The sequence below is a fragment of the Pseudomonas sp. QC2 genome (genome assembly GCF_002859085.1).
Taxonomy (GTDB): domain Bacteria; phylum Pseudomonadota; class Gammaproteobacteria; order Pseudomonadales; family Pseudomonadaceae; genus Aquipseudomonas; species Aquipseudomonas petroselini.
In genome coordinates this window covers 57,672-115,342 of the sequence record NZ_PKKS01000008.1, presented here as the reverse complement: position 1 = coordinate 115,342, position 57,671 = coordinate 57,672, and the positions used below count along the sequence as shown (strand labels likewise).

45 protein-coding genes and 1 pseudogene (2 of these 46 cut by a window edge) are annotated in these 57,671 nt (G+C 61.8%); 26 read left to right on the top strand and 20 right to left on the bottom strand.

Annotation, left to right across the window (positions count from 1 at the left end; translation table 11 throughout):
- Window positions 1-1,220: the 3' portion of a GAF domain-containing protein gene (locus QCBJ_RS07220; protein ID WP_102060413.1), read on the top strand. The gene continues 961 nt to the left of window position 1, outside the view; 1,220 of the gene's 2,181 nt are visible here — the last part of the coding sequence; its start codon lies off the left edge, out of view; its stop codon occupies window positions 1,218-1,220.
- 3 nt (window positions 1,221-1,223) lie between these two features.
- Here QCBJ_RS07220 and QCBJ_RS07215 read toward each other — a convergent pair whose 3' ends face one another.
- Genes QCBJ_RS07215 through QCBJ_RS07200 form a run of 4 tightly spaced genes read right to left on the bottom strand, consistent with a single transcriptional unit; the run spans window position 1,224 to window position 10,046 of the window.
- A complete protein-coding gene (locus QCBJ_RS07215; RefSeq protein WP_102060412.1) occupies window positions 1,224-2,390 on the bottom strand; it encodes a diguanylate cyclase in 1,167 nt (388 codons plus the stop codon).
- Between the two features lie 51 nt (window positions 2,391-2,441).
- Entirely contained in the window at window positions 2,442-4,679 is a 2,238-nt protein-coding gene (gene glgB / locus QCBJ_RS07210) for a 1,4-alpha-glucan branching protein GlgB (RefSeq protein WP_012723949.1), read from the bottom strand.
- A complete protein-coding gene (treS, locus tag QCBJ_RS07205; protein WP_102060411.1) occupies window positions 4,676-8,023 on the bottom strand; it encodes a maltose alpha-D-glucosyltransferase in 3,348 nt (1,115 codons plus the stop codon). Before treS ends, glgB begins: the two co-directional genes overlap by 4 nt.
- A 34-nt stretch (window positions 8,024-8,057) precedes the next feature.
- Complete coding sequence (locus tag QCBJ_RS07200; RefSeq protein WP_012723947.1) at window positions 8,058-10,046, bottom strand: alpha-1,4-glucan--maltose-1-phosphate maltosyltransferase; 1,989 nt, start codon at window positions 10,044-10,046, stop codon at window positions 8,058-8,060.
- Between the two features lie 205 nt (window positions 10,047-10,251).
- Between QCBJ_RS07200 and QCBJ_RS30180 the strand changes: the two genes are divergently transcribed.
- Entirely contained in the window at window positions 10,252-10,428 is a 177-nt protein-coding gene (locus QCBJ_RS30180; RefSeq protein WP_163825743.1) for a hypothetical protein, read from the top strand.
- Here QCBJ_RS30180 and QCBJ_RS07195 read toward each other — a convergent pair.
- Window positions 10,406-10,897 carry an MgtC/SapB family protein gene (locus QCBJ_RS07195; protein WP_012723945.1) on the bottom strand — a complete coding sequence of 164 codons (492 nt, stop codon included), beginning with the start codon at window positions 10,895-10,897 and terminating at the stop codon, window positions 10,406-10,408. The two genes, QCBJ_RS30180 and QCBJ_RS07195, sit on opposite strands and share 23 nt — an antisense overlap.
- Before the next feature lie 121 nt (window positions 10,898-11,018).
- On the opposite strand from QCBJ_RS07195, the gene QCBJ_RS07190 reads away from it, so the two are divergent.
- The 3 genes from QCBJ_RS07190 to mapR all read left to right on the top strand — a co-directional run bounded on the left by QCBJ_RS07190 (window position 11,019) and on the right by mapR (window position 14,330).
- Window positions 11,019-11,258, top strand: a complete 240-nt coding sequence (locus tag QCBJ_RS07190) for a DUF3203 family protein (RefSeq protein ID WP_012723944.1) — start codon at window positions 11,019-11,021, stop codon at window positions 11,256-11,258.
- Between the two features lie 185 nt (window positions 11,259-11,443).
- Window positions 11,444-12,853 carry a cytochrome c oxidase accessory protein CcoG gene (gene ccoG, locus QCBJ_RS07185; RefSeq protein ID WP_102060410.1) on the top strand — a complete coding sequence of 470 codons (1,410 nt, stop codon included), beginning with the start codon at window positions 11,444-11,446 and terminating at the stop codon, window positions 12,851-12,853.
- Between the two features lie 67 nt (window positions 12,854-12,920).
- A complete protein-coding gene (gene mapR / locus QCBJ_RS07180; protein ID WP_012723942.1) occupies window positions 12,921-14,330 on the top strand; it encodes a GntR family transcriptional regulator MpaR in 1,410 nt (469 codons plus the stop codon).
- 101 nt (window positions 14,331-14,431) lie between these two features.
- Here mapR and QCBJ_RS07175 read toward each other — a convergent pair whose 3' ends face one another.
- From QCBJ_RS07175 to tpx, 7 genes are all read right to left on the bottom strand, one after another.
- Window positions 14,432-15,178, bottom strand: coding sequence for an SDR family oxidoreductase (locus QCBJ_RS07175; RefSeq protein ID WP_046033806.1), 747 nt, complete (start codon window positions 15,176-15,178; stop codon window positions 14,432-14,434).
- Between the two features lie 54 nt (window positions 15,179-15,232).
- Window positions 15,233-17,329, bottom strand: a complete 2,097-nt coding sequence (locus tag QCBJ_RS07170) for a bifunctional diguanylate cyclase/phosphodiesterase (RefSeq protein WP_102060409.1) — start codon at window positions 17,327-17,329, stop codon at window positions 15,233-15,235.
- A 216-nt stretch (window positions 17,330-17,545) separates the two neighbouring features.
- Window positions 17,546-18,958, bottom strand: a complete 1,413-nt coding sequence (locus QCBJ_RS07165; protein ID WP_256581474.1) for an efflux transporter outer membrane subunit — start codon at window positions 18,956-18,958, stop codon at window positions 17,546-17,548.
- A gap of 155 nt (window positions 18,959-19,113) precedes the next feature.
- The gene (locus QCBJ_RS07160; protein ID WP_012723938.1) at window positions 19,114-22,221 is read right to left on the bottom strand and encodes an efflux RND transporter permease subunit; all 3,108 of its coding nucleotides are present in this window, start codon (window positions 22,219-22,221) and stop codon (window positions 19,114-19,116) included.
- Entirely contained in the window at window positions 22,218-25,319 is a 3,102-nt protein-coding gene (locus tag QCBJ_RS07155; protein ID WP_046033802.1) for an MdtB/MuxB family multidrug efflux RND transporter permease subunit, read from the bottom strand. Before QCBJ_RS07155 ends, QCBJ_RS07160 begins: the two co-directional genes overlap by 4 nt.
- On the bottom strand, window positions 25,316-26,620 hold the full coding sequence (locus QCBJ_RS07150; protein ID WP_102060407.1) for an MdtA/MuxA family multidrug efflux RND transporter periplasmic adaptor subunit: 1,305 nt from the start codon (window positions 26,618-26,620) through the stop codon (window positions 25,316-25,318). Before QCBJ_RS07150 ends, QCBJ_RS07155 begins: the two co-directional genes overlap by 4 nt.
- Window positions 26,621-26,851: 231 nt before the next feature.
- Window positions 26,852-27,352 (bottom strand): thiol peroxidase, encoded by a 501-nt coding sequence (gene tpx, locus QCBJ_RS07145; RefSeq protein ID WP_012723935.1) that lies wholly within the window; start codon window positions 27,350-27,352, stop codon window positions 26,852-26,854.
- 158 nt (window positions 27,353-27,510) lie between these two features.
- Between tpx and QCBJ_RS07140 the strand changes: the two genes are divergently transcribed.
- The 11 genes from QCBJ_RS07140 to QCBJ_RS07090 all read left to right on the top strand — a co-directional run bounded on the left by QCBJ_RS07140 (window position 27,511) and on the right by QCBJ_RS07090 (window position 39,161).
- Window positions 27,511-28,800 carry a glycosyltransferase gene (locus QCBJ_RS07140; RefSeq protein WP_102060406.1) on the top strand — a complete coding sequence of 430 codons (1,290 nt, stop codon included), beginning with the start codon at window positions 27,511-27,513 and terminating at the stop codon, window positions 28,798-28,800.
- Window positions 28,801-28,872: 72 nt separating this feature from the next.
- Window positions 28,873-29,778: an AraC family transcriptional regulator gene (locus tag QCBJ_RS07135; RefSeq protein WP_102060405.1), complete on the top strand. Its 906-nt coding sequence runs from the start codon at window positions 28,873-28,875 to the stop codon at window positions 29,776-29,778.
- A gap of 218 nt (window positions 29,779-29,996) precedes the next feature.
- A complete protein-coding gene (locus QCBJ_RS07130; RefSeq protein ID WP_371916658.1) occupies window positions 29,997-31,280 on the top strand; it encodes a sugar ABC transporter substrate-binding protein in 1,284 nt (427 codons plus the stop codon).
- A gap of 154 nt (window positions 31,281-31,434) precedes the next feature.
- Complete coding sequence (locus tag QCBJ_RS07125) at window positions 31,435-32,325, top strand: carbohydrate ABC transporter permease (RefSeq protein ID WP_046033800.1); 891 nt, start codon at window positions 31,435-31,437, stop codon at window positions 32,323-32,325.
- 10 nt (window positions 32,326-32,335) lie between these two features.
- Window positions 32,336-33,166: a carbohydrate ABC transporter permease gene (locus tag QCBJ_RS07120; RefSeq protein ID WP_012723930.1), complete on the top strand. Its 831-nt coding sequence runs from the start codon at window positions 32,336-32,338 to the stop codon at window positions 33,164-33,166.
- 37 nt (window positions 33,167-33,203) lie between these two features.
- A complete protein-coding gene (locus QCBJ_RS07115; RefSeq protein WP_102060403.1) occupies window positions 33,204-34,319 on the top strand; it encodes an ABC transporter ATP-binding protein in 1,116 nt (371 codons plus the stop codon).
- An 18-nt stretch (window positions 34,320-34,337) separates the two neighbouring features.
- Window positions 34,338-35,819 carry a mannitol dehydrogenase family protein gene (locus QCBJ_RS07110; protein WP_102060402.1) on the top strand — a complete coding sequence of 494 codons (1,482 nt, stop codon included), beginning with the start codon at window positions 34,338-34,340 and terminating at the stop codon, window positions 35,817-35,819.
- Between the two features lie 78 nt (window positions 35,820-35,897).
- On the top strand, window positions 35,898-37,379 hold the full coding sequence (xylB, locus tag QCBJ_RS07105) for a xylulokinase (protein ID WP_102060401.1): 1,482 nt from the start codon (window positions 35,898-35,900) through the stop codon (window positions 37,377-37,379).
- A 12-nt stretch (window positions 37,380-37,391) separates the two neighbouring features.
- Window positions 37,392-38,330, top strand: a complete 939-nt coding sequence (locus QCBJ_RS07100) for a carbohydrate kinase (protein ID WP_012723926.1) — start codon at window positions 37,392-37,394, stop codon at window positions 38,328-38,330.
- Between the two features lie 84 nt (window positions 38,331-38,414).
- Window positions 38,415-38,684 (top strand): DUF2790 domain-containing protein, encoded by a 270-nt coding sequence (locus tag QCBJ_RS07095; protein ID WP_043205266.1) that lies wholly within the window; start codon window positions 38,415-38,417, stop codon window positions 38,682-38,684.
- A gap of 78 nt (window positions 38,685-38,762) precedes the next feature.
- A complete protein-coding gene (locus QCBJ_RS07090) occupies window positions 38,763-39,161 on the top strand; it encodes a hypothetical protein (protein ID WP_102060400.1) in 399 nt (132 codons plus the stop codon).
- On the opposite strand, the gene QCBJ_RS07085 is transcribed toward QCBJ_RS07090, so the two are convergent.
- Together QCBJ_RS07085 and ilvA are read right to left on the bottom strand one after the other, a co-directional pair.
- Entirely contained in the window at window positions 39,158-39,427 is a 270-nt protein-coding gene (locus QCBJ_RS07085; RefSeq protein ID WP_043205265.1) for a DUF1652 domain-containing protein, read from the bottom strand. The genes QCBJ_RS07090 and QCBJ_RS07085 overlap by 4 nt on opposite strands.
- A gap of 234 nt (window positions 39,428-39,661) precedes the next feature.
- On the bottom strand, window positions 39,662-40,684 hold the full coding sequence (ilvA, locus tag QCBJ_RS07080; protein WP_080943264.1) for a threonine ammonia-lyase, biosynthetic: 1,023 nt from the start codon (window positions 40,682-40,684) through the stop codon (window positions 39,662-39,664).
- Between the two features lie 274 nt (window positions 40,685-40,958).
- Between ilvA and QCBJ_RS07075 the strand changes: the two genes are divergently transcribed.
- Complete coding sequence (locus QCBJ_RS07075; protein WP_010567513.1) at window positions 40,959-41,159, top strand: ParD-like family protein; 201 nt, start codon at window positions 40,959-40,961, stop codon at window positions 41,157-41,159.
- The gene (gene map / locus QCBJ_RS07070; protein ID WP_043205263.1) at window positions 41,159-41,920 is read left to right on the top strand and encodes a type I methionyl aminopeptidase; all 762 of its coding nucleotides are present in this window, start codon (window positions 41,159-41,161) and stop codon (window positions 41,918-41,920) included. The genes QCBJ_RS07075 and map overlap by 1 nt, the downstream gene beginning before the upstream one ends.
- A gap of 153 nt (window positions 41,921-42,073) precedes the next feature.
- Here map and QCBJ_RS07065 read toward each other — a convergent pair whose 3' ends face one another.
- Window positions 42,074-43,660, bottom strand: a complete 1,587-nt coding sequence (locus QCBJ_RS07065; RefSeq protein WP_102060399.1) for a RimK family protein — start codon at window positions 43,658-43,660, stop codon at window positions 42,074-42,076.
- Between the two features lie 94 nt (window positions 43,661-43,754).
- Between QCBJ_RS07065 and QCBJ_RS07060 the strand changes: the two are divergent.
- Window positions 43,755-44,201, top strand: a pseudogene (locus QCBJ_RS07060) (GNAT family N-acetyltransferase); the annotation flags it as partial.
- Here QCBJ_RS07060 and sfnG read toward each other — a convergent pair.
- Window positions 44,200-45,285, bottom strand: coding sequence for a dimethylsulfone monooxygenase SfnG (gene sfnG / locus QCBJ_RS07055; RefSeq protein ID WP_012723918.1), 1,086 nt, complete (start codon window positions 45,283-45,285; stop codon window positions 44,200-44,202). The pseudogene QCBJ_RS07060 and the gene sfnG overlap by 2 nt on opposite strands.
- Before the next feature lie 267 nt (window positions 45,286-45,552).
- Between sfnG and QCBJ_RS07050 the strand changes: the two genes are divergently transcribed.
- Window positions 45,553-46,794 (top strand): acyl-CoA dehydrogenase family protein, encoded by a 1,242-nt coding sequence (locus tag QCBJ_RS07050; protein ID WP_102060398.1) that lies wholly within the window; start codon window positions 45,553-45,555, stop codon window positions 46,792-46,794.
- Window positions 46,795-47,070: 276 nt separating this feature from the next.
- Here QCBJ_RS07050 and QCBJ_RS07045 read toward each other — a convergent pair whose 3' ends face one another.
- Window positions 47,071-47,856, bottom strand: coding sequence for a sulfite exporter TauE/SafE family protein (locus tag QCBJ_RS07045; protein WP_012723916.1), 786 nt, complete (start codon window positions 47,854-47,856; stop codon window positions 47,071-47,073).
- 91 nt (window positions 47,857-47,947) lie between these two features.
- The gene (locus tag QCBJ_RS07040) at window positions 47,948-48,718 is read right to left on the bottom strand and encodes a class I SAM-dependent methyltransferase (RefSeq protein WP_012723915.1); all 771 of its coding nucleotides are present in this window, start codon (window positions 48,716-48,718) and stop codon (window positions 47,948-47,950) included.
- A gap of 138 nt (window positions 48,719-48,856) precedes the next feature.
- Here QCBJ_RS07040 and QCBJ_RS07035 point away from each other — a divergent pair, with 138 nt between their 5' ends.
- The 3 genes from QCBJ_RS07035 to QCBJ_RS07025 are packed head-to-tail and all read left to right on the top strand — an operon-like array spanning window position 48,857 to window position 50,609.
- Window positions 48,857-49,378 carry a DUF3455 domain-containing protein gene (locus tag QCBJ_RS07035; protein WP_102060397.1) on the top strand — a complete coding sequence of 174 codons (522 nt, stop codon included), beginning with the start codon at window positions 48,857-48,859 and terminating at the stop codon, window positions 49,376-49,378.
- 50 nt (window positions 49,379-49,428) lie between these two features.
- A complete protein-coding gene (locus QCBJ_RS07030) occupies window positions 49,429-49,944 on the top strand; it encodes a sigma-70 family RNA polymerase sigma factor (protein ID WP_102060396.1) in 516 nt (171 codons plus the stop codon).
- Entirely contained in the window at window positions 49,941-50,609 is a 669-nt protein-coding gene (locus QCBJ_RS07025; RefSeq protein WP_102060395.1) for an anti-sigma factor domain-containing protein, read from the top strand. The genes QCBJ_RS07030 and QCBJ_RS07025 overlap by 4 nt, the downstream gene beginning before the upstream one ends.
- Here QCBJ_RS07025 and QCBJ_RS07020 read toward each other — a convergent pair whose 3' ends face one another.
- Together QCBJ_RS07020 and QCBJ_RS07015 are read right to left on the bottom strand one after the other, a co-directional pair.
- The gene (locus tag QCBJ_RS07020) at window positions 50,610-51,911 is read right to left on the bottom strand and encodes an ATP-binding protein (RefSeq protein WP_012723911.1); all 1,302 of its coding nucleotides are present in this window, start codon (window positions 51,909-51,911) and stop codon (window positions 50,610-50,612) included. It abuts the gene before it with no gap.
- 3 nt (window positions 51,912-51,914) lie between these two features.
- A complete protein-coding gene (locus QCBJ_RS07015; protein WP_102060394.1) occupies window positions 51,915-52,616 on the bottom strand; it encodes a response regulator transcription factor in 702 nt (233 codons plus the stop codon).
- A 171-nt stretch (window positions 52,617-52,787) separates the two neighbouring features.
- Between QCBJ_RS07015 and QCBJ_RS07010 the strand changes: the two genes are divergently transcribed.
- The 3 genes from QCBJ_RS07010 to QCBJ_RS06995 form a co-directional block, all read left to right on the top strand.
- A complete protein-coding gene (locus QCBJ_RS07010) occupies window positions 52,788-53,930 on the top strand; it encodes an efflux RND transporter periplasmic adaptor subunit (RefSeq protein WP_093545382.1) in 1,143 nt (380 codons plus the stop codon).
- Window positions 53,931-53,936: 6 nt separating this feature from the next.
- A complete protein-coding gene (locus tag QCBJ_RS07005; protein ID WP_102060393.1) occupies window positions 53,937-57,029 on the top strand; it encodes an efflux RND transporter permease subunit in 3,093 nt (1,030 codons plus the stop codon).
- 608 nt (window positions 57,030-57,637) lie between these two features.
- Window positions 57,638-57,671: the beginning of a DUF1345 domain-containing protein gene (locus QCBJ_RS06995; protein WP_012723907.1), read on the top strand. It continues 608 nt past the right edge of the window; the window shows 34 of its 642 coding nt (coding positions 1-34); it begins with the start codon at window positions 57,638-57,640; its stop codon lies off the right edge, out of view.

Here is a 57,671-nt window from a genome sequence, read left to right as displayed (position 1 = left end):
TGCGCGAAGGCCTGGCAGCCTTTACCGAGCTCAACGCCACCTTGGAACAGCGGGTGCAAGAGCGCACCAACGCCCTCACCCAGGCCGAAGCCGCGCTGCGCCAATCGCAGAAACTCGAAGCCATCGGCCAATTGACCGGCGGCGTCGCCCATGACTTCAACAACCTGTTGACCATCATTCGTTCGTCGGTGGACTTCCTACGTCAGCCCGGACTCTCCGAGGAACGGCGCCAGCGCTACATGGGCGCGGTGTCCGACACGGTGGAGCGCGCCAGCAAGCTCACCAGCCAATTGCTCGCCTTCGCCCGGCGCCAACCGCTCAACCCGGAAGTCTTCGATGCGGGCCAACGGGTCAAGAACATCGGCGAGATGCTCGAAAGCGTTACCGGTGCGCGCATCCATGTGCAGGTGCAGTTGCCAGAGCGCCCTTGCCACGTGCGCGTCGACGCGAGCCAATTCGAGACCGCACTGATCAACATCGCCCTGAATGCCCGCGACGCGATGGACGGGCAAGGCACCCTGACTTTACGCGTGGCGAATGTGGACTCGATGCCGCGTATCCGTGGCGATGAAGAGGCACACCAGCCCTTTGTGAGCATTTCCCTGGCGGATACCGGCACAGGTATTTCCTCTGATACCTTCGAGCGCATTTTCGAGCCTTTCTTCACCACCAAGGCTGTAGGCAAAGGCACCGGGCTGGGGCTGTCCCAGGTCTTCGGGTTTGCCAAGCAGTCCGGGGGTAACGTCGACGTCGCAAGCCGCCCTGGCGAAGGCACCGTGTTCACCCTGTACCTGCCCGAAGTGGCGCAGCAGATGGCGCAGCCCGACCCGACTCCGGAAAGCCAGTCGCCCACCCATGATACGGCGCAGTGCCATATCCTGATCGTGGAAGACAACCTCGAAGTCGGCCGCTTTGCCAACCAGATCCTTCAGGACCTCGGTTACCAGACCACTTGGGCCACCGATGCCGAGCAGGCACTCACGCTGGCCGGCGCGGATGCCCTGGCGTTCGACGGGATCTTTTCGGACGTGGTGATGCCGGGCATGACCGGCGTGGCCATGGCCAAAGTGCTGCGCCAACGGCGCCCGGACTTGCCGGTGGTGCTCACCTCCGGCTACAGCGAAGAGCTGGCCGACAGCGGCTACGAAGGGTTCGAATTCCTCGCCAAGCCCTACTCCGCCGATCAGGTTGCGCGGGCCCTGGCCAAAGCGATGCTTTGAGCCCTACTCCGCCACTGCCACCTGATTGCGGCCTTGGGCCTTGGCGCGGTACAGCGCTTTGTCGGCGGTGTTCATCAGCCCGTGCAGGTCCTGGTCCTGGGTGTGGGTGGACGCAACGCCCAGGCTGGCGCTCAACCCATGCACCGGCTCGGAAGCCAGGCCCGAGATCGCCTTGACCAACTGCTCGGCGATAGTGCGCGCGGTGTCCAACGACGTATTGGGCAGCAGTACCGCAAACTCCTCGCCGCCCAAGCGTCCGTACACATCGGCCTGACGGAACGACGCACTGATCACCCCACCAATCTGGCGCAGCACCTGATCACCGGCCTGGTGGCCGTAGGTGTCGTTGATTTGCTTGAAGTGATCCATGTCCATCATCAGCGCGCACAGCGGTTGCCGGTTGTGGCGGCATTGCTCGTACAGCACCTGGGCATGTTCGAAAAACGCACGGCGGTTCATCAGGCCGGTGAGTTCATCGGTCTGGGCCGCGCGGGTGGAAATAGTGTGGGCCCGTTCCATTTGCCGGGTCAGGCGGAAGGCCTTTTCCAAGGCATCCGAGAGTTTGCGCGTGGCGCTGATCACAAAAGTGGAAAACACCAGCACCGCGATGGCCACACCGACTTGCATGGAAGACGGCTGGAACAACAGCCACAAAGTGCATGGCAGCAGCACGAAGGCCATAGAGGCCAGGGTCATGTAGCGGTAAGCCGAATAACAGGACACGGCGCTGACGGACATGCCCACGGTGAACAACATCACCAGTGCCTGGGACAGCCGGTCATCGGTGGGCATCACCGCCAGGGCGCCGGCGCCCCAGATCCCGGCAGACAGCATCAGCGTCAGCCAGTAACGTCGCTCCCAACGCTCGGGCGTGCGCTCGGCGTTGGGGCAGCGAAACCACTCCATGAACATCTTCACGCGCAACAGCGAGGACACCGCCAACGCGCCCAGCCAGACCAGGATGACCTGATGGTCAAACCGGTCCCAGCACAGCCAGCAGAGCATGAGAGCGGCCAGGTAACTGCCGAATATCGCGGCAAAGGATTGCCGGAACAGCTGGTGCAAACGGTCAGTCCGCACCTGCTCCTCTATAAAGCAATCCTGGTCCTGCCCACGCCCAAGGCCATTCATGAAATCCGCCTGATTCGACTGCCACGACAAAGGCGCCATTGTGGCACCCTGCCACCAGCGTGGACAACAGAATCCAGCAAGATAGAGCCTTTAAAGCGGTTCCGGCCGCAGAATCAGTACCCCCAATGGTGGCAGATTCAACGCCAGTGACACCGCTTGCCCATGGTTCGGTTCATCTTGGGTAAACACCTCGCCTCCGTTACCGTAATTGGAACCTGCGTACATGTCGGCGTCACTGTTGATCACTTCGCTCCAACGCCCAGCAAAGGGCACGCCGACCTTGTAACCCTCACGCGGCACCGGGGTGAAGTTGGCGACCACCAGCACCGGCTTACCGTCCTTGCTCCAGCGCAGCCAGGCATAGACGCTGTTGATTGCGTCGTCGCCGATCAGCCATTGGAAGCCCTGCGGCGCGTCGTCCTGCTCATGCAAGGCCGGTTCTTCGCGGTACAGCCGGTTCAAGTCGCCGACCAGCTTTTGCACGCCTTTGTGTTCGGCGTACTGCAACAGGTACCAGTCCAGTTGCTGGTCGTGGTTCCACTCGCGCCACTGGCCGAATTCGCAGCCCATGAACAGCAGTTTCTTACCGGGGTGCATCCACATGAACGCCAGGTAAGCGCGCAGGTTGGCAAATTTCTGCCAGCGGTCGCCGGGCATCTTGTCGATCAGCGAGTGCTTGCCGTGCACCACTTCATCGTGGGAAATCGGCAGGATAAAGCGCTCGGACCACGCATACACCAGGCCGAAGCTCAATTCGTTGTGGTGATGGGCGCGGTACACCGGGTCCTGCTGGATGTAGTGCAGGGAATCGTGCATCCAGCCCATGTTCCACTTGTAGTTGAAGCCCAGGCCGCCCTGTTGGGTGGGCTGGCTAACACCCGGCCAGGCCGTGGATTCCTCCGCGATCACCAGTGCGCCGGGCGCTTCCAGGGCCACCACGTCGTTCAAGTGGCGCAGGAAATCAATCGCTTCGAGGTTCTCGCGACCGCCATGACGGTTCGGCACCCATTCGCCGGCCTTGCGCGAGTAGTCGCGGTAGAGCATCGACGCGACGGCATCCACACGCAGCCCGTCGATATGGAAGTGCTTGAGCCAATGCAGCGCCGAAGCGAGCATGTAGCCGTGCACTTCGGTGCGGCCCAGGTTGTAGATCAGCGTGTCCCAATCCTGGTGAAAGCCTTCCAGCGGGTTGGCGTATTCGTACAACGCGGTGCCGTCGAATTGCGCGAGGCCGTGGGTATCGGTGGGAAAATGCGCCGGCACCCAGTCGAGGATCACACCGATGTCGGCCTGGTGCAGGGCATCGACGAAATAGGCGAAATCTTCCGGCGAGCCGAACCGCGCCGTCGGGGCGAATTGCGACAGTGCCTGGTAGCCCCAGGAGCCGCCAAACGGGTGCTCCATGATCGGCATCAGCTCGACGTGGGTGAAGCCCAGTTGCTGCACATAGGGAACCAAGCGCTCAGCCAGCTCACGCCAGTTGTACTGGCGGGCCACTTCGCCCGCTTCATCCAACTCGCATTGCCAGGAGCCCACATGCAGCTCGTAGATCGACAGCGGCGCCGTGGGCTTTTGCTTGTCGACCCGTGACTGCATCCAGGCGTGGTCCTGCCAGTCCACTTGCAACGGTTCGGCCACCTTCGAGGCGGTGTCCGGCGGCAACTGGGTGGCCAACGCCATGGGGTCGGCCTTGAGCGGCAGGATCCCATTGGCGCCGAGAATTTCGTACTTGTAGGCCGCGCCCGGTTGCAGGCGTGGGATAAAGATCTCCCACACGCCGGACGGATGACGCAGGCGCATCGGGTGACGGCGGCCGTCCCAGATATTGAAGTCGCCCACCACCGACACCCGCCGCGCATTCGGCGCCCACACGGCAAAGCGCACACCCTGCACGCCATCGACGCTGGTCACCTGGGCACCCAGGCAACTGCTGAGGTCACGATGGTTGCCTTCGCCGAACAGGTACAGGTCCATTTCCCCCAGCAACAGTTGCTGGAAGCTGTAAGGGTCTTCAGTGATCTGCTCACCGCCGGCCCACTGGATCTTCAACAAATAGGGTTCGCGGGTCTTGAACTGGCCGACGAACAACCCCGGCACCTGGCTCGCGTCCAGGCTGCCGAGCTGTTCACCGCTGTCGCGTGCCAGCACGTGGACGCTCAAGGCCTCCGGCAGGAAGGCGCGGATAAACTGGCCACCGTGCTCATCATCGTGCGGCCCGAGAATCGAAAACGGGTCGTGATGCTCGGCGCGTACCAGCGCTTCGACGTCCTTGGACGCCGGCAATGCAGTCAACTTCGCTTGCAGCGGTTCTTTATTTGTAAAGCTCATGACGTCTCCCCACCGCGTGCAGTGTTCGATATAGGTGCAAGCCCGCTCAACAGTCCGTGCAACCCTTGCAGGGGCACCGGCAACCAAGTCGGGCGGTTTTCCGCTTCGTAAGCCACTTCATACGCGGCCTTCTCCAGGCTGAACAACGTCAGCGCTGCGTCCTGGCCTTTGGCATCCTGCCAGTCATGCGCCAGTGTAGACGTAGCGGACTGATACGCCTGGATAAAGGCCTGGCGTGCTTCTTTCAGGTAACGGTCCGTCACACGTTTGCGCGCCTGGTCCGCTTCGGGCGAGTGATCCACCCCTTGTACATTCAGAGCCATGGCCGCCGCGTAATCGAAGGAGCGCAACACGCCGCTCACATCTTTATACGGGCTGTGCTTACCGCGTCGTTCGTGCAGCGGTCGCGCCGGCTCACCTTCAAAGTCGATCAGGTAGGCATCGCCCTTCACCACCAGCACCTGGCCCAGGTGCAAGTCACCATGCACCCGAATACGCAACCCACCCAGGGTGGCTTTCGCCAGCGCCTGCACATGGCGGGTGATGGCTTTTTTCTGCGCCAGCAACTCAGTGACCAGCGCTTGATCCGCCGGGTTCAACTGGTTTTGATGAAGGTTGAGCAAGTGCAACGCACGGTCCAGCTGCGCGCCGACATCCTTGGCCCAGGCCTGGGTGTCCTTGGCGGTGGTGACTTCAGGCTTGAAGTCCTTGTTAGTGGTTTTCGCGCCGAGCACCCCGTGCATTTCGCCCAGGCGCTGGCCGAGCAACCCGGCAAAATCCGCCAGCTCGCCCAGGGCGTTGTAGTGCTGTTCCTGCTCGGAGATGGCTTCGGCCAGCTCGTCGCGAATCGCCCGTTCCAGGTTGTTCTGAGTCCAGCCCCAGGCGTCGCCCTGGTTACTCAGGTAGCCTTGGGCAATCATCAGCAGGTTGTCCTGGCCCTCGGCGTCGTGGCGAATCATCGAGCCCAACAACGGCGAGATGTTCGGGTAGCCGGCTTCGGTCAGGTAAGCACTCATCTCCAACTCAGGGTGCACGCCGGAGGCGACTTTGCGGATCAGCTTGAGCACCAGGCTCTCGCCCACCACTACCGAACTGTTGGACTGCTCGGCCGACAAATAGCGCACCTCGGACTCATCCGTCAGTTGCAGCTTGGCCAGATGAGGCGTAGCGGTGAAGCGCAGCTCGCCTTCGCTTGAGTCGAGCACGGTGCCCGCTTGCAAACCCTGGATCACGGCGCGGATAAAGTGCTCGAGGCTGAAGGCATCGGTCACCAAACCCACCTGGCGCACCCGGCGTACACGGGCCAAGGCCAATTGCTGAGGCAAGGCGCTGGTGAACTGGTCTTCACCGAGGAAACCGAACGGCAGCTGGTAGCGGCTGATTTGGCCACCCGCACTGACCTCAAGCTCGCTGAGCAATACCGGGTGCTGCGGGTCGCCAAAGCGCACACCATAGGCGATGCGCACGCTGTCGATCGCCGTGTCCTTGCCCGCGAACCAGCGGCGTTTGGGCAGCCAGGCCGGCAGTGCTGTTTGCTCCAGCGAGGCGCGGCAGGGTTCTTCCAGCAGTTCTTCCATGCGTTTTTTCAATACCAACGTGGTGAAGTCCGGCATGCTCTGGGCCGGTTCCACATGCCAGCTGGGCATCTGGTTTTCCGGCGCCAACACAAACCAATAGAAGCCGTAAGGCGCCAGGGTCAGCAGGAAATTGAGTTGGCCGATGGGTGGGAAGGCATTCCCGCCCAGCATCTCCACCGGCACCATGCCAGCAAACGCCGACAGGTCCAGTTCGGCCGCCTGGGCGCTGCGCGACACGTTGGCCACGCAGAGGATGATCTCGTTGCGCCCGTCTTCACCGGTGAACTCGCGGGTATAGGCGAGGATGCGCCGGTTACTCGGCGAGAGCATTTTCAGGCTGCCACGGCCAAACGCCTTGGACTGCTTACGCACCGCCAGCATGCGCCGGGTCCAGTTCAGCAACGAATGCGGGTCCTGGGCCTGGGTCTCGACGTTCACCGACTGGTAGCCGTATTGCGGGTCCATGATCGGCGGCAGCACCAGGCTGGCCGGGTCGGCGCGGGAGAAACCGCCGTTGCGGTCGATGGACCACTGCATCGGCGTACGCACGCCATCGCGGTCACCCAGGTAGATGTTATCGCCCATGCCGATTTCATCGCCGTAATACAGGGTCGGTGTACCGGGCATCGACAGCAGCAGGCTGTTGAGCAGTTCGACACGACGGCGGTCACGTTCCATCAACGGCGCCAGGCGCCGGCGGATGCCGAGGTTGATACGCGCGCGACGGTCGGCGGCGTAGTAGTTCCACAAATAGTCGCGTTCTTTGTCGGTGACCATTTCCAGGGTCAGTTCATCGTGGTTGCGCAGGAAGATCGCCCACTGGCAATTGGCGGGAATCTCCGGGGTCTGGCGCAGAATGTCGGTGATCGGGAAGCGGTCTTCTTGCGCCAACGCCATGTACATGCGCGGCATCAGCGGAAAATGGAAGGCCATGTGGCATTCGTCGCCGTCGTCGCCCTTTTTGTCACCGAAATACAGCTGGGTGTCTTCCGGCCATTGATTGGCCTCGGCCAGCAGCATGCGGTCCGGGTAATGAGCGTCGATCTCGGCGCGGATCTGCTTGAGCACATCGTGGGTCTCAGGCAGGTTTTCGTTATTGGTGCCATCGCGTTCGATCAGGTATGGGATGGCGTCCAGGCGCAGGCCGTCGATGCCCATGTCCAGCCAGTAGCGCATCACCGACAACACCGCTTTCATGACCTGCGGGTTATCGAAGTTGAGATCGGGCTGGTGGGAATAAAAGCGGTGCCAGAAATACTGGCCCGCAACCGGGTCCCAGGTCCAGTTGGACTTCTCGGTGTCGAGGAAGATGATGCGGGTGCCGTCGTATTTCTGGTCGTCATCCGACCACACGTAGAAGTCCCGCGCCGCCGAGCCGGGCTTGGCCTTGCGCGCACGCTGGAACCAGGGATGCTGGTCGGAGGTGTGATTGATCACCAGCTCGGTAATGACCCGCAGCCCGCGCTTGTGCGCCTCGGCAATAAAACGCTTGGCATCGGCCATGGTGCCGTAGTCGCTGTGCACGCCACGGTACTCGGCGATGTCGTAGCCATCGTCACGGCGTGGCGAGGGGTAGAACGGCAGCAACCAGATGGTGTTCACACCCAGGTCGGCGATGTAGTCGAGCTTGGCGATCAGGCCTGGAAAATCACCGATACCGTCGTTATTGGAATCGAAATACGATTTGACGTGGACTTGGTAGATCACCGCATCTTTGTACCAGAGCGGGTCTTTGATAAAAGTGGCAGCGTTGGGTTTCTTCGCCATTGGAAGCTCCTGGAATACGTGAACCGCGCTGGGATTAAGGGGTGGTGATACGCCAGATCCCAAACGGCATCTGCGGCTCCAAACGCGTCCACTGGTGCTTGCCATACCAGGTCCAGCGATGGCCATTCATCAAGTCTTCACCCTGAGTCTCGGCATCGTCCGGCAGGCCCAGCTCCCAGAGTGGCAGCTCGAAGTTGGCCTCTTGGGCGTTATAGGGATCAAGGTTCACCGCCACCAGAATGAAGTTGCTGCCATCCTCGCTGCGCTTGCCGAAATACAGGATGTTGTCATTCCAGGCGTTGTAGAGCTTCAGCCCCAGGTGCGTCTGCAACGCCGGGTTTTGCCGGCGGATGCGGTTGAGCTGAGCGATTTCGGCGATGATATTGCCGGGGGCGGTGAAGTCCCGTGGACGGATCTCGTACTTCTCCGAGTTCAGGTATTCCTCTTTGCCCGGTACCGGCGCCGCTTCGCACAGTTCGAACCCCGAATACATGCCCCACAGGCCCGAGCCCATGGTGGCCAACGCGGCACGGATCAAAAAGCCCGGGCGCCCGGATTCATGCAAGAACGGCGGGTTGATGTCCGGCGTGTTGACGAAGAAGTTCGGCCGGTAGCATTCGCGCCAAGGCGACTGGTTCAACTGGGTCAGGTATTCGCTCAACTCGGCCTTGGTATTGCGCCAGGTGAAATAGGTGTAGCTCTGGGAGTAACCGACCTTGCCCAGGCGCGCCATCATCGCCGGCGTGGTAAACGCCTCGGCGAGGAAGATCACCTCGGGGTATTTGGACCGCACATCGCTGATCAACCATTGCCAGAACGGCAGGGGCTTGGTGTGAGGGTTATCGACGCGAAAGGTCTTCACGCCCTCTTCCACCCAACCCACCACGACGTCGCGCAGCTCGGTCCACAGGCCCGGGATGGCGTCCGCCGCATAAAAGTCGACGTTGACGATGTCCTGGTACTTTTTCGGCGGGTTTTCCGCGTACTTGATCGTGCCGTCGGGGCGCCAGTTGAACCAGCCCGGATGCTCCTTGAGCCACGGATGGTCCTGGGAGCACTGGATGGCGAAGTCCAGGGCGATTTCCAGGCCGTGGTCGGCGGCGGCCTGCACCAGGCGGCGGAAGTCATCGCGGCTGCCCAACTGCGGGTGGATGGCCTCATGGCCGCCGTCCTCGCTGCCAATCGCGTAGGGGCTGCCCGGATCATCGGGGCCGGCGGTCAGTGAATTGTTCGGGCCTTTACGATGGCTGCGCCCGATCGGGTGGATCGGCGGGAAGTACAGAACGTCGAAGCCCATGTCATGAATCATCGACAACCGCGAGTGCACGTCATTAAACGTGCCGTGGCGCGCAGGATCGTCGGTGATCGAACGTGGAAACAACTCGTACCAGCTGGCAAACAGCGCAGCCTCACGCTCAACGTCAATCGGGTAAACGGTGCTGATGCTCAGATAGGCACGGTGATCGGCCTGCGTCATCAAATGTGCACTGTCTTCGTGCAGGAACTGCGCAACCTGCTCGGTTTCCAGCAGGCCAGAGAGTTCATGGTGCAGCAGCATCAGGCGATCGCGCAGCTCGTTGTCACTGCGTTCGGCGGCTTGCAGCACCAGGCTGCGGCCTTCCTGCAATTCCAGGCTGACCGGTACGCCGGCCTCGTGTTTCTTACGCAACTCGTAGCAGAAGCTGGCGAAGGTATCGATCCAGGCTTCAATGCAATATTCATGAGGGCCCTGCTGGGTGACGGTAAACGCGCCTTCCCAGCCATTGTTGCCCACATCGGTCATCACGACGCTGTGCCAGCTTTCATCCTGCAGCGGGCGCCAGCGGATCAGCACGGCGAGCTTGTCATGGCCGTCGGCAAACACCTTGCTGGTGACGTTGACCCGTTGGCCGACCACGGCCTTGACGGCGAATTCGCCGCCGTCAATCACGGGAGTGGTGCTTTCGATGGCGATCCTGGGCAGCAACAGCGCCTGGGACAGCGGCAATATGGACGTGCCTGGAACCTGTGTTTCAGCAGTCATCGAGCATCTTCCCCTTACGCCCTGTGGACGCTCTTTGCTTGATCCGAATTCTTCAGGCGGCCGAGCTCTCCCTGAGCACGGCCGTAATAGGTCCGAACCTGTGCCGTCGATAAAAGTTCAGGTGGATGTGTCGCCATTGAGCGGGGAATCAATTCGCCCGGCCCACTGTCCACCGGTAGAGCAAAGCACAAAGGAGGCCACACCGATGAATATCCCGATCCCGGCTGAAACACCCGACCCGAATATCGACAACCCCACCCTGCCGCCCACCGAGCCCGCACCGATTCCGGAAAAGGAACCGCCGGAGAATGAGCCGCCGCCGGTTGAAGAACCGCCGACGACCATGCCACCGGTGATCGTCAGTCCTTCTCAAAGCGCTTGACGATTTTTGGCATCACGCTGAACACCGCCAAGGCCAGCAACGTACTCAGTACCGCTGTCGATTCCCGGCCCAACCCGGCCGAGACCCCAATCGCAGCGGTCATCCACAAACCGGCTGCGGTGGTCAGGCCTTTGACATGGCCCTCTTCATCATCCTTGCCCTTGATGATGGTACCGGCGCCCAGGAAGCCGATCCCGGCAATCACGCCCTGCACCACCCGGCTCATGGCATCCGCCTGATTACCGGACATCTGCGGCACCATCACGAACAGTGCCGCCCCCAAGGCCACCAGCATATGCGTGCGCACCCCGGCGGCCTTGCCCTTGCTCTCGCGTTCAAACCCCAGGATGCCGCCCAGGATCGCGGCAATCAGCAGGCGCACCGTGATCTGGGTGAGCTGCTTCGCGTCGCCGATATCGGCGAATTCGGCCTGCAGGGTTTGCCACACTTCATGCCACCAGGCGTCCATGGATGCCGTCCTTTGTCATTGTTGGTAAAGGATGGACAGCAGCGACCGCCAGTCAGTTGCCTTGAACCCCTGCACATCGGCGGCCCCTAACCTTACATAGCTCACGAATAAGGAGAACGGCATGCCCCTACGTATCGAAAACCAGCTGTGCTACTTCATGCTCGATGACAATGGCCAGGAACAGAGCGTGCCGGCGACCCGAGTCAATATCGTGACCGACACTGAAAAATCCATGTCTTACGTCGAATTGGCCGCCGAGCGCATCTACATCACCGAAGCCGAGGCCGACGCCTTGACGGTCGCCGGGGCGCACGATGGCCGCCAGCATGTAAAGGCCGACGAACCTGGTTCGCTGATTTAATTGATCTGTATCAGTTCCCCCCCAGACACTGCTGCACCCCAGGCGCCATGGGGTGCAGCACATTGACGCAGGCCCTTGCGCCCTTGTCATCTGATCCGCTTTTTATCGCCCTACCTGAGTCTGTTATGCACACAGCCCCACGCGCATAGTTCGTCCGCCTGATGGAGGCTGATGAGCGAACGACCATGAGCGAAAGAATCCCCACCGTGGACACCTTTGAGCCCTTGCACCCAAAGAAGGTGAAGGCCAAATCCAGCGACAACCTGATTCATACCCGCAGTTTCACCGGCCTGTTCCGCACCTTGCGCGTGGCCGGTGCAGGCGTTCTGTTCCTGGCGTTTTTCGGCACCGTGTGGCTGAACTGGGACGGCCGGCAAGCGGTGCTATGGGACTTGGCTGAGAGCAAATTCCACATCTTTGGCGCGACGTTCTGGCCCCAGGACTTCATCCTGCTCTCGGCGCTGCTGATCATCTGCGCGTTCGGCCTGTTTGCGATCACAGTGTTTGCCGGCCGTGTGTGGTGCGGCTACACCTGCCCGCAAAGCGCGTTTACCTGGCTGTTCATGTGGTGCGAAAAAGTCACCGAGGGCGAGCGCAACCAGCGTATCAAGCTGCACGCCGCACCTTGGAGCCTGAACAAACTGGCGCGGCGCTCGGCCAAACACACGTTGTGGCTGGGTATCAGCGTGCTGACAGGGCTGACGTTTGTCGGCTATTTCACGCCGATCCGCCCCCTGGCCGCCGAACTGCTGAGCTGGCAAATGGGCGGCGTCAGCCTGTTCTGGGTGCTGTTTTTCACCGGTGCCACCTACCTCAACGCCGGCTGGCTGCGTGAAGCGGTGTGCATGCACATGTGCCCGTATGCGCGGTTCCAGAGCGTCATGTTCGACAAAGACACCTTGACCATTTCTTACGACGTGGCGCGCGGCGAACACCGTGGCCCGCGCAAGCGTGAAGTCAAACCCGCCGATGTCGGCCTCGGCGATTGCATCGACTGCCAACTGTGCGTGCAGGTGTGCCCCACCGGTATCGACATCCGCGACGGCCTGCAAATGGAGTGCATCGGCTGCGCGGCGTGCATCGACGCCTGCGATTCGATCATGGACAAAATGGGCTACCCGCGTGGCCTGGTGAGCTACACCAGCGAACATCAATTGCAAGGCGGCAAGACCCACCTGCTAAGGCCACGCCTGATCGGCTACAGTGCCGTACTGCTGGTGATGATCGCGGCGTTGGTGGTGGCGCTGGTGGAACGGCCGATGGTGTCGCTGGACGTGACCAAGGACCGTGGCCTGTTCCGCGAGAACGCTCAGGGCCAGATCGAAAACATCTACAGCCTCAAGGTGATCAACAAGACCCAGCAGCGCCAGGATTACCGCCTGGCGTTGGTGGACGCCGATGGCTTCCAGTTGCAAGGCAAGACGGAAATCAGCCTGGCAGCGGGGGAAATCAGCGATGTGCCGGTGTCGGTGGCGTTGTTGGCGGATAAACCGGCGAGCAGTTCGCAGACCTTGCGCTTCAAGGTCTCGGATGTGGATGAGCCCGGGATCTACAGTGCTGCCGAGAGTCGCTTCGTGGCGCCGCTGAACCGCTGAGGTCTGTCAGGCGAGCCAGCTCCCCCATTTAGCCCTGCGTACAATTTAAGAAAGTGATTAGGCCCCCATGAAACGCTACGAAAAATTCGCCGACGACATCGCTGAACTGATCCGCACCGGCGTGCTTGGCCCCGGCCAGCGGGTGCCTTCGGTGCGCTATGCCAGCCAGACTTACGGCATCAGCCCGTCCACGGTGTTCCAGGCCTACTACCTGCTGGAGCGCCGTGGCCTGATCCGCGCGCGGCCGCGCTCCGGCTACTTCGTCAACACCCATGCGCCCAGCCCGTTTTCCGAGCCGGAGGTGAGCGAACAGGTGCATGAGTCCACCGAGGTGGATGTCAGCGAGCTGGTGTTCTCGGTGCTCGACTCGATCAAAGACCCGAACACCGTGCCTTTCGGTTCGGCGTTCCCCAGCCCGATGCTATTCCCGTTGCCGCGCCTGGCCCGTTCCTTGGCCAGCGCCAGCCGTGAGATGGACCCGCGCCTGGTGGTCACCGACATGTCGCCGGGCAACCCGCAACTGCGTAGGCAAATCGCCCTGCGGTACATGGTCGGGGGCCTGATGCTGCCCATGGAGGAACTGCTGATCACCAATGGCGCGCTGGAGGCCTTGAACCTGTGCCTGCAAGCCGTCACTGAACCCGGTGACCTGGTGGCCATCGAAGCCCCGGCGTTCTATGCCTGCCTGCAAGTACTGGAACGCTTGAAACTCAAGGCGGTGGAAATTCCCGTGCACCCGCGCGATGGCATCGACCTCAATGCCCTGGCACAGACGCTGGAGCGCTATCCGATTAAGGCCTGCTGGACCATGACCAGCTTCCAGAACCCCATGGGCGCGACCCTGCCGGAAGCCAAGAAACAGGCATTGGTGGAGCTGCTGCGGGGCCATCAAGTGCCGCTGATCGAAGACGACGTGTATGCCGAGCTGTATTACGGGCAACAGGCGCCAAAACCGGCCAAGGCCTTCGACACCGAAGGCCTGGTGATGCATTGCGGCTCGTTCGCCAAAAGCCTCGCCCCCGGTTACCGGGTGGGCTGGGTCGCGGCCGGGCGCTTCGCGCAGAAGGTCGAACGGCTGAAATTGATGACCTCGTTGTGCCCGTCAATGCCGGCCCAGGCAGCGATTGCCGATTATCTGCAGCACGGTGGCTATGACCGGCACCTGCGCAAATTGCGCTATGCCCTGGAAGAACAGCAAAGCGCCATGCTGGCCGCCATCGCGCGCTACTTCCCGGCGCAGACCCGCGTCAGCCAGCCGGCCGGCGGGTACTTCCTGTGGCTGGAGTTGCCGGAGCAGACGGATTCATTGAAGTTGTTCCAGATGGCGCTGGCGCAAGGCATCAGCATTGCGCCGGGGCCGATCTTCTCGGCGACCCAGCGCTTTCGCAACTGCATTCGCCTGAACTATGGCAGCCCGTGGACCGAGGCGTCGGAAAAGGCCATGGAAACATTGGGGCGGATTGTGCGGTCGTTCTGAGCCAAGGGTCGCCTGCACTGGCGCCATCGCGGGCAAGCCCGGCTCCCACAGGGTACGCATTCCACGTGGGAGACGGGCTTGCCCGCGATAGCGTCAGTCGGTCAACGACCGCCCCCCAGGTCCAAAAACGTGCCGGTGGCATACGAGGCCTTATCCGACAGTAACCAGATAATCGCTTCCGCCACTTCATCCGGGCGCCCGCCTCGGGCCATGGGAATGCCGGACTCAAGCTTGCTGACGCGGTCCGGGTCGCCGCTCAGGGCATGGAAGTCGGTGTAGATATAGCCGGGGCGCACCGCGTTGACGCGAATGCCCTCGCCGGCGACTTCTTTCGACAACCCCAGGGTGAAGGTATCGAGCGCGCCTTTTGACGCCGCATAGTCGACATACTCGCCCGGCGAACCCAGGCGCGAGGCCACCGACGACACGTTGACGATGCTGCCACCCTGCCCGCCATGCTTGGGCGACATGCGCAGCACCGCGTGCTTGGCGCACAGGATCGGCCCGAGCACGTTGGTCTTCATGACTTTCAGGATGCGAAACTCGGACATCTCATCAACGCGGGATTTATGCCCCACCGTGCCGGCATTGTTGACCAGCGCGGTGACCCGGCCCAGTTCGCTGTCGACGCGATTGAACAGCGCGATCACTTCATCCTCGATGCTCACATCCGCCCGCACCGCAATGGCCTGGGCGCCCAACGCACGCACTTGCTCAAGCACGCGGTGAGCCGCTTCTTCGTCGGACTGGTAGTTGATGCAGATGCGATAGCCCTGGTGAGCGGCCAGCAATGCCGTCTCGGCGCCAATCCCACGACTGCCCCCGGTGATGATGAGGACTTTGTCCATGCGTGCGGTCTCCTGATTCAACCTGGTGTTTAGGGTCGGATCCAAGAATACCCGTCACGCACGGCTTTTGTCAGGCTCTACGGCGTTTTCGGCGCGCACGATATCGGCCATGAAAACGTCAGCCGGCAGCGGGTGGCCCAACAGGTAACCTTGCAGGGAGTTACACCCCAGCCGCGTCAGGAAACTCTGCTGCACATCGGTTTCCACGCCTTCGGCAACAATCCGCAACCCCAAGGCCTGGCCAAGGGCGACGATGGCCGAAACGATGGCGGCGTCGTCGCTGTCGTGCTCCAGGTCGCGCACAAAACCGCGGTCGATCTTCAGCTCATTGGCCGGAAGACGCTTGAGGTACATCAGGCTGGAGTAGCCGGTGCCAAAGTCATCGATGGACAAATCGACACCCATGTCCGACAGCTGCTGCAACACGGTCATGCTCGCATCGGCATCGCTCATGGCCGTGGTTTCGGTGATTTCCAGGGTCAGGCTGTTGGCCGGCAACTGGTGACGCTCCAGGGCAGCCGCCACGCTTTTGACCAGCCCTACGTGGCAGAACTGCAACGCGGACAGGTTTACGGCGATGCGCCAGTGTTCGTAACCTTCTGCATACCACAGGCTCATTTGACGACAGGCTTCGTTAAGCACCCATTCGCCGATGGGAATGATCAGCCCGGTCTTTTCCGCCATTTCGATAAACGTCGCCGGCAGCAGCAGGCCCTGCTGCGGATGCTCCCAGCGCAGCAGCGCTTCGGCACCCACCGGGATACCGCTGAGCGCATCGAACTTGGGCTGGTAGTACAGGCGGAACTGCTGCTGTTCCACCGCGTTGCGCAAGTCCTGCAACAACTGCAATTGTTTGCGCGCATTGGTGTTCATCGACGCATCAAAGAAGCTGTAGCCGTTCTTGCCCATGCCCTTGGCGTGGTACATCGCGGCGTCGGCGTTCATCAACAGCTCCTGGGGGCTATTGCCATTGCCGGGGAACATGGCGATGCCGACACTGGCGGAGATCTTCAACTCATGCTCGGCCACCCGGAAGGCGCGGTTGATCAGCACCACCTGGCGTTCGGCGAGGCCGAGGGCATCGTCCGGCTGGGTCAGTTGCACCAGCAACACAAACTCATCGCCGCCGATGCGTGCCAGGGTGTCCTGGCTGCGCAGGTCTTCGCGCAGGCGCAACCCAACTTCGCTCAGCAACTGGTCACCCATATGATGGCCGAAGGCATCGTTGACCGGCTTAAAGCCATCCAGGTCAATAAACATCAGTGCGAAGCAGCCACCCTGCTCCTTCACCGCCTGCATGGCTTGCTGAATACGGTCAGCGAGCAAAGTGCGGTTGGGCAGACCGGTGAGCATGTCGTGCAGGGCCAGGTGGGTCAGCTCTTGGTTGGCTTGGGTCAGGGAGTCGGCAAGCACCGCAGTGCGGGCTTCCAGACGCGCATCGAGCAACGACGTCAGCAAAGCGATGGCCAGCACCGCCAGGGTCGTCACCAGCACCAGATTATCCAAGCCCTTGCCGCTCAGGCCGTTCAGCGCAGCACCGCAGAAACTCTCATCGGCAAACCGTGCCGCCGCCATGCCGGTGTAATGCATGCCGACGATGGCAAAACCCATCACCACCGCCGCCCCACCGCGCGCGAGGCGTACGTACGGGGTATTGCGCCGCAGGTTATAGGCGATCCACAGCGCAGCGCCGGACGCCGCGACCGCGATCAGCAGCGAAGCGCCGAATAAGGCGGGGTCGTAGTCGATACCCGGCGTCATCCGCATCGCGGCCATGCCGGTGTAATGCATGCTGGCAATGCCGGTGCCCATGATCAGCGCGCCCAATGCCAGCTGCCAGGCCGGTAAGCGCGGCTGGCTGACCAGCCACAAGGCAAAGCCGCTGGACAACACCGCAATCAACAACGACAACGCAGTGATGCCTACGTCGAACCCCAGGGCAAACGGCAAACGCAACGCCAGCATGCCGATGAAGTGCATCGACCACACGCCCACGCCCATCGCCATGGCGCCGCCGGTTATCCATAAATAGACACCGCGTCCCTTGGCGGTGGCGATCCGGCCGGAAAGGTCGAGCGCGGTGTAGGAAGCCAGGATCGCGACGAACAGCGAAATCACGACCAGTGAGGGTGAATAACTACCGATGAGCATGGGACTTCTCGTGCGCCACGGGCCTGAGACGCCCGTGCCAAGTGGCAAAGCGGGCGATTGTAGCGAGAATAATTCTTGAGTACTTGATTAATTATCAGAGGGCCATTAGTGGCTTTTTGACGCCAATCGTATGGCTCAGTAACGACTCAAATACCAGGGCTGGCTGAGTTCAAAATGTGGGCGTGCGGTCGCTCCCACATTGGATTGCGTTCATCTTTAATTCTTGTCGGCGATTGGCGTCTGCCCGTCCCAACCACCGCCCAATGCCGCGATCAGTTGCACGCTCGCCACCAGGCGTGTCTGCAGTAAGGTCAGCACCGTGCGTTCGTTGCTCAGGGCGGTGGCTTGTACGGTGACCACGTCCAGGTAGGCAATCAGGCCGGCCTTGTACTGGTTCTGGGTCAGGCGCAGCGACTCGCGTGCGGCCTCCAGCGCTTCGTTGCTGACCACCGCCTCGTCTTCCAGCACCTTGAGTTGCACCATGTAGTTTTCCACTTCGCGGAAACCATCCAGTACGGTCTGGCGGTATTTGGCCACGGTCTCGTCATAGGAGGCCACGGTACGGTCGACTTCCGCCGAACGCTGGCCACCGTCGAACAGGGTCATGGCCAACTTCGGCCCTACCGACCAGAAGCGGTTCGGCAGGCTGATCCAGTCGGCGTAGGTGCTGCTGGAGTAACCACCGGCCAGGCTCAGGCTCAGGTCCGGGTAGTAGGCGGCCTTGGCCACACCGATATTGGCGTTGGCGGCGATCACCGAGCGTTCGGCCGAGGCAATGTCCGGGCGGCGCTCCAGCAGTTGCGAGGGCAGGCTCACTGGAATCTGCGGCAGCGCCGGGATGTCTTTGCTCACCGCCAGGTTGAAGTTGGCCGGCGCCTCGCCGATCAGCACGGCAATCGCGTTTTCCAGTTGGGCACGCTGCCAGATCAGGTCGATCAGGCTGGCCTGGGTGGTCTTCAATTGGGTTTGCGCCTGGGCCACCGCATCCTTGCCGGACACACCGGCGCGGTATTGGTTTTCGGTCATTTGCAGGGAGCGTTGGTAGGTCTCGAGGGTGGCTTGCAGCAAACGTGTCTGTTCATCCATGACGCGCAGTTGCAGGTAGCTTTGCACCAGTTCCGACTGCTGGCTCAGGCGCATCGCCGCCAGGTCTGCCGAGCTGGCTTCGGCGCTGGCCTCGTTGGCTTCCAGACCACGGCGCAGCTTGCCCCAGATGTCCGCCTCCCAGCTCACGCCCAATTGCGCGTTGAGGGTGTCACGGATGCCGCTGCTTGAACTGCTAAGGCTGGCGCTGCTGCTGCCGGTGCCCTGGCTGGCACGGGTTTTCCCGACGCTCAGGTCGACGCTGGGGTAAAACGCCCCGCGGGAGCTGCGCACCAGGGCCTGGGCCTGGCGGAAACGGGCCTCGGCCTGGGCCACGGTCTGGTTGGAGGTGTTCAGGCGCAGCACCAGGTCATTGAGCTGGCGGTCGCCGTACAATTCCCACCAGGCGCCACGGGCCAGGGAGTCACTTGGGGTAGCCTGGCGCCAGCCCTGGGCTTCCTTGAATTGGGCCGGTTCGATGACGTCAGGACGCTTGTAGTCAGGGCCGATGGCGCAGGCGCTGAGCAACACGCCACACAGCACCATCACCAACAGTTTGGCACCCGTATTGTGGCGAGGGAGCTTGCTCCCGCTGGAGTGCGAAGCGCTCCCCAGCATTTTGGGGGCTGCTGCGCAGCCCAACGGGAGCAAGCTCCCTCTCCACAGGATACCGGTGCCTACGGGGGCGTTGATTGGATCGGTCATAGCGCAGTGTCCAGGGCAGCATCGGTCCGCACGCCGCGCCAGGCGTTGAAGCGATGGCGCGCGCGGTCGAGATAAAGGTAAACCACCGGGGTGGTGTAAAGGGTCAAGACCTGGCTGAACACCAGGCCGCCGATAATGGTCAGGCCCAGGGGGCGACGCATTTCCGCGCCATCACCCGTGCCCAGCAGCAAAGGCAAGGCGCCGAGGATGGCCGCCAGGGTGGTCATCAGGATCGGGCGCAAACGCAACAGGCAGGCGCTGCGGATCGATTCCAGCGGGCCCAGGCCGTCGTTGCGCTCCAACTGCAACGCCAAGTCGATCATCAGGATCGCGTTTTTCTTCACCACCCCGATCAACAGAAACAGGCCCAGCAAGGAAATCAGGCTGAACTCGCCCCCCGTCAGGTAAATCGCGAGCATGGCGCCGACCCCCGCCGACGGCAGGGTCGAGAGAATCGTCAGCGGGTGAATGTAGCTTTCATACAGAATGCCCAGCACCAGGTACACCGCCACCAGCGCGCCGAGGATCATGAACGGCTGGCCCTTCTGCGTGGCCGCGAAGGCATCGGCGGTGCCGGCCATCTTGGCGATCACGTCTTCCGGCAACCCGACTTTGGCAATCGCCCGCTCGATGGCGGCCGTGCCCTGCTCCACCGTCACACCGGGCGCCATGTCGAAGGCAATGTTTTCCGAGGCGAACTGGCCTTCGTGGCTGACGCGGTCATCGGCCAGGCTGTTCTCATAGTGGGCAATGGTCGACAACGGCACCCGTGCACCCGTGGAAGTAATCACCTGCATCTGGTTGAGGGTGATCGGGTCCTGGGCGTACTTGGGATTGACCTCCATCACCACTTGGTACTGGTTGAGGCTGTCGTAAATGGTGGAAATCTGCCGCTGGCTGTAGGCGTTGTTAAGCACCGCCGTGACCATGTCCATGTCGATACCCAGGCGCTTGGCCTGGTCGCGGTCGACGATCAGCGTGACCTGCGCCGCACCCCGGCCTTCGCGGGCGTCGATGGCGGTGAGCTCCGGCAGCTCACGCAAGGCCGCGACCACTTTCGGGTACCACAGGCGCAGTGCCGCGAGGTCGCCGCTTTGCAGGATGTAGGAATACTGCGCGCTGGTTTGGTCGCGACTGCCACCAAATTGCAGGTCCTGGTCGGCCATCAGGAACAGACGACCGCCCGGCACCAGCGGCACGTCCTTGCGCAGGCGCTCGATCACCGCCTGGGCGGAAATCTTGCGTTCGCTGATAGGCTTCAGGCGTACCAGCATCACCGCGTTGTTAGTGCCGTTGTTGCCGCCGATGAAGCCGGCCACGCTGAGCACCGCCGGGTCCTTGAGCACCGCTTGGCGAAAGGTCTCCATCTTCGGCTGCATCACGCTGAACGACAGCCCGTCATCACCGCGCACAAAACCGATCAACTGGCCGGTGTCCTGCTGGGGCATGAAGGTTTTCGGCACCACCACGTACAACGCCACGTTCATACCAATGGTCAGCAACAGGCTGAGCAGGGTCAGGCGACGATGGCGCAGCACCCAGTCCAGGCTGGTGGCGTAGCCGGCGACCATACGGTCGTTGATCTTCTGGCTCCATCGCTGCAAACCGGTCATCCGGTCTTTGACATGCGGCTTGAGCCAGCGCGCGCAGAGCATCGGCGTGAGGGTCAACGAGACGATCAGCGACACAATGATCGCCGCCGACAAGGTGATGGAAAACTCGCGAAACAGGTTGGTGACAATCCCGCCCATGAACAGGATGGACAGGAACACCGCCACCAGCGACACGTTCATCGACAACAGGGTAAAGCCGACTTCCTCGGCCCCCAGGTACGCCGCCTTCATCGGCGGCACGCCTTCGTCGATGTGCCGGGAAATGTTCTCCAGCACCACGATGGCATCGTCCACCACAAGGCCGGTGGCCAGGATCAGCGCCATCAGCGAGAAGTTGTTCAGCGAGAAACCGTAGAGGTACATGATCGCGAACGTGCCCACCAACGACACCGGCACCGCCAGGGTCGGGATCAACGAAGCGCGGAAGTTGCCCAGGAACAGGTACACCACCAGGATCACCAGCCCCACCGCGATCAACAGGGTCATCTCGGCTTCGTGCAAGGTGGCGGTGATCACCGGCGAGCGGTCCATCGCCAGGCTGAGCTTGACGCTGGACGGCAGCACCGCCTGCAACGCGGGCAGTTGTGCCTTGATCTGGCGGACGGTCTCGATGATGTTGGCACCGGACTGGCGGTTAATCACCAGCAGCACCGCCGAGTCATTGTTGAAGAAGCCGCTGTTGTAGCGGTCTTCCACGCCGTCGCTGATCTTGGCGACATCCCCGAGGCGCAGGGCTGCGCCGTTCTGGTAGCGAATCAGCAGCGGCTCGTAGTCCTTGGCTTTCTCCAACTGGTCGTTGGCCTGGATCTGCCAGTTACGCTGGCTGTCTTCCAGGGAGCCTTTGGGCCGCCGCTGGTTGGCGTTGGCGATGGTGTTGCGTACATCGTCGAGGGCCACGCCGTACTGATCGAGCGCCTTGGGCTCCAGCTCGATGCGCACCGCCGGCAGGGAGCTGCCGCCGATCTGCACTTCGCCTACACCCGGCACCTGGGACAGGCTTTGCGAGAGGATGGTCGAGGCCAGGTCGTACAGCTGGCCTTTCTGCAGCACGTCCGAGGTGAGCGACAGCACCATGATTGGCGCCTGGGACGGGTTGATCTTCTTGTACGTGGGCATGCTGCGCATACCGCTGGGCAGCAGGTTGCGCGAGGCGTTGATCGCCGCCTGCACTTCCCGCGCCGCGCCGTTGATATCGCGGTCGGAATCGAACGCGAGGATCACCCGGGTGGAACCCTGGCTCGACGAACTGCTCATGGTGGTAATGCCGGCAATCGCGCCGAACGAGCGCTCCAGCGGCGTGGCCACGGTAGACGCCATCACCTCGGGGCTGGCGCCGGGCAAGCTGGCCGACACCACGATCACCGGGAAGTCGATCTGCGGCAGCGGCGACACCGGCAGCAGGTTGAAGCTGACACCGCCCAGCAACATGATCGCCAGGCTCAGCAGCATGGTCGCTACCGGCCGACGGATGAAAGGTCCGGACAGGTTCATGACTCAACCGGCTCCAGGCTTTGCGGCTCTTTGCGCCAGCGGCGGCCGAGACGGTCGAAGTACAGGTAGATCACCGGGGTGGTGAACAACGTCAACACCTGGCTTACCAGCAAGCCGCCGACCATCACCAAACCCAGCGGTTGGCGCAATTCCGCGCCGGAACCGGTGGCCAACATCAAGGGCACCGCACCAAACAGCGCCGCCAGGGTGGTCATCAGGATCGGCCGGAAACGCAGCAGCGCCGCCTGGTAGATGGCAGTCTGCGGGTCGAGGCCCTGGTTGCGTTCGGCGTCGAGGGCGAAGTCGATCATCATGATCGCGTTCTTCTTGACGATACCGATCAGCAGAATGATGCCGATGATCGCGATCATGCCCAGGTCATTGCCACTGAGCAGCAGGGCCAGCAATGCCCCCACCGCCGCCGAAGGCAAGGTCGAGAGAATGGTGATCGGGTGGATATAGCTCTCGTAGAGCACACCCAGCACGATGTACATGGTGACCACCGCCGCCAGGATCAGCAGCAAGGTGCTCGACAGCGACGCCTCGAACGCCTGGGCCGCGCCCTGGAACTGGGTCTGCACGCCCACCGGCATGCCGATGTCTTTCTGGGTCTGGTTGATCAGCTCCACGCCTTTGCCCAGCGCAACGCCGGGGGCCAGGTTGAACGACATCATCACCGCCGGGAACTGGCCGATGTGCGCAATCGCCAACTGGGCCTGGCGCTGTTCCACATGGGCCAGGCTGGACAAGCGCACCTGGCCGCCGTCGGTGGTCTTCACATGGATCTGGTTCAGCGCCTCGGGCCCCAGGGTTTCGCCGGATTGGGCCTGCAATACCACGCGGTACTGGCTGGCCTGGGTGTAGATGGTGGAAATCTGCCGCTGGCCGAAGGCGTCATACAGCGCGTCGGTGATGGTCGATACGCTCACGCCCAGCCGCGAGGCGGCATCGCGGTCGATCACCAAATACACCTGCAGGCCCTTGTCCTGCAGATCGCTGGCCACGTCGGTGAGTTCGGGCAACTGGCTCAACGCGTGGACCAGCTTGTCGCTCCACAGCGCCAGCAGCTCGGCATCCGGCGAGGACATGCTGAATTGGTACTGGGTGCGGCTGACGCGGTCTTCGATGGTCAGGTCCTGCACCGGCTGCATGAACAGGCGGATGCCCACCAGCTTGTCGATTTCCGGCTGCAGGCGGGTGATCACCTGGGCTGCGCTCAGGTCACGCTGGCCGTGGGCCTTGAGGTTGATCAGCAAGCGCCCGCTATTGAGGGTGGCGTTATCGCCATCCACGCCAATATAGGACGACAGGCTTTCCACCGCCGGGTCGGCCAGGATGATCTTGGCCAACTGTTGCTGGCGCTGGCTCATGGCCGCGAACGAAATCGACTGCGGCGCTTCGGAAATGCCCTGGATCACCCCAGTGTCCTGCACCGGGAAGAAGCCCTTGGGCACCACTAGGTAAAGGCATACGGTCAGGCCCAGCGTGGCAATGGCAACCAGCAGGGTCAGCGGCTGGTGCTTGAGCACCCACTGCAACATGCTCCCGTAACGCGCGATCAGCCAATCGATCCAGGCGCCGCTGGCCTTGTAGAAGCGGCTCTGCTCCTCGATCTTGGGTTCACGCTTGAGCAACCGCGCGCACATCATCGGCGTGAGGGTCAGGGACACCACCAGGGAGATCAGGATCGCCACCGCCAGGGTGATGGCGAATTCGCGGAACAGCCGCCCCACGACGTCAGCCATGAACAACAGCGGGATCAGCACCGCGATCAGCGACAGCGTCAGGGAAATCAGGGTGAAGCCGATCTGCTTGGCACCCTTGAGCGCGGCGGCCAGCGGCGTTTCGCCTTCTTCGATGTAACGGGAGATGTTTTCCAGCATCACGATGGCGTCGTCCACCACAAACCCGGTGGCGATGGTCAGGGCCATCAGCGTCAGGTTATTGATGGAGAAACCCGCCAGGTACATCACGCCAAAGGTGCCCACCAGCGACAGCGGCACGGCAATCGAGGGAATGATCGTGGCGCTGACCCGACGCAGGAACAGGAAAGTCACCATCACCACCAAGGCAATGGCGATGAGCAATTCGTGCTGCACGTCTTTTACCGAGGCGCGGATGGTCTGGGTGCGGTCGGTGAGCACCGTCACGTCGAGGCCGGCCGGCAAGTTGTCGGTGATACTCGGCAGCAATGCCTTGATACGGTCCACCACCTCGATCACGTTGGCCCCCGGCTGACGCTGGATATTCAGCAGCACGGCCTGGTTTTCGTTGGCCCAGGCAGCGAGGCGTTCGTTTTCGGCACCGTCGACGATCTGTGCCACGTCTTTAAGGCGCAGCGGCGCGCCATTGTTGTAGGCCAGGATCAATTCGGCGTATTGCTGGGGCGACACCAACTGGTCGTTGGCGTCGAGCATCGACACCCGCGTCGGGCCGTCGAAGTTGCCCTTGGGCTGGTTGACGTTGGAGGCGGCGATCAGGGTGCGCACGTCCGACAGGTTCAGGCCGTTGGCCGCCAGGGCCTCGGGGTTGACCTTGATACGCACGGCCTGGCGCTGGCCGCCGGCGATGCTGACCATGCCGACGCCGCTGATCTGCGCGATTTTCTGCGCCATGCGCGTATCGACCAGGTCATTGAGCTTGGGCAGCAGCATGGTCTTGGAGGTGATTGCCAAGGTCAGCACCGGGGTGTCCGCCGGGTTGACCTTGTTGTACACCGGCGGCGCCGGCAGGTCCTTGGGCAGCAGGTTGGTGGCAGCGTTGATCGCAGCCTGCACCTGCTGCTCGGCGACATCCATATTGATGTCGAGGTTGAAACGCAGGGTCAGCACCGACGCGCCGCCGGAGCTGGTGGACGCCATCTGCGTGAGGCCAGGCATTTGCCCGAATTGGCGTTCCAGCGGCGCGGTGACCGCACTGGTCATCACATCCGGGCTGGCGCCGGGGTACAGGGTCATCACCCGGATGGTCGGGTAATCCACCTGGGGCAAGGCCGATACCGGCAGCAGGCGGTACGAAATGATGCCGGCCAGTACAATGGCCAGCATGCTCAGCGTGGTGGCGACCGGGCGAAGGATAAACAGCCGCGACAGGTTCATGAACCGACCTTTTGCGCCTTGCCGGCGGTGCTGCCGGTCTCCCCTTTAGCCGCAGGCTTGCCTTGCAGGTGTTCGGTCGGGGTGGTCGGCACTTCGCTGCTGTCGTTGACCACTTCGATCTCGCTGCCGTCCTTGAGGCGGTCGGTGCCTTCCAGCACCACCCGATCGCCAGCCTTGAGGCCCTCTTTGATCACGGTGTTGTCGCCGTCGGTGTCTCCCACCACCAGCGGTTGCACCTTGACCTTCTTGTCACCGTCGAGCACGTAGACGAAGGTGCCGGTGTTGCCGAACTGGATCGCCGCCGAGGGTGCCAGCACCACGTCGTGCAGGGTGTCGGCCAGCAGGTGCACATTGACGAACTGGTTCGGGAACAGCGCCTGGTCCTTGTTATCGAAACGGGCCTTGAATTTCAGGGTGCCGGTGGTGACGTCGATCTGGTTGTCCAGGCTCTGCAGCACGCCAGTGGCCTGTTTTTTCACGTCGCCACGGTCCCAGGCTTCCACGGGCAGCTTATTGCCGGCGTGGTAGCGGGCGAGCACGGTTTCCAGGGTGTTCTCCGGCAGGGTGAAGGCCACGCTGATCGGCTGGGTCTGGGTGATCACCGCGAGGAAGGTGGTGTCGTTGGCCGCCACCAGGTTGCCCACGTCCACCTGGCGCAGGCCCACGCGGCCACTGATCGGTGCGCGGATCTTGGTGAATTCGAGGTTGAGCTTGGCGTCATCCACCGCGCCCTGGTTGGTCTTGACCGTGCCCTGGTATTGCAGCACCAGCGCTTCGGCGGTGTCGAGGGTCTGCTTGGCGATACTGTCCTGGGCGTACAGGTCGCGATAACGCTGGACGTCGACCTGGGCGTTTTTCAGCTGGGCCTGGTTCTGCATCAACGTGCCCTGGGCCTGGAGCAGAGCATTCTGGTAGCTGCGCGGGTCGATCTCGGCGAGCAGGTCGCCGGCTTTGACCATCTGGCCTTCTTCAAAGGCAATCTTCACCAGCTCGCCGCCCACCCGGCTGCGCACATTGATGGTGTTGAGCGCGGTGACCGTGCCCAGTGCCTTGTAGTAGACCGGAAACTCCCCCAGCACCGCCGGTGCCACGCGCACCGGCACCGGGCCGGTGGAGCCACCGAAACCCGGGCGCATCATCCCCGACTTGCCGGCATGCCCGGCGGGCTTCTGCTCGGCACCCTCCTTGTGGCTGCCGGGCCAGAATTTCCAGCACAGGCTGGCGATAACCAGCAGCACGAGCATGCCAAACAGCCAGCGGCGGGACTTACGGGGGGAGGATTGCATGGATTGATCAACCATTGGGCGCGAGAGCTTCTTCTTTGGGAGGCTGAAAGATAAGCACTGGGGCGCATTAAGAAAAGCGCCTTTACCGGCTATTTACCTTGGGCTTACAACTTTTAACTTCTGGGCTTAGTCCGTTCGCTATTTCGCTAAGCCCCTGAGGCACAAATAAAAACGGCCTGGACTAGGCCAGGCCGCAATTATGCAGCAAGCGTGTTACTGCAAAACGGCAGTAACGTACCGAAACAGTTACTTCAAAACAGCCAGGGCTGCTTCGTAGTTCGGCTCCTGGCCGATTTCGCTGACCAGTTCGCTGTGCAGCACGTTGTTGTTTTCGTCCAATACCACGACGGCACGGGCGGTCAGGCCTTGCAATGGGCCGTCGGCGAGAGACACACCGTAGTCAACAGCGAAGTCGGCGTTGCGGAAGTCCGACAGGCTCAGCACGTTGTCCAGGCCTTCGGTGCCGCAGAAACGCTTCTGGGCGAACGGCAGGTCAGACGAGATGCACAGCACGACAGTGTTGCTCACGTCGTTGGCCTGGGCGTTGAACTTGCGTACCGAGGTGGCGCAGGTCGGGGTATCAACGCTTGGGAAGATGTTCAGTACTTTGCGCTTGCCGGCGAACGTTTCCAGGGAAGCTTCCGACAGGTCGACAGCGACAAGGCTGAACTCAGGGGCGGTGGAACCGGTTTTCGGCAGTTCGCCTTCAACCTGGACGGGGTTACCACGAAGGGTGACTTGGGCCATGAACAGAATCCTTATGCTGGGTTTGATAAAACGAATTCGAGAAGCGGAAGTTAACCACAAAGTGCGATGGCTACCTACCGCTAGACATAAATTGTCATGTCGCCGGTTATGGTTTAATTGCGCGCCTTCCGCCCTGCCCTTCAAGGAACCTGTTATTGATGAATCAGCCTGCCACCAAAGTCCTGGTCATTGGTTATGTCTGGCCGGAACCGCGTTCCTCGGCCGCAGGCGGGCATATGATGCAAATTCTTGAAAGTTTTCTTAAGCAAGGTTGGGACATCACCTTCAGCAGCCCCGCAACCCTCGGCGAGCACAAGGCCGACTTGCCTGCGCTGGGCATCGCCGAATGCGCCATCGCGCTCAATAACAGCAGTTTCGATGATTTTATCCGCGAACTGGCCCCGGATATCGTGCTGTTCGACCGCTTCATGATGGAAGAACAGTTCGGTTGGCGTGTCGAGAAATGTTGCCCCGACGCCCTGCGCGTATTGGAAACCTCCGACCTGCAAAGCCTGCGCGATGCACGTCACCAGCGCTTCAAGGATCACCTGAAGGCCCACCCCGACAGCGACGACTTCAGCGCGCTGTTTTCCCCGGCGCTGCAGGAGGAATTCCACTTGATGGCCGAATCCGACCTGGCCAAGCGCGAAATCGCCGCGATTTACCGTTGCGACATCAGCCTGATGATCTCCGACGTGGAAATCCGCCTGCTCACCGAGCACTTCAAGGTCCCGGCCGCCCTGCTCCACTGGTGCCCGCTGATGCTGGAACCGCCGACCGCAGCCTTCGCGCCGTTTGAAGAGCGTGCGCACTTTCTCAGCATCGGCAACTTCCGCCACGCGCCCAACTGGGACGCGGTGCTGTGGATGAAAAACAGCCTGTGGCCGCTGATCCGCCAGCAATTGCCGGGGGCGCAGTTGCACATCTATGGCGCCTACACCCCGCCCAAGGCCACGGCCTTACACAACCCGACGCAGGGTTTTCATGTGATGAACTGGGCCGAAGACGCCTTGCAGGTGATGACTGCCGCGCGTATCTGCCTGGCGCCCCTGCGTTTCGGCGCCGGCATCAAGGGCAAGCTGGCGGATGCGATGCTCTGCGGCACACCGAATATCACCACGCCCATCGGCGCCGAGGCCATGGGTGATGAACAGCCATGGCCGGGCGTGATCGAACACAGCGCGCCGGCCCTCGCCGCCGCTGCCGTAGCGCTTTACCAGGACCGCGAGCGCTGGAACCAGGCCCAGGAAGACGGGCGCCAACTGCTGGTCCGCCGCTACGACCAGGCTGTTCACGGACCGGCGCTGGTGGCGTGCCTGGAACACTGCCGTCGCCACCTCGCAGACCATCGGCGCGACAACTTCACCGGCAGCATGCTGCGCCACCACGCGCATAAAAGTACGCAGTACATGTCCCAGTGGATCGAGGCGAAAAACCGTTTGGTATAAACAGCGGCCCTGGCGAGGTCGCGCGCGAGGGGGCATTATCCTACGCAGCAACCACAATAAAGCGACGGCAGCATGACCCGAGCAACGCGCATCACCGACCCTTCCTACGAGCTGATGGACGACCACAACGGCCTGTCCATCATCTATCGCCAGCACGGTTTCCCCTGCCCGCTGGTGCGCTGGCACTTTCACAAGGAATACGAGCTGCACCTGATCGTCGCCAGTTCCGGCAAGGTGTTCATCGGCGACTATATCGGTAACTTCTACCCGGAAAGCCTGTTCCTCACCGGCCCCAACCTACCCCACAACTGGATCAGCCAGGTGGAGGAAGACGAGGTGGTGCCCAAGCGCGACATGCTGGTGAACTTCACCGATGAGCTGTTCGAGCAAGGCAGCCACATCTTCGCCGAACTCAAGAGCCTGGCGCCGTTGCTGGAGCGCGCGCAATACGGCATCGAGTTCCGCTGCAAGAAGACCATCGCCCAGGCCATGCCCCTGATGCAGCGCATCGAAGACGCCCAGGGCATGGCGCGCCTGGGGCACTTCTTTATCCTGCTGGAAGTGCTGAGTGCGTGTGAGGACTACCAGTTGCTTTCAGGGGTGACGACACCGCAGTTGGCCGACGAGCACAGTATCGACCGCACCAACCGCGCGGTGGACTACATCTTTGCCCACTACGCGCGTGAGCTGTCCCTTGAAGAGGTTGCGGAATACCTGGGGATGAAGCCCACCTATTTCTCACGGGTGTTTAAACAGGCCACCGGGCGCACGTTTATCGAATTCGTCAATCGGCTGCGCATCAGCAAGTCGTGTGAGCTGTTGGCCGATGGTGATAAAGCCGTGACCGATGTGTGCTTTGAATCGGGCTTCAACAACATCTCCAACTTCAACCGGCGTTTTCAACAGCTTAAAGGCATGACCCCTTCCCACTACCGGCGCCTGGCGGTGCAGCGCTTGACCGAGCAGAACCTGGCTTAATGGTTTCAGCTGCTGTGTGAACGAGTGCAAAAAAGTATCAGTCCCAGTGCGCCCAAGGATTTGTCATAACCCCATTTGAAGGCTGTAATCAACGCACACTCTTCCTGACGACCTGTAGGAAGACACAACAACAATAACTGTCCTTCTGTAGCCCCCTGGGCGCGGAAATGGAGTGCGCGATGAAGTTCACAGCAAAAGCACTGCTTGTCTCTACCTGCATGACCACCTGCATGACCCTCAGCGCCGTCAGCTTTGGCGCGCAGACCCTGACCATTGCCACCGTCAACAACAGCGACATGATCCGCATGCAAAAGCTCTCGAAAACCTTCGAGGCTGAGCATCCGGAGATCAAGCTGAACTGGGTGGTGCTCGAAGAAAACGTGTTGCGCCAGCGCCTGACCACCGACATCGCTACCCAGGGCGGGCAGTTCGATGTATTGACCATCGGCATGTACGAAGCAGCACTCTGGGGCGCCAAAGGTTGGCTGGAGCCGATGAAGGACCTGCCTGCGTCCTACGACCTCGACGATGTATTCCCTTCAGTGCGTGACGGTTTGTCAGTCAAGGGTTCGCTGTACGCCCTGCCGTTCTACGCCGAAAGCTCGATCACCTACTACCGCACCGACCTGTTCAAGGACGCCGGGCTGACCATGCCCGAGCACCCGACCTGGACTCAGATCGGCGAATTCGCGTCCAAACTCACCGACAAGAGCAAAGAGCAATACGGCCTGTGCCTGCGCGGCAAAGCCGGTTGGGGTGAGAACATGGCGCTGATCACCACCCTGGCCAACGGCTACGGTGCGCGCTGGTTCGATGAAAAGTGGCAACCTGAATTCAGCGACCCTGAATGGAAGGACGCGCTGAACTTCTACGTCGACAACATGAAGAAATCCGGCCCGCCGGGGGCTTCCAGCAACGGTTTCAACGAAAACCTGGCGCTGTTCAACAGCGGCAAGTGCGCCATCTGGGTCGATGCCAGCGTGGCCGGCTCGTTCGTCACCGACAAGACCCAGAGCAAAGTGGCTGACCATGTTGGCTTTACCTTTGCCCCTCACGAGAAGACCGACAAAGGAACCTCGTGGCTGTACTCCTGGAGCCTGGCAATTCCGACCAGTTCCAAGGCCAAGGACGCCGCCAAGGTGTTCACCAGTTGGGCCACGTCCAAGGAATATGGCGCCTTGGTCGCCAAGACCGACGGCGTTGCCAACGTTCCGCCAGGCACGCGCAAGTCGACCTACAGCGACGAGTACATGAAGGCCGCGCCGTTTGCCAAGGTGACCCTCGAATCGCTGAAAGTCGCGGACCCGACCAAGCCGACGCTCAAGCCGGTGCCGTATATCGGTATCCAGTTGGTGACCATTCCTGAATTCCAGGCCATTGGTACCCAGGTCGGCAAGTTCTTCTCCGGCGCGCTTACCGGCCAGCAAACGGTGGACCAAGCCTTGGCCGCCGCGCAGACCACCACCGAGCGTGAAATGAAGCGGGCGGGTTACCCCAAATAACCCAGACCCACCCACAGTCAAATGTGGGAGGGGGCTTGCCCCCGATAGCAATCTACCAGTTGATGATTTTGTGACTGACACACCGCTATCGGGGGCAAGCCCCCTCCCACACTGACCGCACTCCGATTCTTGCTCTGTACCGGTCGTGAATACCATGAATACACCCGCCAAAAACCGCCTGGCCAACCCCGGCTGGTTCCTCGTCAGCCCCTCGGTGGCCTTGCTGCTGCTGTGGATGATCGTGCCCCTGGGCATGACCCTGTACTTCTCGCTGATTCGCTACAACCTGCTCTACCCCGGTGAAAACCAATTCGTGGGGCTGGAGAACTTCACCTACTTCGTCACCGACTCGGGCTTCCTGCCCGGCGCCACCAATACCCTGTTGCTGGTGGGCAGCGTGCTGCTGATCAGTGTGGTGTTCGGCGTGTTGATCAGCGCCCTGCTGGAGGCCAGTGAGTTCTTCGGTCGCGGCCTGGTGCGGGTGTTGTTGATCTCGCCGTTCTTCATCATGCCCACCGTCGGCGCGCTGATCTGGAAGAACCTGATTTTCCACCCGGTGTCGGGGATTCTCGCCGCCGTGTGGAAGTTCTTCGGCGCAGAGCCCGTGGACTGGCTGGCACACTACCCGCTGCTGTCGATCATCATCATTGTGTCGTGGCAATGGCTGCCCTTTGCGATCCTGCTGTTGATGACCGCCATGCAGTCCCTCGACCAGGAACAAAAGGAAGCCGCGCGCCTGGACGGTGCCGGCGCCATCGCGATCTTCTGGCACCTGACCCTGCCCCACCTGGCCCGCCCGATTGCCGTGGTGGTGATGATCGAGACGATCTTCCTGCTCTCGGTGTTCGCCGAAATCTTCACCACCACCAACGGTGGCCCCGGTTACGCCTCGACCAACCTCGCCTACCTGATCTACAACCAGGCGCTGGTGCAGTTCGACGTGGGCATGGCCTCGGCCGGCGGCTTGATTGCCGTGGTCATCGCCAATATCGCGGCGATCATCCTGGTGCGGATGATCGGCAAAAACCTGACTGACAAGCCTTGAGGGCCGCGCCATGACGCTTCAACAATCCCGCCGCCTGCAAAGCCTGTTGCTCGGCACGTTGGCCTGGGCCATCGCGATCCTGATCTTCTTCCCGATCTTCTGGATGGTGCTGACCAGCTTCAAGACCGAAATCGACGCATTCGCTACGCCGCCGCAGTTCATCTTCACGCCGACGCTGGAGAACTACCTGCACATCAACGAACGCAGCAACTACTTCAGCTATGCGTGGAACTCGGTGCTGATTTCCTTCAGCGCCACCGCCCTGTGCCTGCTGATCTCGGTGCCGGCCGCCTACTCCATGGCGTTCTATGAGACCCAGCGCACCAAGGGCACGCTGCTGTGGATGCTCTCCACCAAGATGCTGCCGCCGGTGGGCGTGCTGATGCCGATCTACCTGCTAGCCAAGAGCTTCGGCCTGCTGGACACGCGCATTGCGCTGATCATCATCTACACCCTGATCAACCTGCCGATTGTGGTTTGGATGGTTTACACCTACTTCAAGGACATCCCCAAGGACATCCTTGAAGCCGCCCGCCTGGATGGCGCCACGCTGTGGCAGGAAATGGTCCGCGTGCTGCTGCCGATCGCCAAGGGCGGCCTGGCGTCCACCGTGTTGCTGTCGCTGATCCTGTGCTGGAACGAGGCGTTCTGGTCGCTGAACTTGACCTCATCCACCGCTGCGCCGTTGACCGCGTTGATCGCCTCCTACTCCAGCCCCGAAGGGTTGTTCTGGGCCAAATTGTCCGCCGTTTCGACCCTGGCCTGCGCGCCGATCCTGATCTTTGGCTGGATCAGCCAGAAACAGCTGGTGCGCGGTTTGTCCTTCGGCGCCGTGAAGTAACGGTTTCTTATAAAAATTCTGTACGTGGAGGCCCATCATGGCCAACCTGAAAATCAAGAATCTGCAAAAAGGCTTCGAAGGCTTCTCGATCATCAAAGGCATCGACCTGGAAGTGAACGACAAGGAATTCGTGGTGTTCGTCGGCCCGTCGGGCTGCGGTAAATCCACGCTGCTGCGCCTGATCGCGGGCCTGGAGGAAGTCAGCGAAGGCACCATCGAACTGGATGGCCGCGACATCACCGAAGTGACCCCGGCCAAGCGTGATCTGGCGATGGTGTTCCAGACCTACGCGCTCTACCCGCACATGAGCGTGCGCAAGAACATGTCGTTTGCCCTGGACCTGGCCGGCGTCGACAAGAAGCTGGTGGAAAGCAAGGTCAGCGAAGCGGCGCGCATCCTCGAGCTGGGCCCGCTGCTGGAGCGTAAGCCCAAGCAACTGTCCGGCGGCCAGCGCCAGCGTGTGGCGATCGGCCGCGCGATTGTGCGCAACCCGAAGATCTTCCTGTTTGACGAACCGCTGTCCAACCTCGACGCCGCCCTGCGCGTGCAGATGCGCCTGGAGCTGTCGCGCCTGCACAAAGAGCTGCAGGCGACCATGATCTACGTGACCCACGACCAGGTCGAAGCCATGACCCTGGCCGACAAAGTGGTGGTGTTGAACAGTGGCCGTATCGAGCAGGTCGGCTCGCCGCTGGAGCTGTATCACCAGCCGGCCAACCTGTTTGTGGCGGGCTTTCTCGGCACGCCGAAGATGGGCTTCCTCAAGGGCAAAGTCACCCGTGTCGAGGGCCAGGGTTGCGAAGTGCAACTGGACGCCGGCACCACCATCAGCCTGCCTTTGAGCGGCGCAACCCTGAGCATGGGCAGTGCCGTCACGCTCGGCATTCGCCCGGAGCACCTGGAAATCGCCGACGCCTCTGGCTCAGTAGCTCAGAACACCCTGACCGTCACCGCCGATGTCGGTGAACGCCTGGGCAGCGACACCTTCTGCCACGTCATCACCGCCACCGGCGAACCGTTGACCCTGCGGATTCGCGGCGACATGGCCAGCCAGTATGGCGAGACGTTGCACCTGCACCTGGACCCGGCGCACTGCCATCTGTTCGACACCGACGGCGTGGCCGTGGCCCGCCCACTGCGCGCCGCCGCCTGATATCGCGAGTATGACGTTATGAAGCTGAATAAACACACCCTCACGCAGTTGGCGCCGGAAGTAAAACTGCCGGCCTACGCCATTGCCAGCACCACCCAAGGCATCGCTCATATTGGTGTCGGCGGTTTCCATCGCGCGCACCAGGCGTATTACACCGATGCACTGATGAATACCGGCGAAGGCCTGGACTGGAGCATTTGCGGCGTCGGCCTGCGCGCTGAAGACCGCAAGGCCCGCGACGACCTGGCCGGCCAGGACTACCTGTTCACCCTGTATGAACTGGGCGATACCGACGACACCGAAGTGCGCGTGATCGGCTCGATCAGCGACATGCTGCTGGCCGAAGACGGCGCCCAGGCGCTGATCGATAAACTCGCCAGCCCGGCCATCCGTATTGTGTCATTGACCATCACCGAAGGCGGCTACTGCATCGACGACAGCAACGGCGAGTTCATGGCCCACCTGCCGCAGATCCAGCACGACCTGGCCCACCCGAGCGCGCCGAAAACCGTGTTCGGTTTCATCTGCGCCGCCCTGACCCAACGCCGCGCCAACGGCATCCCGGCCTTCACCGTGATGTCCTGCGATAACCTGCCGCACAACGGCGCCGTGACGCGCAAGGCACTGCTGGCCTTCGCCGCCCTGCACAACGCCGAACTGCATGACTGGATCAAGGCCAACGTGAGCTTCCCGAACGCCATGGTCGACCGCATCACACCGATGACCAGCACCGCCCATCGCCAGCAACTGCACGACGAGCACGCGATCGACGATGCCTGGCCGGTGGTGTGCGAACCCTTTGTGCAATGGGTGCTGGAAGACACATTCGTCAACGGTCGCCCGGCCTGGGAAAAAGTCGGCGTGCAGTTCACCCATGACGTCACGCCCTATGAAGAGATGAAGATCGGCCTGCTCAATGGCAGCCATCTGGCCCTGACCTACCTGGGCTTTCTCAAGGGCTATCGGTTCGTGCACGAGACCATGAACGATCCGGTGTTCGTGGCGTATATGCGGGCGTATATGGACCTGGACGTCACGCCGAACCTGGCGCCGGTGCCGGGTATCGACTTGACCGAGTACAAGCAAACGCTGGTGGACCGCTTCTCCAACCAGGCGATTGCCGACCAGTTGGAGCGGGTGTGCTCGGATGGTTCGTCGAAGTTTCCCAAGTTCACCGTGCCGACGATCAATCGCCTGATTGCGGATGGGCGCGAGACCGAGCGCGCGGCGCTGGTGGTAGCGGCGTGGGCGTTGTATTTGAAGGGTGTGGATGAGAACGGCGTGCGCTACACGATCCCGGATCCGCGTGCCGCGTTTTGCCAGGGGCTGGTGAGTGATGAGGCGTTGATCAGCAAGCGGCTGTTGGGGGTGGAGGAAATTTTCGGTACGGCTATTCCCAATTCGCCTGAGTTTGTGGCAGCGTTCGAGCGGTGCTATGCAAGCCTGCGCGATAACGGCGTCACCAAAACACTGCAGCAACTCCTGAAGAAACCGGCTTAGCAATGTGGGAGGGGGCTTGCCCCCTCCCACATTGGAATGCATTGCCAACTCGAACAATAAACTGCTGAGCACACCCTCATGACCCAGCAAAACCTGTACCTCGGCATCGACTGCGGCACCCAAGGCACCAAGGCCATCGTCCTCGACGCCTCCAGCGGCAAAGTCCTGGGCCTGGGCGCCGCCAGCCACACCCTGATCAGCGGCGCCAATGGCCGTCGCGAACAGCACACCCAGGAATGGCTGGACGCCTTCACCGAAGCCACCCACCGCGCCCTGCAACAAGCCGGTGTGGACGGTCAGGACATCCTTGGCATCGGCGTATCCGGCCAACAGCACGGCCTGGTGCTACTGGACGAGCACGGCGCGGTATTGCGCCCGGCCAAACTGTGGTGCGACACCGAAACCGCCGCCGAGAACGACCGCCTGCTGGCCTACCTCGGCGGCGAAAGCGGCTCGTTGGAACGCCTCGGCGTAGCGATTGCGCCGGGCTACACCGTGTCCAAGCTGCTTTGGACCCGCGAGCAGCACCCGGACATTTTCGCGCGCATCGCGCATATCCTGCTGCCCCACGATTACCTCAACTATTGGCTCACCGGTCGCGCCGTGGCGGAATACGGCGATGCCTCGGGCACCGGCTATTTCAATGTGCGCAGCCGTGAGTGGGACGTGGCACTGCTCAAGCACATCGATCCGAGCGGTCGCCTGGAACAGGCCTTGCCGCCGTTGATTGAGGCCGATCAGGCGGTCGGCAGCATCCTGCCCGCCATCGCCGAACGCTTGGGCATCAACCCCAACGCTATCGTCGCCAGTGGCGGCGGTGACAACATGATGGGCGCCATCGGCACCGGCAACATTGCCCCCGGCGTGATCACCATGAGCCTGGGTTCATCGGGCACTGTGTATGCATTTGCCGACCAGCCCAACGTCAGCCCGCAGGCGTCGGTCGCGACGTTCTGCTCGTCCAGCGGCGGCTGGCTGCCACTGATCTGCACCATGAACCTGACCAACGCCACCGGGGTGATCCGCGAGCTGTTCGACCTCGACCTGGCCGCGTTCAACACCCTGGTCGAACAGGCCCCCATCGGCGCCGACGGCGTGAGCATGCTGCCGTTCCTCAACGGCGAACGCGTGCCTGCCCTGCCCCACGCCACCGGCAGCCTGCACGGCCTGACCATGACCAGCCTGACCCGCGCCAACCTGTGCCGTGCGGTGGTCGAAGGCACCACCTTCGGTCTGCGCTATGGCCTCGACCTGCTGCGCCAGACCGGCCTGCAAAGCCAGAGCATCCGTTTGATCGGCGGTGGCTCGAAAAGCCCGGTATGGCGGCAGATGGTTGCCGATATCATGAACACCGAAGTGATCTGCACCGAACAAAGCGAAGCCGCTGCCCTGGGCGCGGCGATCCAGGCGGCGTGGAGCCAGTCCGGCGAATCCCTGGCCAGCCTGTGCGACAAATGCGTGAGCGTCGACCCGGCCAGCCGGACCCTGCCGGTGGCGACCAGCGTCAGCGCCTATCAACAGGCTTACGAGCGCTATCAACAGCACGTGGCAACCCTTTAAGAGCGAACGACTATGTATCTGGTGTGTGGTGAAGCGCTGTTTGATTTCTTCAGCGAGGAAGACGCCAGCGGGCAGGCTTCCAAGGTCAATTACAAGGCGATTGCCGGCGGTTCGCCGTTCAACGTCGCGGTGGGCTTGCGTCGCCTGGGCATCGACGCCGGATTGTTCGGCGGTGTGTCCACCGACTTCCTTGGCCGTCGCTTGTTGCAGGTGCTCAAGGACGAAGGTGTCAGCGAGCAGTTCCTGGTGGAATTCGCCGCACCGACCACCTTGTCGATGGTCGCCGTGGGTGCCAATGGTTCACCGCAGTACAACTTCCGTGGCGAAGGCTGCGCCGACCGCCTGCTGGAAATCGACCACCTGCCCGCGCTGGGGGCTGACATTCGCGGCCTGCATATCGGCTCGTTTTCGCTGGTGGTGCAACCGATCGGCGACACCCTGCTGAGTTTGGTCAAGCGCGAAAGCGGCAAGCGCATGATCAGCCTCGACCCCAACGTGCGGCTCAACCCGCAGCCCGATATCCAGCTGTGGCGCAACCGCGTAGCGGAACTGGTCAAGCATGCCGACCTGATCAAGGTCAGCGACGAAGACCTGCACCTGCTCTACCCCGACCAGTCGCCGGAAAGCGTGCTGCAGGGCTGGCTGCAACACCGTTGCCAACTGGTTTTCCTGACCCGTGGTGGCGAGGGCGCCAGCGTCTACAGCCGCCAGCATGGCCACTGGTCTGCACCGGCGGTCAAGGTGGTGATGGCCGACACGGTGGGCGCCGGTGATACCTTCCAGGCCGCGTTGATTGCCTGGTTGACCGAGCAGCAACTGGATTCAGTGGAAGGCCTGCAACAGCTCACGCGTGCGCAGATCGACGCCATGCTGGGCTTTGCCATCCGCGCCGCGGCGTTGACCTGCACCAAGACCGGGCCGGACCTGCCGTATCGCCAACAGCTTGGATGAAGGTTTTGTCAGCCAGCTAAACATTAATCGATGGTTAATCCCGCACGTCGAGAGTGAAGTTGTACCCACTTGCGGAGAACCACCATGAAACTGCGCACCTTAATGCTCAGCGCCAGCCTGGCGCTGGCAGCGGTGTCAGGCCTGGCCCAGGCCGACGATCAACCTGCCGCTGCCAAACCCGTGCCTTACCGGTACGGCATGCCGATGAATATCGACAAGGTCCTGGCCATGAACGAAACCCCAACTGACGAATGCAAAGTCATCAAGGCGGATATCAAGTTCTTGGATAAGGCGGGCAAGGTGGAAGACGTGAGCTATCGGAAAATGTCCGACGCCTGCGATTTCCAGAACTGAGTCGATGAGGCAAACACGCCAAGCCCGCGCAAATAGGAGTAGTCTTGCGGGCTTGTCCTAAGGCTGAAAGGATTCGCCATGCTGTTGAGTTTCCGCACCCTCGCCACCTTCACCGCGCTGCTGTGCTTCGCCCTCGCGCTTATCTGGGGCCTGCGTCCCGACCTGCTGCTGTGGGTGTGGAGTGTCGAGTATTCCAGTGGCACCGGGCTGGTGTCGCGCCGCAACGCCGCGCTGTTCCTGGGCATCGGCATCATGTTCTACCGCGCACGTCACGCGCCGCCTTCAGACACGCGTCGTGCCCTCACCACCGGGTTTATCGCCGGGTGCCTGGTGCTGGCGGTGCTGGGGTTCAGTGAGTGGATCAATGGGAATGCCGGGCCGGGCATCTTGCTGGCGGTGGCAACGGAAACCGTATTGGGCCTGGCGTTCATCCAGGCCCACAGGTCTTCGGTGCATCACACTCAAGCGTCCAGCTAGTAGAGGCTGCGCCCTCCCGCTCGTTGCAGGGCGGGTGCATGGGTGTGCTTGAGGTCTTCACGCAACCCGGCGATCAGGTTGCAAATGGCGCGGCTGCTGTCGAGTTTTTCCGCGTTGATGCCTTTGACTTCCAAATCCACCCGGTCACGGTCGCGCTCGTCGTAGACCTTGATCGTCAGCGACGCATCTTCGGCTTTGGTGCATTCGCACCGTTTGGGCAGGAAACTTCCTTCAATAATGCTGCGAAGTTCTAATTCCGAAAGCATGGTCAACCTCTCCTTTCCTGAGACTGCCAACAGATTGTTATTAATCCCGCGGGCCCTTGCCCGCCACGTCTTACCGACCTTGGAAGACGCTTACAACACCCAAGCCTACTCGGCAAAATCGGCCCCTGTTGTAACCATTCCTCATAAGCACTGTGCTTGTTTATATAAGTTAAACCGTATCGACTAAATCGTCGCCGAACCGCTGCGATTAAACGTTTAACCCTGCATGTTTGTTTAAACGGCACCTTGCGCGGCGACCCTTTCAGCAACATGTCGCAAACTATCAAAGTTGATGTTCGCCCCGGAATTGATCGCCACCAGGGTCTGCCCGCGCAAATTGTGACTGGTCACGTATTCACGCAGGCCAGCTACCGCCAGCGCTCCGGACGGCTCGGTGATGGAGCGCGTATCGTCGTAGATCAGCTTGATCGCGCTGCACAACTGATCATTGCTGACCGTGATGACTTCATCCACCCAGTCGCGGCAGATCTCAAACCCATAAGCACCGACCTGCGCCACCGCCGTGCCGTCGGCAAACCCGTCGACACTGGGCAGCACCACCCGCTCACCGGCCCGCAGCGCCGCCAACAGGCAGCTGGACCCTTCGGGTTCGACGCCGATGATGCGCACCTCGGGCCGCAGGTATTTGACGTAGGCGGCGACCCCGGCGATCAGGCCACCGCCGCCCACCGGTACGAAGATCGCATCCAGGGGCCCCTGTTGTTGGCGCAGGATCTCCATGGCCACGGTGCCTTGGCCGGCAATCACCTCGGGGTCATCGAACGGCGAAACGAAGGTGCCCCCGGATTGCTCGGCCAGTTGCAACGCATGGGCCAGGGCAAAGGGGAAGCTCGCGCCGTGCAGCACCGCTTCCGCACCGCGCGAACGCACGCCCAGCACCTTGAGTTCCGGCGTGCTGCTGGGCATCACAATGCGCGCCTTGATCCCCAGCTCCCGCGCCGCCAGGGCCACACCTTGGGCATGGTTGCCCGCCGACGCGGTGACCACCCCGCGGGCCTTTTGCTCCGGCGTGAGCTGCACCAGCTTGTTGTAGGCGCCGCGGATCTTGAAGGAAAACGTCGGTTGCAGGTCTTCACGCTTGAGCAACACCTGGTTGCCCAGCAACGCCGACAAGGCCGGGGCCGCCTGCAAGGGCGTGCGCACCGCCAGGTCATAGACCGGGGCGGCGAGGATCTTTTTCACATAATGTTCAAGCAGTCCCGGGTCGGCGGTGTGGGGCGCGGTGCAGGTGCTCATGGGTGTCTCCTGGCTTTTTGTCAAAGACCCTGGAGACGGAAAAACAAAACCCGCCTCTAGGGCGGGTTTGGGTACAGCCGTGCGCTATCCCGCCAAATGAGGAATGGCGGTAATAATGCTTGGCTGGCTGCGGAAGGCTTGAAAAGTCATAGGGCGAAACTAACCGGCGACTGGCGGGCAAGTCAATGGCCAAGCGCCATTTCGTGGTGCTGGGGGTTACGTTTAATATACGAAACGTATACGCTTTGTATATCCCTACCGCACAGTGAAGACCATGGGCATCGTCAAGATCACCGACCAGCTGCATGAACAACTGCGCCTGGCCAGCGCCGCGATGGACCGCTCCATCAACGCCCAGGCCGAATTCTGGATCAAGATCGGCCTGCTCGCCGAACTCAATCCCAGCCTGCCCTACAACGAGCTGATCAACAAACTGTTGCTGGATAAGCCCGACCTGATCCGGGGGCGCCATTGATGATCAAGACCGCCGCACAACTGGCCGTGATGCGTGAATCCGGACGCCTGCTGGCCCAGGTTTTCACCATGCTCGATGGCTTCGTGGCCGCAGGCCGCTCCACCCTGGAGCTGGACAGCGCCGTCGAAGCCTTCATCCGCCATGACCTCAAAGCCCGTCCCGCCAGCCTCGGCCAATACGACTACCCCTACTCCATCAACACCTCGATCAACGAGGTGGTGTGCCATGGCATGCCCAGCGCCAAGGAGATTCTCAAGGACGGCGACATCATCAACATCGATATCACCCTGGAAAAAGGTGGCTATATCGCCGACGCCAGCAAGATGTACATGATCGGCACCGTCGCCCCCAAAGCCCGGCGCCTGGTGGAGATGACCTTCGAAGCCATGTGGGCCGGCATCCGCCAGGTCAAGCCCGGCGCCCGCCTGGGCGATATCGGCCATGCCATCCAGAGCCACGCGCAGGCCAACGGCTACAGCGTGGTGCGCGAATATTGCGGCCACGGCATCGGCCGGCAGATGCATGAAGAACCGCAGGTGTTGCACTTCGGTCGTCCCGGCACCGGGCTGGAACTGCGTGAAGGCATGGTGTTCACCGTCGAGCCGATGCTCAACCAGGGCAGCGCCAAAGTGCGCAGCCTGAAGGATGGCTGGACGGTGGTGACCAAGGACAACAGCTTGTCGGCGCAGTGGGAGCATACCGTGGCGGTGACGGCGGATGGTTTTGAAGTCCTGACCCTGCAGGTGCAGACTGGCGAATGACCTGTGGCGAGGGAGCTTGCTCCCGCTGGGCTGCGCAGCGGCCCTAAAGAAAGGCGCGCTACGCACGCCAACGGGAGCAAGCTCCCTCGCCACATTTACATCGTCGTACCCGCTATCCGTTTCATCCCGGGGTTGTTGAACAACATCACCGAGTCACCACACCTGGCCCTGGCGCTTCAACTCCAGGCGCCGCACGAATTCCTCCAGCACCAGGCCATACAGGTCGTCCTGCAAGTAAGCATCCTCGATGCCGGCGTCCAGGTTAGGGTTGTCGTTGACCTCGATCACCACCACCTTGTCGCCGGACTGCTTGAGGTCGACGCCGTAGAGGCCATCGCCGATCAGGTTGGCGGTCTTCACGGCCAACTCCACCACCGCCTTGGGCGCCTCGTGGACCGCCAGGGTGCGGCATTCGCCGTTGATGGCCTGGCCGATGGCCTTGTGGTTGTAGATCTGCCAATGGCCCTTGGACATAAAGTATTGGCAGGCAAAGATCGGCTTGCGGTTGAGTACGCCGATGCGCCAGTCGTACTCGGTGTAGAAGAATTCCTGGGCCAGCAACAGCACCGAATGTTCGAACAACTCGGCGGTGGCCTTGAGCAAGGCTGCCTGGCTTTCCACCTTGATGACCCCACGGGAAAAGCAACCATCGGGGATCTTCAAGACCAACGGGAACCCGAGGCGCTCGCCGACCCGTTCGAAGTCTTGCGGTCGCTCTTTGTAAAGAATCTCGGTGGCGGGCATGCCCAGTTGATGACTGTTGAGCAGGTCAGTGAGATAGACCTTGTTGGTACAGCGCAGGATCGACGCCGGGTCATCCATCACCACCAGGCCTTCGCTTTCGGCTTTCTTGGCGAAACGATAGGTGTGGTTGTCGACGCTGGTGGTCTCGCGGATCAGCAAGGCGTCGTATTCGGCCAGGCGCGCATAGTCCTTGCGCTCGATCAGGTCGACATCGATACCCAGGCCCTTGCCTACGCGAATGAAATTATCCAACGCCTGGGCATTTGACGGTGGTAGTTGTTCCTGGGGATCGTGCAGGATGGCCAGGTCGTAACGCGCCAGGCGGCGTGAGCGAGGCTGGCGCCAGATCTTGCGGCTGAAGTTGTCCAGCGCATGAGCGAATTGATCTTCCTGGTCATCGCGCAACTTGTGTAATACGCCGGACTTGATCCCTTCGATATGCCAGCCGTTATGCTGTTTGAAACCCACTAACAAAATAGGACAGGGGAAGGCTTCAAACAATTGCCGGGCCAGATCCTGCAACGGTTCTATAGTCGTCCGTCCAAAATAAAGTGTCAGGGTAAAGCCTTCGGTATTGCTGTAAAGATGATGACTCAAGGCTTTATCGAGGGTTTTGTCCAAGTCGTCCAAGGCCAGGCCGTACAACGCCTTTTTCGTCAGTTCGCTGATGGTGCGCACCGACGGAATCACCTTGTGCCCGCGTGCTTCGGCCAGCAACGAGCAGTAATAACCGTGCCCCAGGTATTTGTAGCTGCGGCACAGGTTGATCACCTGCACACGCTTGCCTGACTGGTTTTCCCGAGTCTGTTCCAGGTACTCCTGGGCGGTGATGATGTCTTCGCTGGGGAAGTAGGAGGCCCAGTCTTCCTTGCGCTCGACAATGATCACTACTTGACGGGCGCCTGTGAGGGGGGCGGAAAAATAACCCTGGCTCGTTATTGTCGCCGCGACAGTTTGCTCCGATACTTCACGCCAATGACTTTGTACCGCCGACATAATAATTGATCCGCTTTAGAGAACTCGACCTTTTCTATTAAGCACGATCTTTTAGAGAAGTCCCGTTTCGTTACGTAACTTTTATGGCGGTCATATGGCACTTTCTTTTCGCGTTGCATCCCCCTTCGATGTGCCTGAATTAATGGCACTGGAACAGCAGTGTTTCACCACTGACCGACTCTCATCGCGTCGTTTTCAATGGATGATCAGCCGCGCCCATGGCCAATTGCTGGTGGCGGAAGAAGACGGGCAACTGCTCGGCTATGCACTGGTGCTGTTTCGGCGTGGCAGCGCGTGCGCGCGCTTGTATTCCATCGCTATCGCCGCGCACTTACGCGGCGTTGGGCTGGGCCAGCAGTTGCTCAAGCGTGCCGAGGCCTGTGCGGCAGCGCACGCTTGTGCGCACCTGCGCCTTGAAGTGCGCACCGACAACCCAGGCGCCCTGGCGCTGTATGAACGCAATGGCTACCGGCGCTTTGCCGTGGTCAACGACTATTACGAAGACCACAGCCCTGCCCTGCGCCTGGAAAAAACCTTGCTCACGCCACCTGCTTGATCCCGGCCTTGGCTTCCAACTCGCGCACCAGCGGCAATACGCGCTTGCCGAAGTACTCGACTTCCTCCTGGAAGTGCAGGAAACCCGCCAGCACCAGGTCCACACCCACCGCTTTGAGCGCGACGATACGCTCGGCGATCTGCTGTGGCGTGCCGATCAGGTTGGTCTTGAAGCCATCGTTGTACTGCACCAGGTCTTCAAAGCTGGACTTGGCCCAGTTGCCCTCGCCTTCCGGTGAGGCCTTGCCCGCTTGCTTCGCGGCGTCGCCAAACGCGTTGACGGCTTCCGGGTCGGCTTTGTCGATGATTTCCGCCAGCACCGCACGGGCTTCCTCTTCAGTGTCGCGGGCGATCACGAAGGCGTTGACGCCGACTTTGACCGAATGGTTATTCGCCGCCGCCTTGGCGCGAATGTCATCGACCTGGGCCTTGATGCCTTCCGGGGTGTTGCCGTTGGTGAAGTACCAGTCCGACACCCGAGCGGCCATATCCCGCGCCGCCCGCGAGCTGCCGCCCTGGAACACTTCCGGCTGGCCCAGCGGCTTGGGCTTGAGGGTGTAGTTGTTGAAGCGGTAGAAATCGCCCTTGAATGTGAAGTCGTCCTGGGTCCAGATGCCTTTGAGGGCGCGGATGAACTCTTCGGAACGGCGATAGCGCTCGTCGTGTTCCAGCCAGTGTTCGCCAATGGCCTGGAACTCACCCTTGAACCAACCGCTGACGATATTCACCGCGATACGGCCATTGGTGAGCTGGTCGATGGTTGCCAATTGCTTGGCCGCCAGCGCCGGTTGCCACGGGCCAGGCAGGATCGCGGCGATGACCTTGAGCGTGGTGGTCGCAGCCAGCAGCGCATGGCTGAACGCCACGGATTCATGCTGGTTTTCGGCACCGTAGCCGGCGGTGAAGCGGATCTGGGTGAGACCGTATTCGAAGCCGGCCGCCTCGGCCAATTGCGCCAGTTTGCGGTTGTAATCAATGCCCCAATGGGTGCGTTGTTCGATCTTGCTGACCACCAGCCCACCGCTGACGTTGGGCACCCAATAGGCAAATTTCACGGCTTGCTGACTCATCGAGCGGTACCTCGTACATAGGGATGTACCCAGGGCTTGAGCAGCAAGCGTGCCAGGCCACGAGAAACGCCCGCGCCATGAGGGTTGCGGCGAAAAAACCCGGCAGGCACGGCTTGCCGGCGAATGTCAGGGATTGCGACGGTTTGCTGGATCGCTGTTGCTGGGGCAACAGCACAGGCCGTGAAGGGCGCGTAAACATTGGCCCTGGCACCCGGCACGGACTGTGCAATCACTCTTCGCATTGATCACTGCCCCGGAGCCTTGCCCATGACCGAACAACACGTCATCAACCCGCTGTCCACCGGTGTCGACTACCCGACCCTGGCCGCTCGCTTTCGGCCGATTTTCCAGCGCATCGCCGACGGTGCCTTGGCGCGCGAACAACAGCGCACCCTGCCCCACGAGCCGATCCAGTGGCTCAAAGAGGCCGGCTTTGGCGCGGTGCGGGTGCCGGTGGAGTACGGCGGCGGCGGCGCGTCCCTGCCGCAGTTATTTGAGTTGCTGATCGAGCTGGCCGAAGCCGACTCCAATGTCCCTCAGGCCCTGCGCGGGCATTTTGCCTTTGCCGAAGACCGTCTGAACGCGCCGCCCAGTGCCGGCCGCGACCTGTGGTTCAAGCGTTTCGTGGACGGCGATATCGTCGGCTGCGCCTGGACCGAGATCGGCAATGTAGCCATCGGCGATGTGGTCACCCAGGTCAGCCCTGACGGCGACAGCTGGAAGCTCAACGGTGAAAAGTTCTACAGCACCGGCAGCATTTTCGCCGACTGGATCGATGTGTACGCCCAACGCAGCGACACCGGCGCCGATGTGATCGCCGCCACCCGCGCCCGCCAGCCGGGCGTGGTGCACAGCGATGACTGGGACGGCTTTGGCCAGCGCACCACCGGCAGCGGCACGTCGCGCTTTACCGATGCGGTGGTGGACGCGGACAACGTCATCGACTTTGCCACCCGATTCAAATACCAGACCGCGTTTTACCAACTCGTGTTACTGGCCAGTCTGGCTGGCATTGGCCGTGCGGCATTGCGCGATGTGGCGCATCAGGTGCGCAGCCGCAAACGCATCTACAGCCATGGCAATGCGCCCCATGTCAGCCAGGACGCACAGGTTCAACAGGTGGTGGGCGAAGTGGCTGCGCTGGTCTACGCCGCCGAGGCCAGCGCGTTGAAAGCGACGCTGCCGGCGCAACGCGCGTACGTGGCGCGCTTTGGTGGGGATGATGCAGTGGAGCGTGAGGCCAACGTGGCGGCGGAGATTGAGTCGGCTACCGCGCAGGTGGTGGTGTCTGAGTTGATCCAGCGTGCGACCAGTGAATTGTTCAATGCATTAGGGGCTTCGGATGTGCGCCAGGGGAAAGCGCTGGATCGGCACTGGCGGAATGCGCGGACTGTGTCGTCGCATAATCCGGTGATCTACAAGGCAAGGATTGTGGGGAATTGGGTGATCAATGGGGTTGAGCCGCCGTTTGTTTGGCAGATTGGAAATGGGCCAGGGACGGGGGCTTGAGTTGGCTGTTGCAAGATCAAAAGCAGGCCGATGTCTACCTGATGTATGGAGATCAAACTGTGGGAGGGGGCTTGCCCCCGATGGCGGTGTGTCAGCTCATGCATCTGTGACTGCCCCACTGCTATCGGGGGCAAGCCCCCTCCCACATTTGGACCGCGATCGACAGGTGCCACACCGGTCGGTTCTAAGGCCGCCGCGCTTTTGCTTTTGATCTTAGGCGCCCCGTCAACCCTGTGTCCGGTCCGTACAGGCTTTATAACGCATATGCCCCCCCAATCAGAAGGCCAATTTGTAGCCGATAGCCATGAGCATGACCGCCAAACACGGCCGCAACACCCCATCCGGCAACTTGCCAGTCATATGGCTACCGATATAGATCCCCGGCAACGACCCCATCAACAAAAACCCCAACAAATGCCAATCCATATTCCCCATGCTGGCATGCCCCAACCCCGCCACCAGGGTCAGCGGCACAGCATGCGCGATCTCAGTCCCGACCAGCCGTCGCGTAGCCAGAAACGGATACAGAATAAACAACGCCACAGTCCCCAGCGCACCCGCACCGATGGAGGTCAGGGCAACCATGGTCCCCAGGATCGCACCCGTCACCACCGTCAACACATTCAGGTTGCGCGGACTCATGTGATAGTCATCGCCCGCATGCCGCTGGGCAAACGCCAATAGGCTTTTCTTGAACAGAATCGCCAGCGCCGTCAGCAGCAACACCACACCAAGCGCCTGCTTGATCACCGCGTTCATCGCACTGGGATCAGTGTGCAGGCTGGCCAGGAACCAAAGCGTCAGCAACACCGCAGGCACGCTGCCCAAGGTCAGCCAACCGGTGATTGTCCAGTCAATGTTCTTGTTCTTGCCATGCACCAGCACCCCACCGGACTTGGTGATCGCCGCGTACAACAAGTCGGTACCCACCGCCGTGGCCGGGTTGATGCCGAACCACAGCAGGATCGGGGTCATCAACGAGCCCCCGCCCACACCGGTCATCCCTACGATAAAACCAACGATCAGGCCAGCCACCACGAAACCAACATTACCTACATCCATTAACGCTACCTGCGGCCTTATAAATTTCTGGCCGCAGGATAGCGATTTTTCTTATAACGACTTATATCAATATGATCTGACTTTATGCCTTTTAGCTCAGGCGATGGCAGACGTAGGCTTGGGTTTGATACGGAAAGGCAACCGTGTCACGCCCCTTCAACGCCGGGTGGGTGTCGATCAGCGCTTGCAATTGCGCGGTGACACTCGCCTTGGGCCCATCAGCCAGCGCGGCGATAAAGCTCACGGAGAGGAAGCGATCCATGATCACCTCCTGAGGGCTGCCGACATGGTTGTAGGGAAAACAGGTCACGTCGGGGGCGGAAAAGTACATGCCGTTGAAGGCCTCGCGCCAGAGCCCGGTATGAAAACGCGGGGTGTCGCCCTCGTAGGGCGTGATGATGTCAGTGATGGCTGCGACCCAATCCACCGACTCATCGCGCACGTTCCACACCAGGCCAAGGCGGCCGCCTGGCTTGAGCACGCGATGGATTTCCGCCAGGGCAGCCTCGGTGGAAAACCAGTGGAATGCCTGGGCGCATACCACCGCGTCAGCGCTGGCGGAAGGCAATGGGATGGATTCGGCGGTGCCATTGACCAGGCGCACATCCGGCAGCAGTTTGCGCAACTGCGCCCCCATCGCCGCCACGGGCTCGACGGCGGTCAACGTCGGCGCCAGGGTGCTGAGCAAACGGGTGAACTTGCCGGTGCCGGCACCCAGGTCAACCACGCTCGACTGTGCGTCGATGCGCAAGGTCTCGGCCAGCCAGCCCGTGAGTTGCCTTGGATAATCCGGCCGACCTTGGGCGTAGGTCACGGCCTGGGTAGAGAAACCTTGTTGAGCAGACGTGTGAACACCAGTCATTGCCAATCTCTCCTCGGGTAAAGCGGGGGCACAGTGTGCGCCCTCCCGCGTTTATTTTCTAATCGCTGCATCCAATCGTGCGTGCCATGGGTAGTCCTTTCAGTCACCCCGCTGTTTTACTGAAATGGAGAAGTACCCATGAACGCTAAAGCACTGTTCTGCCTCACCGCCCTGCTCGCCGCCGCACCCGCAGCCTTTGCCCAGACCGGCTTGCCCGACAGCATCAAAGTGCCGGACGGCCACAAGGTGGCGCTGGAGACCACCGGCGTCGGCGAAATCACTTACGAGTGCCGCGACAAAGCCAACGCCGCCGGCCAGACCGAATGGACCTTCGTCGGCCCCAAGGCCGTGCTGAATGACCGCAGCGGCAAGCAAGTCGGCACCTATTTCGGCCCGCCCGCCACCTGGCAGGCCAAGGACGGTTCGACAGTCACCGGCACCCAGCTGGCCGTGGCGCCGTCCGGTGCGGGCAACCTTCCCTACCAACTGGTCAAGGCCAACCCGGCCGAAGGCAAGGGCACGATGAGCGGTGTGAGTTACATCCAGCGGGTTGCTTTAGAGGGGGGCGTAGCACCGAACAGCGCGTGCACGGCGGCCAACAAGGGCAAGCAGGAAATGGTCAAGTACAAGGCTGATTACATCTTCTGGGCAGCCAACTGAACAAATACGGCTACGCTGCCCCCAATGACGTTGGTTGGGGGGAGCACCGCGTGTTTGATTACGAAGCCTGTCTGCTGGCCTGCGCCCGTGGCGATCAACGCGCCTTGCGCGCGCTCTATCAGCAGGAAAGCAGCCATCTGCTTGGCGTGGCGCTGCGTATCGTCAGGGACAAGTCCCTGGCCGAAGATATCGTGCATGACGCGTTCATCAAGATCTGGCGCGGCGCCGGCAGCTTTGACCCCAGTCGCGGGTCGGCCCGTGGCTGGGTGTTCAGCGTGACCCGGCACCTGGCGCTCAACGTCGTGCGTAACCCTTATCGCGAAGTCCCGTTGGGCGACGAACATGAGCCAGTCGCTGCGACCGACACCTTTGAGTTCAGCGCACGCACGGGGCAAGTCCACACCTGCCTGGAGCAGCTCGACCCGACCCGTCGCACGTGCATCCTGCATGCCTATGTCGACGGTTATTCCCACAGCGAAATCGCCCAGAAACTCGACACCCCGCTGGGGACCGTCAAGGCCTGGATCAAACGTAGCCTCGCCGCGCTGCGGGAGTGCATGACATGAGCAACCCACTGGACGAACTGGCCAGCGAATACGTGCTGGGCACCCTGCCTGGCGAACAACGCGCGGAAGTGGAACAGCGCCTGAGCCACGACGCCGAGTTACGCGCCGCAGTGGACGCCTGGGAGCAACGCCTGTTGCCGTTGACCGCCTTGGCGGAGCCCGTGCCCCCCTCCTCTGAGTTGTGGCCACGCATCGAACGCAGCACCGCCGGCGCCCGCACACCCTGGTGGGACCTGCTCGCCGTATGGCGTGGCCTGGCCGGTGCCGGGCTGGTGGCTACGCTGGTGCTGGCCGCGCTGCTGCTGACCCGTCCGCCCAACCTGGAACCCAGCTTTGTGGTGGTGCTGGTGGCCCCGCAGAACCAGGCGCCGGGCTGGGTGATTCAGGCCAGCAATAACCAGCAGATTCAGTTGATCCCATTGGGCGTGATGGACGTACCGGCGGACAAGGCCCTGCAGTTCTGGACCAAGGGCGATGGTTGGCAAGGGCCGGTGTCGCTGGGGTTGGTCAAACCCGGCCAGACGCTGTCGGTGCCGTTGGACAAGTTGCCGCCGCTGACGCAGAACCAGCTGTTCGAACTGACCCTGGAAGACCCGCGCGGCTCGCCGACCGGCAAGCCCACCGGGCCGATCCAGGCGATCGGCCGCGCCGTCAAAGTGCTGTGATCAGGCGACGCTGGGCAACCACACCCGGAACCGCGCGCCGCCCAATGGCGACGCCAATGCGGTCAAGGTGCCGCCCTGGGCCTCCAAGGCGCGCCGGCTGATGGCCAGGCCCAGGCCGAAACCGCCGGTGGCGCGGTCACGGCTGCGGTCCAGGCGGTAGAACGGCTCGAAGATGCGTTCACGCTGGTCGAGCGGGATGCCGATACCGTCATCGTCGACCCAGATTTCACAGCCCTTGGGGCACACCTTGACGCCCACCTGGATGCGTTTGTCGCAGTAACGCGTGGCATTGCGCAGCAGGTTCTGCAAGGCACGGGCGGTGAGGCGCGGATCTAGACTGAACCGCTCCACGGCGCAATCGAGCGCCACGTCGATGACGATCTCGGGGTTTTCCAGTTCGTCATCGACGCTGCCAAGCACACTGTCGATAAACTCATCGAGCACCACCTCGACCCGCTCCGGCAGTTGCGCCGGGTTTTGCAGGCGGCTGTAGGAAAGCAGCTCCAGCACCAGTTCATCCAGCTCGCGGATATGCGCCACCAGGCTTTGCAGGCGTTCGCGGCTGGCCTCGGGCAAGTCTTCGGAAAGCGCCAGGGCCAGGCCGAAATCCAGGCGTGTGAGCGGTGTGCGCAGTTCATGGGAGACGGCGTTGAGTAGGTCGCGCTGCTGGTTGAGCAGGTGCTCGATGTCGTCGGCCATGGTGTCGAATACCGAGGCCAGACTGCCGATGCTGGAGCTGGCCGGGATACGCGTGCGCTCGGCCAGGTTGCCCTGGCCCAATTGCCCGGCGGTGCTTTTCAAGCGCTCGAGGTCGCGCCAGTGCGGACGCAGCCACACCAGCAGGCACGCCAGCAGCGCGGCGACGATCAGCACGTTGATGGCCCAGTACAGCACGTTCATGTCCATCGGATCCGGCGGGATCGTCAGCTTGACCACGAATTGCTCATTGATCGGCGAGCTGATTTCCTCCATCCAGCCCCATTCCCCAAGGCGCACCACCGATTTGCCTTGCTCCAGCAGTTTTTCCTGCGCGGGGCTATAGCTGGCGTCCTGGCGCAGCAGCAACTGCACTTTGAGCGGCGCGAAGTCGTGGCCCAATTGCTCGGTCACCTGTGACCAGCGTTCCACCGGCGCCCGCAGGTATTGCTTGACGATCAGCTTCTGCTGGCCGCGGGTCTGCTCGATGTTGTAGTTCATGTAGCGGTGTTCAAACAGCTGGATCACCAGCGAGGGGATCAAGTAGATCGCCAGGCTGTAGGTGACGATGGTGATCAGGTAGAGGCGCAGCAGTACACGAAACATGGCTCAGCATTCCCACTCGGAACGGCTGAACAGGTAGCCCTTGCCCCACACCGTCTTGATCTTGCGCGCCTCACCGGCGTTGTCATCGAACTTGCGGCGCAGCTTGGAGATGGCTACATCCACCGAACGGTCGGTGCCGTTGAACTCGATACCGCGCAAGCGCTGCAGGATCTGGTCGCGGCTGAGCACTTCGCCGGCGTGCCGCGCCAGCACCACCAACAGGTTGTATTCACCGCTGGACAGCTCCACCGACTGCTCGCGCCAGGTCACGGTGCGTTCCGACAGGTCGATGCACAGGTTGCCCATGATGATCTGGTCGTTGGCCGCCTGGGGCTCGGACAAACTGCTGCGCCGCAGCAATGTACGGACACGGGCGAGCAGCACACGCGGCTCGCAGGGTTTGGTCACGTAATCGTCGGCGCCCATTTCCAGGCCCAGCACCTGGTCGTGGCTGTCGTCGCGGGCGGTGAGCATCAGGATCGGCAAGCCCGCCGAATCGGCGCGCAACAGGCGGCACACCTGCAGGCCGTCGAGGCCGGGCAGCATCAGGTCGAGGATCACCAGGTCCGGCGGATTCAGGCGGGCGCGTTCGCGGACGTGGTCGCCGCGGCTGAGCACGCTGACTTGGTAGTCATTGCGTTCCAGGTAGCTGGCAATCAGCTCGGAGAGTGCGGCGTCGTCTTCCACCAGGAGGATGTTGGGCATGGTGTTTCCAAATAATGCGGTTTGTTGGTGTGGTGCAGGATTGTGCAAGGATATACGCCCCCGGCGCCCCGCGCGCCGCACCTTACATTTCTTCACACACGGCCTACACAGCTTCACAGCACCACGGCGCAGGTGACTTTAGGATGCGCCAGTCAATATTGGGATAAGAGCATGTCGAAGAATCTGTTTGCGCCGTTTTGCCTGCTGGCCCTCACCCTGGCGCTGAGCGCGTGTGACAACTCCGCCGCCGAGGCACCGGAAATGCCCCTGGCCAAAGTGCGCATCGAAACCCTCGCAGCCAAGCCCCTGTCCATCACCAGCGAACTGAGTGGGCGCATTGCCGCGCCGCGCATTGCCGAGGTGCGCGCACGGGTCGCCGGCGTGGTGATGCAGCGGGTGTTCAAGGAAGGCCACGACGTGAAACAGGGCGACGTGCTGTTTCGCATTGACCCCGCGCCGTTCAAGGCCGATCTCGACAGCGCCCAGGCCAATCTGAGCAAGGCCGAGGCCAATGCCTTCCAGGCGCGCCTGCAAGAGCAGCGCTACAGCCAGTTGGTGGAAGGCAACGCCATCAGCGGCCAGGACTACGACAACGCCCGCGCCGCCGTGCGCCAGACCAACGCCGAGGTCGCCGCCAACAAGGCGGCGGTCGAGCGCGCCAAGCTGAACCTGGGCTACGCCACCGTGACCGCGCCGATTTCCGGGCGCATCGGCCGGGCGCTGGTGACGGAAGGCGCACTGGTCGGCCAGAACGAGGCCACGCCGCTGGCGATCATCCAGCAACTGGACCCGATCCACGCCGACCTGACCCAGTCCACCCGCGAGCTGAATGATCTGCGCCGGGCCTTCCGCGCCGGCAGCTTGAAGCAGGTCGGCCAGGACCAGGCCAAAGCCACGCTGATCCAGGACGACGGCAGTCTCTACCCATTGCCGGGCAAATTGCTGTTCGCCGAGATCAGCGTCGACCCCGGCACCGGGCAGATCATCCTGCGCAGCGAATTCCCCAACCCGGACCTCGACCTGCTGCCCGGCAGCTTTGTACGGGTGCGCCTGGAACAGGCCGTCGACAAGCAAGGCATCAGCGTGCCGCAACGCGCCATCACCCGTGACAGCGCCGGCATTCCGATGGTGCTGCTACTGGACGCCGAGCAAACGGTGACCCAGCAACCGGTGGAGTTGGGCGCGGTGATCGAGGACCGCTGGATCGTCAGCAGCGGCCTCAAGCCCGGTGACCGTATCGTCGTCGAAGGCCTGCAACATGCGCGCCCCGGTGAAAAAGTTGAAGTGGACGCTAGCCCGCTCGTAAAGGAATAACCTGTCATGCCGCAGTTCTTTATTGACCGCCCGATCTTCTCCTGGGTGGTGGCCCTGTTTATCCTGCTGGCCGGCGCGCTCGCCATCCCGCAACTGCCGGTGGCGCAGTACCCCAACGTCGCGCCGCCGAAAGTCGAGATCTATGCGGTGTACCCGGGCGCTTCGGCCCAGACCCTGGACGAAAGCGTGGTCAGCCTGATCGAGCAGGAGCTCAACGGCGCCGATCACCTGCTGTATTTCGAGTCGCAGAGCAGCCTGGGCTCGGCCACCATCACCGCGACGTTCCAGCCGGGCACCAACCCGGAAATGGCTCAGGTTGACGTGCAAAACCGCCTCAAGGCCGTGGAACCGCGCCTGCCGCAAGCGGTGACCCAGCAAGGTTTGCAGGTGGAGAAAGTCTCCGCCGGCTTCCTGCTGCTGGTGACCCTCACGTCCAACGACGGCAAGCTCGATGACGTAGCGCTCAGTGACTACCTCGCGCGCAACGTGATGAACGAACTCAAGCGCCTGGACGGTGTGGGCAAGGCCCAGCTGTACGGTGCCGAGCGCGCCATGCGCATCTGGATCGACCCGCAGAAACTGATCGGTTTCAACCTCACCCCGGCAGATGTGAACGCCGCCATCAGCGCGCAGAACGCCCAGGTGTCTGCCGGCAGCATCGGTGATTTGCCAGGGACGAACAGCCAGGAAATCACCGCGGCGGTGCTGGTCAAGGGCCAGTTGTCGACGCCGGCCGAATTCGCCGACATCGTGCTCAAGGCCAACCCGGACGGTTCCACCGTGCGCATCGGCGACGTTGCGCGAGTGGAAGTCGGTAGCCAGGAATACCAGTTCTCCACGCGCCTGAACGGCAAACCGTCCACCGCGGTCAGCGTGCAACTATCACCGGGTGCCAACGCGCTGAACACTGCGACGCGGGTGCGGGCGAAGATGGACGAGTTGTCGCGCTTCTTCCCGGCCAATGTGGAATACAAGATCCCGTACGACACTTCGCCGTTCGTCAAAGTCTCGATCACCAAGGTGGTCTACACGTTGCTCGAGGCGATGGCGCTGGTGTTTGCGGTGATGTTCCTGTTCCTGCAGAACGTACGTTACACGCTGATCCCCACGCTGGTGGTGCCGATTGCGTTGATGGGCACCTTCGCGACCATGTTGTTGCTGGGCTTTTCGATCAACGTACTGACCATGTTCGGCATGGTGTTGGCGATCGGCATCCTGGTGGACGATGCGATCGTGGTGGTGGAGAACGTCGAGCGGATCATGGCCACCGAGGGCCTGTCGCCCAAGGACGCGACCAAGAAGGCCATGGGCCAGATCACCGGCGCGATCGTCGGCATCACGCTGGTGCTGGTGGCGGTGTTCCTGCCGATGGGGTTCATGGCGGGTTCGGTCGGGGTGATCTATCAGCAGTTCTCGCTGTCGATGGCCACCTCGATCCTGTTCTCGGCGTTCCTGGCCCTGACCTTGACCCCGGCCCTGTGCGCCACCTTGCTCAAGCCGATTGCCAAGGGCGAGCACCACGCCAAGGGCGGTTTCTTCGGCGGGTTCAACAAGCGCTTCGAACAGCTCACCGACCGCTATGAAGGCTGGGTGGCCTACGCCCTCAAGCGCAGCGGCCGCTACCTGTTGATTTACCTGGTGCTGCTGGTCGGCCTGGGATGGATGTTCAGCCGCCTGCCCTCCTCGTTCCTGCCGGTGGAAGACCAGGGCTACACCATCACTGACATCCAGTTACCTCCGGGTGCGAGCAAGAACCGCACGGTGCAGGTGGCCGAGCAGATCGAAGCGCACAACGCCGGGGAGCCTGGGGTGGGTGATACCACCATGATCATGGGGTTCAGCTTCTCCGGCTCGGGGCAGAACGCGGCGCTGGCGTTTACCACGCTCAAGGATTGGTCGGAACGCAGCAGCGATGACTCTGCGTCCTCGATTGCCGACCGTGCCAACATGGCCTTCAGCGAGCTCAAGGACGCGATCGCCTATGCGATCCTGCCGCCGCCGGTGGATGGCCTGGGCACGTCCAGCGGCTTCGAATTCCGCTTGCAGGACCGTGGTGGTGTCGGCCATGCCGCCTTGATGGCGGCGCGCACCGAGTTGCTGGCCGCCGCCGCAAAAAGCCCGATCCTGGCCAACGTGCGCGAAAGCGCCCTGGCCGAGGCCCCGCAAGTGCAGTTGGAGGTGGACCGCAAGCAGGCCAACGCGCTGGGCGTGTCGTTTGCCGACGTCGGCAACGTGCTGTCCTCAGCCATCGGTTCGGCCTACATCAATGACTTCCCCAACCAGGGCCGCATGCAGCGGGTGGTGGTGCAGGCCGAGGGTGACCAGCGCAGCCAGGTGGCGGACTTGATGAAGATCAACGTGCGCAACAACGCCGGGAAGATGGTGCCGTTGTCGGCGTTTGTCGAAGCCAAGTGGACCCAGGGCCCGACGCAGTTGACCCGTTACAACGGCTACCCGGCCATCGCGATTTCCGGCGAAGCGGCACCGGGGCACAGCACCGGTGAGGCGATGGATGAGATCCAGCGCTTGGTCAGCCAGTTGCCGGCCGGCCTGGGCCAGGAATGGACCGGATTGTCGCTGCAGGAGCGACTGTCCGGTGCCCAGGCACCGTTGCTGCTCGGCCTGTCGCTGCTGATCGTATTCCTGTGCCTGGCGGCATTGTATGAAAGCTGGTCGATTCCGACCTCGGTGTTGCTGGTGGTGCCGTTGGGCGTGCTCGGTGCGGTGGTGGCCGTCTCCTTGCGCGGCATGCCCAACGATGTGTTCTTCAAGGTCGGCTTGATCACCATCATTGGCTTATCGGCGAAAAACGCGATCCTGATCATCGAGTTTGCCAAGGACCTGTACGACCAGGGTGAAGACCTGATCACCGCCACCTTGAAGGCTGCGCGGTTGCGCTTACGGCCGATCATCATGACGTCCCTGGCGTTCATCCTCGGCGTGGTGCCGCTGGCGATTGCCACGGGGGCCAGCTCGGCCAGCCAGCAGGCGATCGGTACCGGGGTGATCGGCGGGATGATCACCGCGACGCTGGCGGTGGTGTTTGTGCCGGTGTTTTTTGTGGTGGTGATGAAGCTGGTCAAAAAAGGCCCCAAGTAGACACAGGTAAAATGTGGGAGGGGCCTTGCCCCCGATGACCATAGGCATCTACACAACGCTGTAGCAACCACGCTAACCACGATGCGAAGCGAGTCGCTGTTGATCTTGATCTTGACCCTGCTTTTGATCTCAGGCGCCCCGTCAAACACGCTGGCCGGAATTCGACAGGGATTTGGGGGGTAAACCGGCAGGGATGCCGGTTTAGCCGCCCCGCGCCATGGAGGGCGCGTGGCGGCGGCCCCCCAAATACCTGTCGGATTACGGGCACACCGAGCGTGAGCGAGGTGCCGAGTGTTGGGGCAAGAGCCTTTTGGTTACTTTTGGGCTCCTTTCAAAAGTGACCCGCCGTAAGGGCGGAACCCATACCAGCCGTTACCTAAATAACGGATATGTACCCGGTCTGATCCAACATCCTGGTCGTCTACCAGGCCGCCAACGGGAGCAAGCTCCCTCGCCACAGGTCCGACGCCCTACCCAGAATTGTGTAGCAGTCACCTGATGAATCGACTGACACACCGCTATCGGGAGCAAGCCCCCTCCCACAAGGGTTATGGGTTGTATTCGGGATCAGGTACAGTCTACTGACACCTCGTCAGCTGTGAGTTTCTATGCCCTTCCTGGCCCGCACCCACCCTCGCCTCT

What these genes read in the sequence shown, in the direction of transcription:
- ilvA (WP_080943264.1), bottom strand. Translation starts at nt 40,684, where the DNA reads ATGAGCACCTGCACCGCGCCCCACACCGCCGACCCGGGACTGCTTGAA.
- QCBJ_RS30180 (WP_163825743.1), top strand. Translation starts at nt 10,252, where the DNA reads ATGAATATCCCGATCCCGGCTGAAACACCCGACCCGAATATCGACAAC.
- QCBJ_RS07035 (WP_102060397.1), top strand. Translation starts at nt 48,857, where the DNA reads ATGAACGCTAAAGCACTGTTCTGCCTCACCGCCCTGCTCGCCGCCGCA.
- QCBJ_RS07140 (WP_102060406.1), top strand. Translation starts at nt 27,511, where the DNA reads ATGAATCAGCCTGCCACCAAAGTCCTGGTCATTGGTTATGTCTGGCCG.
- sfnG (WP_012723918.1), bottom strand. Translation starts at nt 45,285, where the DNA reads ATGAGTCAGCAAGCCGTGAAATTTGCCTATTGGGTGCCCAACGTCAGC.
- QCBJ_RS07010 (WP_093545382.1), top strand. Translation starts at nt 52,788, where the DNA reads ATGTCGAAGAATCTGTTTGCGCCGTTTTGCCTGCTGGCCCTCACCCTG.
- mapR (WP_012723942.1), top strand. Translation starts at nt 12,921, where the DNA reads ATGAAACGCTACGAAAAATTCGCCGACGACATCGCTGAACTGATCCGC.
- QCBJ_RS07200 (WP_012723947.1), bottom strand. Translation starts at nt 10,046, where the DNA reads ATGACTGCTGAAACACAGGTTCCAGGCACGTCCATATTGCCGCTGTCC.
- QCBJ_RS07130 (WP_371916658.1), top strand. Translation starts at nt 29,997, where the DNA reads ATGACCACCTGCATGACCCTCAGCGCCGTCAGCTTTGGCGCGCAGACC.
- QCBJ_RS07115 (WP_102060403.1), top strand. Translation starts at nt 33,204, where the DNA reads ATGGCCAACCTGAAAATCAAGAATCTGCAAAAAGGCTTCGAAGGCTTC.
- QCBJ_RS07150 (WP_102060407.1), bottom strand. Translation starts at nt 26,620, where the DNA reads ATGGTTGATCAATCCATGCAATCCTCCCCCCGTAAGTCCCGCCGCTGG.
- QCBJ_RS07075 (WP_010567513.1), top strand. Translation starts at nt 40,959, where the DNA reads ATGGGCATCGTCAAGATCACCGACCAGCTGCATGAACAACTGCGCCTG.
- QCBJ_RS07175 (WP_046033806.1), bottom strand. Translation starts at nt 15,178, where the DNA reads ATGGACAAAGTCCTCATCATCACCGGGGGCAGTCGTGGGATTGGCGCC.
- QCBJ_RS07065 (WP_102060399.1), bottom strand. Translation starts at nt 43,660, where the DNA reads ATGTCGGCGGTACAAAGTCATTGGCGTGAAGTATCGGAGCAAACTGTC.
- QCBJ_RS07045 (WP_012723916.1), bottom strand. Translation starts at nt 47,856, where the DNA reads ATGGATGTAGGTAATGTTGGTTTCGTGGTGGCTGGCCTGATCGTTGGT.
- QCBJ_RS07125 (WP_046033800.1), top strand. Translation starts at nt 31,435, where the DNA reads ATGAATACACCCGCCAAAAACCGCCTGGCCAACCCCGGCTGGTTCCTC.
- QCBJ_RS07190 (WP_012723944.1), top strand. Translation starts at nt 11,019, where the DNA reads ATGCCCCTACGTATCGAAAACCAGCTGTGCTACTTCATGCTCGATGAC.
- QCBJ_RS07090 (WP_102060400.1), top strand. Translation starts at nt 38,763, where the DNA reads ATGCTGTTGAGTTTCCGCACCCTCGCCACCTTCACCGCGCTGCTGTGC.
- ccoG (WP_102060410.1), top strand. Translation starts at nt 11,444, where the DNA reads ATGAGCGAAAGAATCCCCACCGTGGACACCTTTGAGCCCTTGCACCCA.
- QCBJ_RS07155 (WP_046033802.1), bottom strand. Translation starts at nt 25,319, where the DNA reads ATGAACCTGTCGCGGCTGTTTATCCTTCGCCCGGTCGCCACCACGCTG.
- glgB (WP_012723949.1), bottom strand. Translation starts at nt 4,679, where the DNA reads ATGAGCTTTACAAATAAAGAACCGCTGCAAGCGAAGTTGACTGCATTG.
- map (WP_043205263.1), top strand. Translation starts at nt 41,159, where the DNA reads ATGATCAAGACCGCCGCACAACTGGCCGTGATGCGTGAATCCGGACGC.
- QCBJ_RS07005 (WP_102060393.1), top strand. Translation starts at nt 53,937, where the DNA reads ATGCCGCAGTTCTTTATTGACCGCCCGATCTTCTCCTGGGTGGTGGCC.
- QCBJ_RS07215 (WP_102060412.1), bottom strand. Translation starts at nt 2,390, where the DNA reads ATGGCGCCTTTGTCGTGGCAGTCGAATCAGGCGGATTTCATGAATGGC.
- tpx (WP_012723935.1), bottom strand. Translation starts at nt 27,352, where the DNA reads ATGGCCCAAGTCACCCTTCGTGGTAACCCCGTCCAGGTTGAAGGCGAA.
- QCBJ_RS07100 (WP_012723926.1), top strand. Translation starts at nt 37,392, where the DNA reads ATGTATCTGGTGTGTGGTGAAGCGCTGTTTGATTTCTTCAGCGAGGAA.
- xylB (WP_102060401.1), top strand. Translation starts at nt 35,898, where the DNA reads ATGACCCAGCAAAACCTGTACCTCGGCATCGACTGCGGCACCCAAGGC.
- QCBJ_RS07110 (WP_102060402.1), top strand. Translation starts at nt 34,338, where the DNA reads ATGAAGCTGAATAAACACACCCTCACGCAGTTGGCGCCGGAAGTAAAA.
- QCBJ_RS07040 (WP_012723915.1), bottom strand. Translation starts at nt 48,718, where the DNA reads ATGACTGGTGTTCACACGTCTGCTCAACAAGGTTTCTCTACCCAGGCC.
- QCBJ_RS07135 (WP_102060405.1), top strand. Translation starts at nt 28,873, where the DNA reads ATGACCCGAGCAACGCGCATCACCGACCCTTCCTACGAGCTGATGGAC.
- QCBJ_RS07015 (WP_102060394.1), bottom strand. Translation starts at nt 52,616, where the DNA reads ATGCCCAACATCCTCCTGGTGGAAGACGACGCCGCACTCTCCGAGCTG.
- QCBJ_RS07170 (WP_102060409.1), bottom strand. Translation starts at nt 17,329, where the DNA reads ATGCTCATCGGTAGTTATTCACCCTCACTGGTCGTGATTTCGCTGTTC.
- QCBJ_RS07050 (WP_102060398.1), top strand. Translation starts at nt 45,553, where the DNA reads ATGACCGAACAACACGTCATCAACCCGCTGTCCACCGGTGTCGACTAC.
- QCBJ_RS07085 (WP_043205265.1), bottom strand. Translation starts at nt 39,427, where the DNA reads ATGCTTTCGGAATTAGAACTTCGCAGCATTATTGAAGGAAGTTTCCTG.
- QCBJ_RS07195 (WP_012723945.1), bottom strand. Translation starts at nt 10,897, where the DNA reads ATGGACGCCTGGTGGCATGAAGTGTGGCAAACCCTGCAGGCCGAATTC.
- QCBJ_RS07020 (WP_012723911.1), bottom strand. Translation starts at nt 51,911, where the DNA reads ATGTTTCGTGTACTGCTGCGCCTCTACCTGATCACCATCGTCACCTAC.
- QCBJ_RS07025 (WP_102060395.1), top strand. Translation starts at nt 49,941, where the DNA reads ATGAGCAACCCACTGGACGAACTGGCCAGCGAATACGTGCTGGGCACC.
- QCBJ_RS07095 (WP_043205266.1), top strand. Translation starts at nt 38,415, where the DNA reads ATGAAACTGCGCACCTTAATGCTCAGCGCCAGCCTGGCGCTGGCAGCG.
- QCBJ_RS07165 (WP_256581474.1), bottom strand. Translation starts at nt 18,958, where the DNA reads ATGGTGCTGTGTGGCGTGTTGCTCAGCGCCTGCGCCATCGGCCCTGAC.
- treS (WP_102060411.1), bottom strand. Translation starts at nt 8,023, where the DNA reads ATGGCGAAGAAACCCAACGCTGCCACTTTTATCAAAGACCCGCTCTGG.
- QCBJ_RS07120 (WP_012723930.1), top strand. Translation starts at nt 32,336, where the DNA reads ATGACGCTTCAACAATCCCGCCGCCTGCAAAGCCTGTTGCTCGGCACG.
- QCBJ_RS07160 (WP_012723938.1), bottom strand. Translation starts at nt 22,221, where the DNA reads ATGAACCTGTCCGGACCTTTCATCCGTCGGCCGGTAGCGACCATGCTG.